The sequence below is a fragment of the Martinezella lusitana genome (assembly GCF_014207095.1).
Lineage (GTDB): Bacteria > Pseudomonadota > Alphaproteobacteria > Rhizobiales > Rhizobiaceae > Rhizobium > Rhizobium lusitanum_B.
The window spans coordinates 56,662-114,332 of sequence record NZ_JACHBG010000010.1; the positions used below are offsets into that span (position 1 = coordinate 56,662).

53 protein-coding genes and 2 pseudogenes (1 of these 55 running past the window's edge) are annotated in these 57,671 nt (G+C 57.6%); 35 read left to right on the top strand and 20 right to left on the bottom strand.

Going from position 1 to position 57,671, the window contains the following annotated elements; all coding sequences use genetic code 11:
- The first annotated feature begins 683 nt into the window (after window positions 1-683).
- The gene (locus tag GGD46_RS20225) at window positions 684-2,213 is read left to right on the top strand and encodes a Fic family protein (RefSeq protein ID WP_246806418.1); all 1,530 of its coding nucleotides are present in this window, start codon (window positions 684-686) and stop codon (window positions 2,211-2,213) included.
- A 322-nt stretch (window positions 2,214-2,535) separates the two neighbouring features.
- Here the strand turns inward: GGD46_RS20225 and GGD46_RS20230 are convergent, their stop codons facing one another.
- Complete coding sequence (locus GGD46_RS20230; protein WP_246806399.1) at window positions 2,536-3,090, bottom strand: ATPase, T2SS/T4P/T4SS family; 555 nt, start codon at window positions 3,088-3,090, stop codon at window positions 2,536-2,538.
- 807 nt (window positions 3,091-3,897) lie between these two features.
- On the opposite strand from GGD46_RS20230, the gene GGD46_RS20235 reads away from it, so the two are divergent.
- From GGD46_RS20235 to GGD46_RS20255, 5 genes are all read left to right on the top strand, one after another.
- A complete protein-coding gene (locus GGD46_RS20235; RefSeq protein WP_246806400.1) occupies window positions 3,898-4,926 on the top strand; it encodes a DUF3616 domain-containing protein in 1,029 nt (342 codons plus the stop codon).
- A 54-nt stretch (window positions 4,927-4,980) separates the two neighbouring features.
- Window positions 4,981-6,213, top strand: a complete 1,233-nt coding sequence (locus tag GGD46_RS20240; protein WP_184707187.1) for a murein L,D-transpeptidase catalytic domain-containing protein — start codon at window positions 4,981-4,983, stop codon at window positions 6,211-6,213.
- A 27-nt stretch (window positions 6,214-6,240) separates the two neighbouring features.
- Window positions 6,241-8,778, top strand: coding sequence for a hypothetical protein (locus tag GGD46_RS20245; protein ID WP_184707189.1), 2,538 nt, complete (start codon window positions 6,241-6,243; stop codon window positions 8,776-8,778).
- Window positions 8,779-8,820: 42 nt separating this feature from the next.
- Entirely contained in the window at window positions 8,821-10,089 is a 1,269-nt protein-coding gene (locus tag GGD46_RS20250; protein ID WP_184707191.1) for a hypothetical protein, read from the top strand.
- Between the two features lie 342 nt (window positions 10,090-10,431).
- Window positions 10,432-11,028 (top strand): hypothetical protein, encoded by a 597-nt coding sequence (locus GGD46_RS20255; RefSeq protein WP_184707193.1) that lies wholly within the window; start codon window positions 10,432-10,434, stop codon window positions 11,026-11,028.
- A gap of 607 nt (window positions 11,029-11,635) precedes the next feature.
- Here the strand turns inward: GGD46_RS20255 and GGD46_RS20260 are convergent.
- The gene (locus GGD46_RS20260) at window positions 11,636-12,823 is read right to left on the bottom strand and encodes a Fic family protein (protein ID WP_210325655.1); all 1,188 of its coding nucleotides are present in this window, start codon (window positions 12,821-12,823) and stop codon (window positions 11,636-11,638) included.
- A 718-nt stretch (window positions 12,824-13,541) separates the two neighbouring features.
- Between GGD46_RS20260 and GGD46_RS34495 the strand changes: the two genes are divergently transcribed.
- Window positions 13,542-13,832 (top strand): transposase, encoded by a 291-nt coding sequence (locus tag GGD46_RS34495; protein ID WP_184707195.1) that lies wholly within the window; start codon window positions 13,542-13,544, stop codon window positions 13,830-13,832.
- Between the two features lie 351 nt (window positions 13,833-14,183).
- Here the strand turns inward: GGD46_RS34495 and rnk are convergent, their stop codons facing one another.
- The 6 genes from rnk to GGD46_RS20295 all read right to left on the bottom strand — a co-directional run bounded on the left by rnk (window position 14,184) and on the right by GGD46_RS20295 (window position 20,207).
- A complete protein-coding gene (rnk, locus tag GGD46_RS33835; protein WP_313206319.1) occupies window positions 14,184-14,582 on the bottom strand; it encodes a nucleoside diphosphate kinase regulator in 399 nt (132 codons plus the stop codon).
- A 389-nt stretch (window positions 14,583-14,971) separates the two neighbouring features.
- The gene (locus GGD46_RS20275) at window positions 14,972-15,910 is read right to left on the bottom strand and encodes a carbohydrate kinase family protein (RefSeq protein ID WP_184707199.1); all 939 of its coding nucleotides are present in this window, start codon (window positions 15,908-15,910) and stop codon (window positions 14,972-14,974) included.
- 10 nt (window positions 15,911-15,920) lie between these two features.
- A complete protein-coding gene (locus GGD46_RS20280; RefSeq protein ID WP_184707201.1) occupies window positions 15,921-17,123 on the bottom strand; it encodes a PLP-dependent aspartate aminotransferase family protein in 1,203 nt (400 codons plus the stop codon).
- 32 nt (window positions 17,124-17,155) lie between these two features.
- Complete coding sequence (locus GGD46_RS20285; RefSeq protein ID WP_184707203.1) at window positions 17,156-17,995, bottom strand: carbohydrate ABC transporter permease; 840 nt, start codon at window positions 17,993-17,995, stop codon at window positions 17,156-17,158.
- Window positions 17,992-18,882 carry a carbohydrate ABC transporter permease gene (locus GGD46_RS20290; protein ID WP_184707205.1) on the bottom strand — a complete coding sequence of 297 codons (891 nt, stop codon included), beginning with the start codon at window positions 18,880-18,882 and terminating at the stop codon, window positions 17,992-17,994. The genes GGD46_RS20285 and GGD46_RS20290 overlap by 4 nt, the downstream gene beginning before the upstream one ends.
- Before the next feature lie 74 nt (window positions 18,883-18,956).
- Window positions 18,957-20,207: an ABC transporter substrate-binding protein gene (locus GGD46_RS20295; RefSeq protein ID WP_246806401.1), complete on the bottom strand. Its 1,251-nt coding sequence runs from the start codon at window positions 20,205-20,207 to the stop codon at window positions 18,957-18,959.
- A gap of 152 nt (window positions 20,208-20,359) precedes the next feature.
- Between GGD46_RS20295 and GGD46_RS20300 the strand changes: the two genes are divergently transcribed.
- The 3 genes from GGD46_RS20300 (at window position 20,360) to GGD46_RS20310 (ending at window position 22,389) form a co-directional block, all read left to right on the top strand.
- On the top strand, window positions 20,360-21,214 hold the full coding sequence (locus tag GGD46_RS20300) for a MurR/RpiR family transcriptional regulator (RefSeq protein ID WP_184707209.1): 855 nt from the start codon (window positions 20,360-20,362) through the stop codon (window positions 21,212-21,214).
- A gap of 20 nt (window positions 21,215-21,234) precedes the next feature.
- Window positions 21,235-21,912, top strand: a complete 678-nt coding sequence (locus GGD46_RS20305; RefSeq protein WP_184707211.1) for a phosphoribosylanthranilate isomerase — start codon at window positions 21,235-21,237, stop codon at window positions 21,910-21,912.
- Window positions 21,913-22,071: 159 nt separating this feature from the next.
- A complete protein-coding gene (locus tag GGD46_RS20310; RefSeq protein WP_246806402.1) occupies window positions 22,072-22,389 on the top strand; it encodes a c-type cytochrome in 318 nt (105 codons plus the stop codon).
- A gap of 37 nt (window positions 22,390-22,426) precedes the next feature.
- Here GGD46_RS20310 and GGD46_RS20315 read toward each other — a convergent pair whose 3' ends face one another.
- Entirely contained in the window at window positions 22,427-23,131 is a 705-nt protein-coding gene (locus GGD46_RS20315) for a transcriptional regulator NanR (protein WP_184707387.1), read from the bottom strand.
- A gap of 184 nt (window positions 23,132-23,315) precedes the next feature.
- Between GGD46_RS20315 and oiaX the strand changes: the two genes are divergently transcribed.
- The 14 genes from oiaX (at window position 23,316) to GGD46_RS20385 (ending at window position 40,105) form a co-directional block, all read left to right on the top strand.
- Window positions 23,316-24,575, top strand: coding sequence for a 3-oxo-isoapionate-4-phosphate decarboxylase OiaX (gene oiaX / locus GGD46_RS20320; protein WP_184707216.1), 1,260 nt, complete (start codon window positions 23,316-23,318; stop codon window positions 24,573-24,575).
- Window positions 24,576-24,580: 5 nt separating this feature from the next.
- Window positions 24,581-25,915, top strand: coding sequence for a four-carbon acid sugar kinase family protein (locus GGD46_RS20325; protein ID WP_184707218.1), 1,335 nt, complete (start codon window positions 24,581-24,583; stop codon window positions 25,913-25,915).
- An 85-nt stretch (window positions 25,916-26,000) separates the two neighbouring features.
- Entirely contained in the window at window positions 26,001-26,828 is an 828-nt protein-coding gene (locus GGD46_RS20330; RefSeq protein WP_184707220.1) for a phosphogluconate dehydrogenase C-terminal domain-containing protein, read from the top strand.
- Window positions 26,829-26,908: 80 nt separating this feature from the next.
- Window positions 26,909-27,850 carry a D-ribose ABC transporter substrate-binding protein gene (locus tag GGD46_RS20335; protein ID WP_184707222.1) on the top strand — a complete coding sequence of 314 codons (942 nt, stop codon included), beginning with the start codon at window positions 26,909-26,911 and terminating at the stop codon, window positions 27,848-27,850.
- A gap of 75 nt (window positions 27,851-27,925) precedes the next feature.
- On the top strand, window positions 27,926-28,570 hold the full coding sequence (locus tag GGD46_RS20340; RefSeq protein WP_184707224.1) for a DUF2291 family protein: 645 nt from the start codon (window positions 27,926-27,928) through the stop codon (window positions 28,568-28,570).
- A 2-nt stretch (window positions 28,571-28,572) separates the two neighbouring features.
- A complete protein-coding gene (locus GGD46_RS20345; RefSeq protein ID WP_409527696.1) occupies window positions 28,573-30,120 on the top strand; it encodes a sugar ABC transporter ATP-binding protein in 1,548 nt (515 codons plus the stop codon).
- Window positions 30,117-31,181 carry an ABC transporter permease gene (locus GGD46_RS20350; protein ID WP_184707228.1) on the top strand — a complete coding sequence of 355 codons (1,065 nt, stop codon included), beginning with the start codon at window positions 30,117-30,119 and terminating at the stop codon, window positions 31,179-31,181. The genes GGD46_RS20345 and GGD46_RS20350 overlap by 4 nt, the downstream gene beginning before the upstream one ends.
- Window position 31,182: 1 nt before the next feature.
- Window positions 31,183-32,217 (top strand): Gfo/Idh/MocA family protein, encoded by a 1,035-nt coding sequence (locus GGD46_RS20355; protein WP_184707230.1) that lies wholly within the window; start codon window positions 31,183-31,185, stop codon window positions 32,215-32,217.
- Window positions 32,214-34,088, top strand: coding sequence for a hypothetical protein (locus GGD46_RS20360; RefSeq protein ID WP_184707232.1), 1,875 nt, complete (start codon window positions 32,214-32,216; stop codon window positions 34,086-34,088). The genes GGD46_RS20355 and GGD46_RS20360 overlap by 4 nt, the downstream gene beginning before the upstream one ends.
- Before the next feature lie 239 nt (window positions 34,089-34,327).
- The gene (locus GGD46_RS20365; RefSeq protein WP_184707234.1) at window positions 34,328-35,581 is read left to right on the top strand and encodes an ABC transporter substrate-binding protein; all 1,254 of its coding nucleotides are present in this window, start codon (window positions 34,328-34,330) and stop codon (window positions 35,579-35,581) included.
- A gap of 96 nt (window positions 35,582-35,677) precedes the next feature.
- Window positions 35,678-36,577, top strand: a complete 900-nt coding sequence (locus tag GGD46_RS20370) for a carbohydrate ABC transporter permease (protein ID WP_184707236.1) — start codon at window positions 35,678-35,680, stop codon at window positions 36,575-36,577.
- On the top strand, window positions 36,574-37,461 hold the full coding sequence (locus tag GGD46_RS20375) for a carbohydrate ABC transporter permease (protein WP_409527697.1): 888 nt from the start codon (window positions 36,574-36,576) through the stop codon (window positions 37,459-37,461). The genes GGD46_RS20370 and GGD46_RS20375 overlap by 4 nt, the downstream gene beginning before the upstream one ends.
- A 38-nt stretch (window positions 37,462-37,499) precedes the next feature.
- Window positions 37,500-39,014 (top strand): DUF5060 domain-containing protein, encoded by a 1,515-nt coding sequence (locus GGD46_RS20380; protein ID WP_184707237.1) that lies wholly within the window; start codon window positions 37,500-37,502, stop codon window positions 39,012-39,014.
- A 23-nt stretch (window positions 39,015-39,037) separates the two neighbouring features.
- Window positions 39,038-40,105 carry an ABC transporter ATP-binding protein gene (locus GGD46_RS20385; RefSeq protein ID WP_184707239.1) on the top strand — a complete coding sequence of 356 codons (1,068 nt, stop codon included), beginning with the start codon at window positions 39,038-39,040 and terminating at the stop codon, window positions 40,103-40,105.
- 232 nt (window positions 40,106-40,337) lie between these two features.
- Here the strand turns inward: GGD46_RS20385 and GGD46_RS20390 are convergent, their stop codons facing one another.
- Window positions 40,338-41,285, bottom strand: a complete 948-nt coding sequence (locus GGD46_RS20390; RefSeq protein WP_184707242.1) for an alpha/beta hydrolase — start codon at window positions 41,283-41,285, stop codon at window positions 40,338-40,340.
- Between the two features lie 237 nt (window positions 41,286-41,522).
- On the opposite strand from GGD46_RS20390, the gene GGD46_RS20395 reads away from it, so the two are divergent.
- Window positions 41,523-42,278 (top strand): TetR/AcrR family transcriptional regulator, encoded by a 756-nt coding sequence (locus GGD46_RS20395; protein ID WP_313206320.1) that lies wholly within the window; start codon window positions 41,523-41,525, stop codon window positions 42,276-42,278.
- Between the two features lie 98 nt (window positions 42,279-42,376).
- Here GGD46_RS20395 and GGD46_RS20400 read toward each other — a convergent pair.
- Window positions 42,377-43,539, bottom strand: a protein-coding gene (locus tag GGD46_RS20400; protein ID WP_184707243.1) for an IS3 family transposase whose coding sequence is annotated in 2 segments (ribosomal slippage) — window positions 42,377-43,281 and window positions 43,281-43,539 — 1,164 coding nt in all. Because the reading frame shifts where the segments join, the coding sequence is not laid out codon by codon here.
- A 62-nt stretch (window positions 43,540-43,601) separates the two neighbouring features.
- Complete coding sequence (locus tag GGD46_RS20405) at window positions 43,602-44,228, bottom strand: TetR/AcrR family transcriptional regulator (RefSeq protein WP_210325656.1); 627 nt, start codon at window positions 44,226-44,228, stop codon at window positions 43,602-43,604.
- 89 nt (window positions 44,229-44,317) lie between these two features.
- On the opposite strand from GGD46_RS20405, the gene GGD46_RS20410 reads away from it, so the two are divergent.
- Complete coding sequence (locus tag GGD46_RS20410) at window positions 44,318-45,001, top strand: DAPG hydrolase family protein (RefSeq protein ID WP_210325657.1); 684 nt, start codon at window positions 44,318-44,320, stop codon at window positions 44,999-45,001.
- A 197-nt stretch (window positions 45,002-45,198) separates the two neighbouring features.
- Here the strand turns inward: GGD46_RS20410 and GGD46_RS33840 are convergent.
- A pseudogene (locus GGD46_RS33840) lies at window positions 45,199-45,333 on the bottom strand (IS6 family transposase); the annotation flags it as partial.
- A gap of 234 nt (window positions 45,334-45,567) precedes the next feature.
- Here GGD46_RS33840 and GGD46_RS20415 point away from each other — a divergent pair.
- On the top strand, window positions 45,568-45,954 hold the full coding sequence (locus GGD46_RS20415) for a DUF3224 domain-containing protein (protein ID WP_184707245.1): 387 nt from the start codon (window positions 45,568-45,570) through the stop codon (window positions 45,952-45,954).
- 91 nt (window positions 45,955-46,045) lie between these two features.
- Here the strand turns inward: GGD46_RS20415 and GGD46_RS34500 are convergent.
- Both GGD46_RS34500 and GGD46_RS20425 read right to left on the bottom strand, forming a co-directional pair.
- Window positions 46,046-46,191 (bottom strand): annotated as a pseudogene (locus tag GGD46_RS34500) (transposase); the annotation flags it as partial.
- Window positions 46,187-46,357, bottom strand: coding sequence for a hypothetical protein (locus tag GGD46_RS20425; protein WP_246806422.1), 171 nt, complete (start codon window positions 46,355-46,357; stop codon window positions 46,187-46,189). The gene GGD46_RS20425 and the pseudogene GGD46_RS34500, both read right to left, overlap by 5 nt.
- 57 nt (window positions 46,358-46,414) lie before the next feature.
- Here GGD46_RS20425 and GGD46_RS20430 point away from each other — a divergent pair, with 57 nt between their 5' ends.
- The 5 genes from GGD46_RS20430 (at window position 46,415) to GGD46_RS20450 (ending at window position 49,087) form a co-directional block, all read left to right on the top strand.
- Window positions 46,415-47,116 carry an IS6 family transposase gene (locus tag GGD46_RS20430; RefSeq protein ID WP_184707398.1) on the top strand — a complete coding sequence of 234 codons (702 nt, stop codon included), beginning with the start codon at window positions 46,415-46,417 and terminating at the stop codon, window positions 47,114-47,116.
- Window positions 47,117-47,357: 241 nt separating this feature from the next.
- Window positions 47,358-47,678, top strand: a complete 321-nt coding sequence (locus GGD46_RS20435) for a multidrug efflux SMR transporter (RefSeq protein ID WP_184707247.1) — start codon at window positions 47,358-47,360, stop codon at window positions 47,676-47,678.
- A 56-nt stretch (window positions 47,679-47,734) separates the two neighbouring features.
- Window positions 47,735-48,094 (top strand): DMT family transporter, encoded by a 360-nt coding sequence (locus GGD46_RS20440; protein WP_184707401.1) that lies wholly within the window; start codon window positions 47,735-47,737, stop codon window positions 48,092-48,094.
- Between the two features lie 5 nt (window positions 48,095-48,099).
- On the top strand, window positions 48,100-48,588 hold the full coding sequence (locus GGD46_RS20445; RefSeq protein WP_210325658.1) for a nucleoside deaminase: 489 nt from the start codon (window positions 48,100-48,102) through the stop codon (window positions 48,586-48,588).
- An 88-nt stretch (window positions 48,589-48,676) separates the two neighbouring features.
- Complete coding sequence (locus GGD46_RS20450; RefSeq protein ID WP_184707405.1) at window positions 48,677-49,087, top strand: MarR family winged helix-turn-helix transcriptional regulator; 411 nt, start codon at window positions 48,677-48,679, stop codon at window positions 49,085-49,087.
- 44 nt (window positions 49,088-49,131) lie between these two features.
- Here the strand turns inward: GGD46_RS20450 and GGD46_RS20455 are convergent, their stop codons facing one another.
- The 4 genes from GGD46_RS20455 to GGD46_RS20470 all read right to left on the bottom strand — a co-directional run bounded on the left by GGD46_RS20455 (window position 49,132) and on the right by GGD46_RS20470 (window position 53,631).
- On the bottom strand, window positions 49,132-50,454 hold the full coding sequence (locus tag GGD46_RS20455) for an amidase (protein ID WP_184707249.1): 1,323 nt from the start codon (window positions 50,452-50,454) through the stop codon (window positions 49,132-49,134).
- A gap of 231 nt (window positions 50,455-50,685) precedes the next feature.
- Complete coding sequence (locus tag GGD46_RS20460; protein ID WP_281414690.1) at window positions 50,686-51,429, bottom strand: amino acid ABC transporter ATP-binding protein; 744 nt, start codon at window positions 51,427-51,429, stop codon at window positions 50,686-50,688.
- Window positions 51,430-51,451: 22 nt separating this feature from the next.
- Window positions 51,452-52,585, bottom strand: coding sequence for an amino acid ABC transporter permease (locus tag GGD46_RS20465; protein WP_184707251.1), 1,134 nt, complete (start codon window positions 52,583-52,585; stop codon window positions 51,452-51,454).
- A gap of 191 nt (window positions 52,586-52,776) precedes the next feature.
- Window positions 52,777-53,631: an ABC transporter substrate-binding protein gene (locus tag GGD46_RS20470; protein WP_210325659.1), complete on the bottom strand. Its 855-nt coding sequence runs from the start codon at window positions 53,629-53,631 to the stop codon at window positions 52,777-52,779.
- 543 nt (window positions 53,632-54,174) lie between these two features.
- Between GGD46_RS20470 and GGD46_RS20475 the strand changes: the two genes are divergently transcribed.
- Window positions 54,175-55,014 (top strand): SGNH/GDSL hydrolase family protein, encoded by an 840-nt coding sequence (locus tag GGD46_RS20475; protein WP_246806403.1) that lies wholly within the window; start codon window positions 54,175-54,177, stop codon window positions 55,012-55,014.
- Window positions 55,011-55,877, top strand: coding sequence for an NAD(P)H-binding protein (locus GGD46_RS20480; protein WP_184707253.1), 867 nt, complete (start codon window positions 55,011-55,013; stop codon window positions 55,875-55,877). The genes GGD46_RS20475 and GGD46_RS20480 overlap by 4 nt, the downstream gene beginning before the upstream one ends.
- Window positions 55,878-55,916: 39 nt before the next feature.
- Here GGD46_RS20480 and GGD46_RS20485 read toward each other — a convergent pair whose 3' ends face one another.
- Window positions 55,917-56,516 carry a TetR/AcrR family transcriptional regulator gene (locus tag GGD46_RS20485; protein ID WP_313206321.1) on the bottom strand — a complete coding sequence of 200 codons (600 nt, stop codon included), beginning with the start codon at window positions 56,514-56,516 and terminating at the stop codon, window positions 55,917-55,919.
- A 396-nt stretch (window positions 56,517-56,912) separates the two neighbouring features.
- Between GGD46_RS20485 and GGD46_RS20490 the strand changes: the two genes are divergently transcribed.
- Window positions 56,913-57,671, top strand: partial view of an epoxide hydrolase family protein gene (locus tag GGD46_RS20490; protein ID WP_184707257.1) — the 5' portion only. Its footprint extends 453 nt past the window's final position; 759 of the gene's 1,212 nt are visible here — the first part of the coding sequence; its start codon is at window positions 56,913-56,915; its stop codon lies off the right edge, out of view.

Below are 57,671 nucleotides of genomic sequence, written 5' to 3' on the forward strand. Positions count from 1 at the left end.
CCAACCGAAATCCTAGCAGCCACGTTCATCGTGACTGCATCGTCTCGAAGGTACTCCCCAGGCGGATGGTGCCTGATCCAATCCTTCGCAGGCGAATAGGGTACTCTCGCGCTGAGGTTCTCTGAGGCAATCTGCCCGGCGAAATCGAGGAGGGCCGCGTCGCCAACTGACGGTCCTGAGAGGACACCTCGAGTTTGATTACTAGCTAGGGCATAGCTGGCGTCTCCGCGCCTCTGCATGAAAGCGGTGTGCGAATCCTGAGCGCTTGTTATGGACGTGATTTTTCCGAAGAGAACGATCTGCTTCCTCACCTCGGTCCGCTTGATTTGCCTACGCTCAAGGAGCGGATGATCAACGGATATATCACTGGCGGGCATCCATGATCCGGAGCACGTCGAACGGCTTCATCAGGGGCTTATCCGCCTCTTGACGCGATCGGCCGAAAAACCGGGCAGAACGCGGTCTCGAAGCCTCGCATCCGACAGGAACAACCCTAAATAAGCACTGCCAAGCCATGCAGCCCGATATTGATTTTTGACACATCGTGCCAAAATTCAACGTTTTTAAACGACGATAATCGTTTTTAGACGGCTAGGAGAATTTCCCCGCAATTTGTTGTGTTTTTAGGCGCCAGGAGCCATAACTGCATCAAAGTAGCGATCGATATCGATCGGGGATTGAGCATGCTAGAACGGCGAGTTGGCCAAAATGCATTGTATCACAATTTGGAACTGGAGGTTATCCCGCCTCCTGCCGAATCCTGGTGCGGACCGACGTCGAGAAAGACGATCATAGAAGGACGCCGGATCATAGAAAAATATCCACTCGTGTACGCGCCATCGGATACGGTTGCCGGCCACCTGAAATTCGCGCTGAAACACGAAACGCTCGATATGGGTGTCATCGCTGCGACCATGAGGGCGGCTGATCCCAACGAATTGGAAAAATGGGTAGAAAGTGAGCCGACTGGCGCATTTTCCCGGCGCGCTTGGTTCCTTTACGAGTGGTTCACCGGAAAAAACCTCAATCTTCCCGACGCCTCGTCCGGCAACTATGTCGACGCCCTCAATCCAAAATTGAATATAGGCTCCCATGGCACAAACTTGCCGCGGTATCGCGTCGTAGACAATATGCTTGGCGTTTCAGGCATGTGTTTCACTGTCAAGCCTTCTCAGGCAATTGGTAGGTATCGCACTTCGGCGCTGAATGAGCGAGCCCAGGAAATCGTGAATAGCGCTCGACCCGAGGTGTTGGAGCGAGCAATTCAATACCTTTTTACGAAGGAGACGAAGTCCTCTTTCGAAATCGAGCACGAAGAGGCGACGGCACAAAAGGCGGAGCGCTTCGTTGCCGCCTTGAAGAGTACGGCGTCCTTTGAACCATCAAGCTTCGATGATCTGATCCAACTCCAGAACGTGATTGTCGACCGGCGTTATGCGGCAACTGCGTTCCGAGATTTCCAGAACTTTGTCGGTGAAACTATCGGCCCCGACCAGGAGAAGGTACATTTTATTTGCCCAAAGCCGGAGGATATCCAAGAGCTTATGCGTGACTGGGGAGCCATGTGTCACCGTCTACGAGGCATGTCGGACCCCGTCATCGCATCGGCAGTGGTTGCGTTTGCGTTTGTCTATCTACATCCGTTTGAAGATGGCAATGGCCGTATACATCGGTTTCTCATTCATAACATTCTATCGAGAGAGGGCTTTACGCCGCCCAATTTTCTCTTTCCGATCTCGGCGGCTATCGTTCGAGATGTCCGCGGATACGATAGGACGTTGGAGAGCCTTTCGACGCCCGTTATGGAAAGAACAGCTTGGGCATGGGACAAAGAGTACAACATCATCGTCAAGAACGATACAGACCACCTTTTCCGCTATTTTGATGCCACTGAACACGTCGAATTCACATATGCAAAAATTGAGGACACAGTCCAAAAGGACTTACGTGAGGAAATTGATTACATCACGTTGTTCGACGCGGCCCTCAAAGCGCTAAACCGGGCAATTGATATGCCCAACCGACAGGCGTCGTTGTTCGTGCGCCTCTTCATGCAGCAAGGCGGCATCTCGAAGAAGAAAAGGGAGTTGTTCAAAGAGCTCTCCGATGAGGAGGTTGGCCGGCTTTCCGCTGTGGTTAGAGATGCGATTACCGATACCGGTCATGCAAACGACGACAATGTCGAAGCGGAAGACAAAGGACCTGGTTGGTAAGTCTCGATTCACGCCGGATTACAATGCAGCGAGCGCAGCCCTTCCCTTGAGATATCCAGCCTCGCGGGCTGATTTTGCCAAGTCATTGCGGCACGAGAGGATCGTGCTGCTCCAACCCCAATGGGTTCAAGACCTACCTTCGGCGTCTCGCAGCACGCTCTGCCTCTGCAGTTATTCGAGTTGGACGCCGATGATGGCCGGCGCCCCATTCAGTTCATCCCGGCCACCTCGTCAGATCGACACGATCCGGCCGAGTGGGAGCCTACAAGCCGCTTGCTGGCTCCGCTTTCTTCCCTGGTTGCAGACCTACCGGCGTTCCTAGTCAATCCATGTTCTGCGAGGGACGATAGACTTCCAGAACCCCACGCTGCCCGTGGCGACGACCGACCTGGATGACGAGGTCAATCGTCTTTTTGGCATAGTGGATGATTTCGCCATAGGTCATTCGCACGCCGGAACGCATCACCATCAGCGCCAACCGGTCGAATGCAAGCTCTGGGCTATCGGCATGGATGGTGGTGATTGCGCCGGGATGACCGGTATTGATGGCTTCCAGGAAGTCATAGGCCTCCACGCCACGGATTTCGCCGACAATAATGCGGTCCGGCCGCATGCGCAGGCAGCTTTCCAGAAGGCGCGACGGGCTGCGGGCAGATTTCTCCTTGCGGTCGGCAATCAGCCCCACCTGGTTCATATGCGGTGGATGTAGCTCCTGCGCATCTTCGATCGTGATGATGCGCTCTCGTGCGTCCGCCATCGACAGAAGTGCTCGTGCAACGGTCGTTTTACCGGACGATGTACCGCCGGAAATCAGAATGTTGAACTTCTCGTCGATCGCCTTGCGGAACAGACCCTGGAGATCTCCGGTTTGCGCCATCGAAGCGATGGCCTTGTGCCGCTCGCGCCGGTCGTCCTCGACCTTGAGATCTGGCCACCGTCAACGAACTTAATCTCTGCAGATTCCAACGTGCGTGAGAGATATTTGAGGATCGACAGCGACACGCCATGTTCGATGGCGGGTTCGATGACGACCTGCACGCGCTGTGGGCTATCCTCGTTGTTTGTGGCTCAGCCGAGTTGCTCGGCGAATGATCGCTTGGAGTTCCGAACGGATGAGCAGGCACGGATATGATTTGTTATTCTTGTCAGTACCCTTACCGCTGTCGCTCGGTTTCGGGGTCGCCGGCGGGGCGATGACCGCGTCTTGGATACGGTCGGGATTTTGACCGGTGATGAGGACTTTTGCATCGCGCCCTGGCTGCGGGGATTCGGTGCGACCCGCTTTAGGGAGCGGTCGACTCTGCGAGACGGATCGGGTGTCGCTAACGCCAAGTCTCGAAAGCGCTGGCTATCGATGGATACTAAAGCGTCGAGACAATTCTTTCGACCGTCGGTGCGGAATGGGCGGAGACGCAAAGTTTCGGTAAGGATTAATAACGATTAATGGGGTCGCCTTCGACGATCTTTCTCAATACATCGGGCCTACAACCCTCGTTGGCACCTGCTCGTAAACTATATTGCTTTCGCAACGACCGTTTTGGCACAGCCAGAATTAACCTCGTCTGGTATTCCGTGACTAGTAGGCATGAACGCCTGTTGGTAGTGACAGCAATCGGACTAGCCCGAGATCGGCCATTGCCACCTATGGCCCATCCGGCTGAGCGTACCGAGTGAATTTGCTATCTTGACGCGCACCCTTTGCGAGTGTTTTATTGTTTTTCGCCTCGACTTTACCGAGAGGCTGGGTGTCATCGGAGGGGTCCGAGTGGGAAATGGCAGCCGTCTACGCTTCTTGTTGTTATTTTCCTCATTCCTGCCGGTGACTGCCGACGCGGGGGGTCGCTCGTATACGGGTATTTGCGAAGCGTCAGCTGCGGTGGCCATCGACGCATCGCGCGTTGCTATCGCGAGCGACGATTTCGATAAGATCCTTACCTATGATCGGGGTAAGCCTAAACCTGTCGGACAATTTGAACTAGGCGAGGTATCAGACGTTGAGGCGGCCGCGCGTATCGGAGATATGATCTTTTGGCTTACGTCGCATTCGCTCAACAAGGATGGTGATGACAAAAAAAAGCGGAAGGTATTGTTTGCGACAAAGGTAACGGTGAACGGTGATCTCGAAAGTGCGGGTACGTTCTACAGAAATTTACGCAGTGATCTAGCAGGGGCGCTTGGTCGCACCGACGATCGATTGGCTCCGGGGCTCAACATAGAGGGCATGGCGGATACGCCGGAGGGCCACCTGCTAATTGGCCTGCGGGGGCCCGAGACGCTGCCCGGTGACAGGGCCATACTGGTTGAAATCGACAATCCGTTGGAACTTGTCTCGCTTGCGCCTGGTGTAAATGCGGCGGCCAAGATCGGCCGCATCGTCACCCTCGATCTTTCGGACGGGCCAGGCACGAGGGGCCGTGGCGTGCGAGATATAGTTCGAGTTGACGACCGATATATTATTATTGGTGGCTCGGAACCAGATGGAGGTAATCCACCACCGAAGCTTTTCTGGTGGGACGGAAAGACTGGTGATGATGCGACCGTGGGGCCTCCAGCAAATTTCTCGGGAATGACGCCGGAAGCGATTGTCGCTTGGAGCAACCATGAGGGTGAAGTTTTTAGTGATAACGGCGGCACAGTGATCCAAGGCAGCGAATGCTCCGACAAGAAGCCGCCTTCAGGCGCCTTTTTTCCAGCTGTCGATATTCAGTTCTGATCATAACGATTACGTCCATGTGGCATTTAACGAGCTCTGGGGGAGGGCCAGTCGATGTCTCTGTTCAATCAGTCTTTTGTTGATCATGTCACTGCGGATCTTCCCATCTTGCGCGGGCAGACACAGATCGCAGGCATAAAGGCTATCATAGACGGCTTTGAAGGACAGCTGCCTGGTGCAGACGTCCGTTGGCTTGCATACATGCTCGCGACCGCTCTACACGAAACGGCAGCGAAAATGGAACCGGTCAGGGAGGCCTTTTGGAACTCGGAGGAATGGCGAAAAGCTCACCTTCCTTATTTCCCGTACTATGGCCGCGGCTACGTGCAGCTAACCCATAAAGAAAACTACAAGAGAGCAGGGGACGATGTTGGAGCGGATTTCGTTACGTATCCCGATTTAGCGTTGCGCCCCGACTATGCCGCGCACGTAATGTGCATCGGAATGAAAGAAGGTTGGTTTCGCGCTGATTCTGACGGTCGGCATACACTGGGACGATATTTCTCGGAACGAGTCGACGATCCTGTTGGTGCTCGCAAAATCATTAATGGCAAAGAGAAAAAGATTGTAGCTGGTAAAAAGACAACGGTCGCTGCCATCATCGCAGGTTACTACTCTATTTTCCTCTCAGGTCTTCAGTCCAAATCGAGTTCACAAATAGCCGCGGTCCAAATGGTGTCAGATCAATCCGCGGCGCCATTTTTGGCTGCTTCCCTCGATCTCGTCAGCAATCGCTTCGATAACGAGCGGACTGCTTTACTTGCCCTCGCTGAGCCGCTGTCGCTATCGGAACCGATGACCCACATGGTTGACGTTCGCGATACAAGGTTTCCGGCGAGCCACCCGCGATTTTGGGGAGTTATAGATTTCCGCCAACGTTCAGATCAGAAGCGATTTCATATCTTTGATATCGAAGCAAAGAGCGTCAATTCCTATCTCTGCGCCCACGGCAAGGGATCGGATTTGGAAAATACCGGATTTGCGACATCCTTTTCAAACGAGGATGGTTCGAACATGTCATCTCTCGGAGTCTATCAGTGCGCCGAAACCTACATCGGCGAGCATGGGTATTCGATGAAGCTCGACGGACTGGAGCCTACCAATAATCTCGCTCGTCACAGGGTAATTGTCGTTCACTCAGCGGACTATGTGAGTGACGACTTTGCGCAGAGAAATCGCCGCGTGGGCCGTAGCTTGGGATGCCCGGCGGTCGACGCAGCGTTCAGCGAAGAAATAATCAACTGCCTGAAGATGGGTTCATTTCTCATCGCGTGGACTAAGGCTTAGTCACCTCGAAGCGCGGGAAACGGGACTGTGTCTTTCAAAACAGATGAGGTCATTCCAAACGAAACCGATCGTGGCCTGTTGCGGCGGAACGCCGAGGTCGGCGGCGCTATCCCTACCTTTGGGGGCACTCGCCGGCGGGCAACGCTCGCTCATCATTGGATGATCAATGTACTATCTAAAGAATGGAGCCTGGCCCACTGGCGAAATTCCTGTGGTTTCTTGCGATGCCGGTCGGCTGGTGGGATGGTCTCATCCAAAAGGCTCGCAGGATTGGGGCATTGTATTTTCTATATCTGTCTCTGTGTGACCCAAAATTTGGCGTTTGGGAACGACTTCTCCGGATCAATTCCTCCGGGCATCGTCGGGCCGTCGGTTTATCGAGCGGACATTGTGCAGGAATTGGATTGCGGCAAGTCTCTCATTTTGTGCAACGGACCGCTAAATTTTGTCTCTTTCATGAACGCTAAGGCAGCCACAAGGGGAGCGGAAAGAAATAGTAACCCCTTCAACCTACGGATCGCTCGACTTGTGCTTCAAACCGTCACTCAGCAGATCGATACGGTTCGTAAGGACGGCGGCGCTGATAGTGGAATGCAGATGGATTTACGGTTTCTAAGTCATCCGGACTCCAAGGCTGAGCTCGTCGGCGTCATTAACCGAATGGATCGACAGTTCATTAAGGACGCAGGTAGTGGTCTCACCGACGAGCAGCAATCTTGCGGTGAGATCGCCATCATATACCGATTTGGATACAATTTGAGGGATGGCGCTCAGAAATCCCGATTGCCGATAACAATGAATCTGGTCTTCCCGGCTTTGCCAAAGGGAAGCAAAGTCAGCTGCCGGGAGATCGCAAGGCGGTGGGTTGCCTACATGGCAGACGAAAGTGCGGGTCGGAAGTGGACAGCGGATATGCTGCTCGATCCGGCAACTGGCCCTCTAGCGTTGATCAATGGTAGTGATCTACTGAGACTTGAACTGAACATACAAGCCTACCGGTTTGCCGCGGGGGATACAGAGCACGCACACGGCTTCGGATCGCAGGCGAAGTACTTGATGCGAGTGTTCCAGTGGGTCCCAAAGCATCAAGTGTTTGAACCACTGCTACTCACAAACGAAATCGATCGCTCTCACCTCCTATGTTCTCAAACTGATGGATCGGCGGCTTGTGTTGAAAAAAGCCGTCTGCGCGATAAGCTCGTCGCCTACCTGCAGCGTCCTGCTGTAGTTGCTTCAATTGACAGGGGAACGCTAAACATCCCGAGCGAATTTCTGTCCTACTCGGCCACATCAATCTCTCCGGGGGGGGACGTCCGCTCGGAGAACCAGTTGTTTTGGAATGCGACGTCGCCGTCGCAACAGATCATTAGCGACGATGAAATCAAGATTGCTTTGGACGGATTTGCGGCCACTGGACAGCAAACCAGCTTTATCAAGTCACCCGACGACTTTCGGGCCCGCCTAAACGAAAGTGCTTGTACAGGATGTCATCAGACGCGCGCAATTGCAGGGTTTCATTTCCCTGGGCAAGATCGTGATGATACTCCTCGTGAAAACGCGGTGGCACTTGCTGGTTCTCCCCTCTTTTACGGCGATCAGCCGAGAAGAAGGAAGATCGTAACACTCATGGCCGCGCGGCCAAATGCCAAGCTGAATGAGTACGAGCTCGCCGCAAGCTATTCCTCTCGTCCCTTGAATAGCTTTGTTGCCGAACTCGAAGGGACGCAGCTACTTGGTGGCTGGGGAGGCGCCTGTGTTGTGCCAAATGCTCTCTCTTCGACGCAGAGACAATGGCTTTGTCAGCCCCACCTGGAGTGCAAGCAACTCTTCAAGACACCGAATGAGCCGATTGTCGGAACATGCGTGCCAGAGGGCGAACGAAAACAGGTTGGCGATCCGCTCCAGGTCGGAATTGTAGCCACGAAAGCCTTTGGCATCGACAGCTATCAGAGGACGGCACCTTCGGGTCCGACAACGCTAATTCCTGCGAACGTTCTCCCAAAAGACGCACCGGATGGGAACTCTTATTACGGTGCTCATCAAGAGTATTATGAAGGCCTTAAGCACCCAACAACGCGGGATGAGATCAGGGACCAGCAAACAGGCGGATTTCCCGCTGGTATGCTGCGCTTGTCGGAATGCATCGGCCTGCCAGACGAAGCGAGTTGCGGATTGGTGGCGTCCACGGGCTTCAACGATTGCGTGGAACGAATTGGAAACGCCTCTTCAGACAACACAACGCTCGCTCAGTGTTTTTCAACCTTTACATCCCTTGCTGGTCTTCGAGCGTGCGACGCGGCCTCACCCTGTAGAGACGACTACATCTGCGTGAAACCGATGGCAGATACCGGAAGAGACGCTCTCTTAAAGTTCAATGAGAGAGCGCGGCTACTCGATCACAGCGCGTTCTTTCGCGAAGTCGTCAATCGCGATTATGACAAGGCCCAATATTACGGGCAGACCCGGCCCGACGGCAAATGGATGATGCGAAACGATAGGCGAGGGGTATGCATCCCACCGTATTTCGTATTTCAATTTCGATCTGACAAACATCCCAGGCCGTAGCCGCGATAAATAGTAACGCATTCGACCCTATCGGAGAACAGTATGGCAAGGCTCAAGTTATCCGTGCTCGCAGGGATTCTAATCGTGCTTTCGTCAGTAAACTGCTACGCTGATGCACTTTACAAGTTCCACGGCGCGCCGCTTTTCGACGGTAAATTTGGACCTGTAGCGAACCTCCAGCGGGCAATGATAGCCGGGCTGAAAGCATGTGGCAAAAATGTTGCCTCCAACGTCGATGGACGGTTTGGTCCCGCAACGCGATACGGGCTTGGTCTCCTTAGCAAGTGCCCCGAAATAGCGCCGAAACTAGCGGGGGATGCCGAAGCAGCTGCAGGATCGTTGACGACAGCATTTTGGATGGCATTGCTGCCGGAGATGTCGCCTCCTTCGCTCGACCAGCGAGCGCAAACCATCATGTTGACCTACGAGGCCACCGACTACACGGAGATGGAATGGAATTTTTGCCAGTCCAATCCGCTCTATGATCCGAACCGCGGGAACAAACTCTGCTATTCAAATGACCCCAGATCCTATCTGACCTGGGGACCAAACGGCGCCACTGCGGGCGGCGGCCACGAGGTGCAGCTTATTCTCCAAGCATTGGACAAAGCGGATCCGGGGTATATCGACAGTTCCTTTGGTGGGGAAGCTTCGGCAATCCGCCGTATGTTCGAAATGAGAGATCGGGATCAGGATCGGAGCCTAGAGACCTACTTGTGTTCGGTTTGGGCATCTCCCGGAAGGCGAGCGGCGTGGAAATCAGGTTTCAGGACTCTGGGGGCAATTCCGGCCGCCAGGGAAACGTTCGATCGCCTTTATAAAAGCACTAGCCTCGACGGGGGAAAAGTCGCCTCATTTTACTATGCGTATGCCGCTAATCACCTCGTCCCTACGGAAGCGGACTACGGTTTCTTCAAAGATCGCGCCGCTCACACCAGTGTTGATTATGATGAGATAAAAAAGGCCATCGGTGACCAGTTGCGCCGTGCACCCGATTCAAAACCGTGGCAAGTCCGTCAGGCAATCGCTCGTAACGTTCGCCCAAACAATCAGAGGATGGATAGGCTTGGACGAGATGTTGCTTTTTACATTGATCTGGGGGAGCGGCTCTTGAATGCGGAGGAAATTAGCGCGTGGAAAGCACGAGGAACCGTTTGGGCCTCCAGCGCAGGGCTTTTGGATGAGCAACAAGCACCCGGATTTAAACCTGAAGCGCCAATTGATACCTCACTAGCTAACCCCAGCAGTTTGACATTCGCAGAACGACGCGCTTGCCCACAGGCGGTTTTGGACACGCGTCAACCCGGCTGAAAGGAGGTAGTGCCGCTTCGCGTACGGTTCGCGAGCAGCACGCGTCTCAAACGCGGCCCCGCATGGCGAGAGCTGGCGCAGTTCCGAGAGCTCTATGGCGTCTGCATCTTAATGTTGTGCATAAGTCTACAAATCAATCCACCTCTCCGTTGAAGCAGTGCGAGTTCAAGTAATAATCACGCGCGACCATAATCTCATTTCTGTGGGGTACTGCGAGATTCGCGGATTGGGAGATCAAGCTTAGTTTCAGTAAATATTGGCGAGGAGGTCAATAAAGTGCTGCTAGAACCGCGTCAAAAAGCAATTATGTTATTGTGCGTATCTAGCCTTTTGGGAGGATGCGTGAGTGCGAATGTAGTGCATAGAGCTGAAATTAAATATATCGAAAATAAAGATGTGGGAACGAAAACTCTGGCCGATAATACTAAGTTGGCGGGCGCGCTAGCGGACCAGTATATCACGTTGTCCGACCAAGCTTCCAGCGCGCAGGATATTGCCGCGCTCGGTATCATCGCATCTGCTGGCGTGGCGGCCGGGGGTATGCTTTACGACGCTAATTTGAATTTGATCAAGGGCGCCGGGCTCGCTGCAGGCACGTTGACGGCGAGTTCAACTTATTTCAAACCGGGCGAAACAAGCTCGGCCCTGCTGGATGCTGCAGAACAAATGATTTGCCTCCGTAAGGCGGGAGAACCGTATTTGGCAAAGTTCGGGAACGACCCGCAAGCGGGTGAAATTTTGAAGGGCGGCATACTCACAGTTCGCTTAAATCTTCGCAAAAGGCTCAATCGGACATTGCCAGATTATCGAAATCTTGTCGAAAATCTGAAGGCATCGCTTCAACAAGCCCCCGCGGGTGGCGTCCACGGGCTAAGCGACGAAGAAAACCTGAGCCTTTTGCGGGCGAGTGTAGCGAGTTGCGTTCTTCCCGGAAGCTAAGATTGGGGCTCCATGGGCATTTCTACAATAATACCATCTAAGGGAGATCGAAGTTGTTTGGATTGAAGCGGTTAGCACGGATCGGCCGGAAGCGTTCGAGGGGTCGGTCAATTTCGTTCCAGAGATAGTCGCCGGTGAGTGCGATACGCGGCCGGTGAAGCTGTGCTGCGACCTGGGAGAGCAGCTCCGCGGGAATATCGATGCCCTGCGCGAACCGAAAAATTGGATCGCATCTTCGAACGCCCGCGGCGTCTCAAGCTGCGCCTCGTCAACAGAATCCAGAAAGAACCAGGCCTCCTCGGTTGATGCAAGCCAGCTTTCAAACGCCTCTGTGGTGCCGATTTCAAAGGCGGTATCGAAGGTGCTATTGAGCTTCTCGATCCGGATGAAGAAAGCCTTTTACCCTTTTCAGCAAGCTTGCGCGCCTGATTGCGGGCTTCGAAGGTCTTTCCGGCGCCAGGCTCTGCCAGAATGAGAACGCGATAGAGGTTCTCCAGAGCGCGCCAATGCTGGGCAGTGCCGCCGGCGACCGGGTTGAGAAACTCCCAATCCCCGCGCTGTGGCGCTGCCGGATAAAACCGCCTGACGAGGATGACTGTCTGTTCCTTCATTTGCCTGATCCCGCATTGGCTGGGTAGAGGTTTGGAAACCACCGCTCGGCCGTGTCCGCCGAGAAGGCGAGGCGAAGCGGCGCCCTATGCGAAGTCGCGGAAAGCATCCCGCGCTCGACGAGCGCCGAGGTAACGTTACGCGCCGCCCTCTCCTCGTAACCGGTTATCATTTGAATTTTCGAACGCTCCACCTCACCAGCCAGGACAGCCTCGCGAAGGACCCGGAAACTGCCCTTGGGGAGTTTCTTGGCGCGGATTTCTTCCTCGATGTGGATTTCGATGCGCATAAGAAGCTTATCGGTCTCGATTAGGCCGCTCATTAAACGGATTTGGTCGATCGCCTGGTCGAGGAAGAAGTCGCAGAAAGCGACCAGCCCCCGATGGGTGAGATTACCCCTCCCGTCGCGATCGCCAGCACGCGGACCGTCGGCAGCCATGAGAAGCGCCTTATATTTCTTTTCTTCTCGCGCGAGACCCCGGGCGACCGACCAGAGGCTCGTCCCGACGCCAAGGCGCTTCAAGAGCGCATGCGACATCAGACGCGCCACACGGCCGTTGCCATCAAGGAAAGGATGGATCCAAAGAAAACGATGATGGACGGCACCTACAGATTGGAGTTGCTGCGATCGGGTTAATGGTGGACTCTGATAGGCCTTATCGAACCGGACCATAAAACGCGGCAAATCGATTGGTTCGGGCGGCAGATGGCGGCCTACTTGGACGTCCCGGTTTCGCCACTCTCCTGGAATGATTGGCACACGGTCGCCAGTCGTGCGATTAGACACCCAGAGCATCTCTGGGGGAAGGCGAGAGCAGAACTCCTCATGGAGCCAAGATGCATAGGCGGCTGAAGCCGGCCAGACATCTGGATCGTCATCTATATCGATCAATTTCTGAACATGAATATGGGCGATAGCTTCCTGTTGAAGCTCCCGCCGCTCAGGCTCCTCAGAGAAGTCGTTCGCCAGCGCCCGATCAATGTCGCGTGGGTGCGTGTCGTGCCCCTCAATAAGATTGGAGTAATAACAATTCATGGAACGTACGAGGTCACCGATCGAACCAGCCAAAATCGGGTGAACTCGACCGGCCAGCTGATTGGCCTCGCCAACTAGCGTCAAAACTTTATCTCCAAGGGCGCCCTTTTCGTCCGAGGGCACCAACGGTTCCATAAATGCAATATCCATACCGTTTTTATGCCGGTTTCTCTGCCGCTTGTAAAGCGATCAAAATCAATATGGTATGGGATTATTTGTGAACCTATTTTGCCGGTTTATCTGCCGGTTCCCTATATTCAGCACGGCAGAAGTAACTGCGATGACAAGGACTGCACCCTACAGATCGCCAATTTGCCTCAGCTTCGGTCTCGCAGTTGGAACGCCGATGCTCTTCGCCGCCGATCATGCAGCTGAACGATGTACCTGGAGTCACGACGTAAGTGCGTGACCTTCAAATGTGCGATCCCGTGATAGGTATGGCCTTGTCGCAAAAATTCCGAGTTTTGTTCGGCTTTATAGCCTGGCTTCCACCCCGCCGCAGAATTAGGCGTTCCGCGACGGATATTTTAAAAACAGACATAGGATTTTGCGCCTTGCAAAGTGTGAAGGTGAACAAACTGACTTCGAACACCGAGACATGGTATGTGGATTTTACGCTCGGGCGCACATTAGTGCGACCTGCCGGAACGCTATGGCAAATGGAAGACGGTGCGTAAACGCTTCAGCGTTGGTGTCATGCCGGTATATGGGAACGGGTGTTCGAGGCGCTGAATACAGACCGCAACAACCAGTATCTGATGATCGACAGCACAATCGTTCGTGCCCATCAGCAAGCACCCTCCGAAAAAGGGGGGCCAAAGATCAGGCGCTAAGGCGTTCCTGAGGCGGACTGACCACCAAGATCCACATGCTGGTCGATGCCCTTGGCCGACCGCCGCGCTTCATCGTAACCGCCGGTCAGCTGGGCGACATCACACAAACGCCGGCTCTTCTGGAGGGACAGAGCGGCGATGCCGTGCTGGCAGATAAAGCCTATGACGGCAATGTCTTGCAGGAAACGATCACCAGTATGGGAGCCGAAGCGGTCATCCCGTCAAACCGCTTGCGCAAGATCATCGTCCCCCACGACGAAGATATAGGATTGTCGATGGCGCTGATGGAACTCTGTAGATCAGCGGCGTCGAACGCTCGTCGATAGATCTCACTTGCGCATAGAGATCGCTATCGTTGACCTGAGACTACCTACGGAAGCTGCAATCGATTGCTCTTGAATGGATCAGAACCGATGGAACCGATATTGCAAATTCCCGCAGCGACAGATTCCGAGCCAAGAACTTGGCTTGGCTGGAATGACCGTAGGGTTCGTGAACGCACTGGCGTACAGTGCCGGAACACGGCCGGTAAAGCAAATGGGGGCCGCAGCAGGATAGCGGTGCAGTCGAGAGACCATCTCATAACGACGTAAAGCATAACGTGGCTTTGGGAGAGTGCAGCGCGGGGCGTCGACATTTCGCGCGGCACTCGACGTTCACAACTCCATCGAGCGCAATCAGCGCCCAACGTCAATGATCGACAGGACGCGGACATGCCCGTCGCGCGCGATCCAGTTGATCGTCTGGCCCTTCGATAAGCCCAGCAACGCCACCCCGATGGGGGTGAGGATCGAGACCTTGTTCTCTTCGATGTCTGCTTCGCCGGGATAAACTAGGGTGACGGTTCGGGCTTCGCCGTTTGCGGTCGTGTAAGTTGCGGTCGACCCCATTTGGACGGTCTGACGCACCGCGGACTCGTCGACCATGACTGACGCGCGTTCCAGCTCAGCCATCAACTCATCTCCGACTACAGTCTCTCTATCCATCGAAGCCTGCGCCAAAGCGATTAATCTTGCATAGTCGGCGCTTCTCACAATGATGGGCGGCTTGCCGACCGCATTTGCAGTGTCGTTCACGCGAACTCTCCTGTAGCCAAGTGTTTCAATTCTTGGCGGATGAAATCTATTGGTTGTTGAGTCGCGCAAAAGAACAAAACGCTGTCGCTCCCGCCTCCCGGGGCGCGACCGCGACCGGGAACGGGCTAATGTCCTGCCAGGGGACACATACGATATAGCACGTCGAGTACGTTTTTGCTCATTTTGGCAACATCGCTTTCGCATGCACCCATGTCAAGCGATAGCTGTTCTCGCAGCATTTCGGTGTCGAATTGCGGCTGCCGGCCAGGCGAATACTTGACTAGCGGTTCGTGATACCACCGCAAGCAACAAGCCATTGGTGCGGGGTTGGATGCCGTATGATCGAGAGCATTTCGGCTTTGTCGTCCTGTGGTCCCAATTTCCAGGGACTATCGAGCGCCGGTCATCAGATTGAGGACTTCATCCAGACTGGGCATCGCCTGCCCTGCGCCCTTGCGGGTCACAGCAACGGCACCGAAGGCGTTGGCAAGGCGGCAACAATAGACGCCGCGGAGCCCAGTTATGCGCCCATGAATATGTCCGGCGGCAAAGGCATCGCCAGCGCCAACCGTGTCGACCACCTCGACGGGAAACCAAGGGGCGCTATCGCCGGTATTCGCCTGGCGCAGCAGGGAATCCGTCCCGTGCCCCTTGATCGCCACCCGCTTGACCCCCTGCTCCAACAAATCGGCAACCAGGCTCTCCAGAGTTTCATCTCTCGGCCGCCCCAGAAGCTGCGGCAGATCACCATCGGCGAGCAGGATTGTGTCCAGTTTCGACAATAGCGGCCGGAGCGCTTCTGCCAAAGCGGCAACAACGCCGCCTGGAACATCAAGCGTGATCGGTATCCCTCGCTGCTCGGCAATGTCGATCGCGCGCAACGCCGCTCCCGCCTGCCGTGGCTGCAGGAATGCGTAGCCGGACAAATGCAGCAGCGCCGCACCGGTAAGTGCTGCCTCATCGATCATATCGGCCGACAATTGCGCATTGGCGCCGCGATAGGCGAACATGGTACGCTCGCCCGTCGCGCTAACAGCAACCATGTTCAGTTGTGTGGGCTCGGCCGGGTCTTGGCCGATCCAACGGGTCGAGACCCCGGCTTTCTGCAATTCGGAAAGCGCCTGCCTTCCCCACGCATCCTGACCGACACGCCCAATTAAGCGGCATTCGTGCCCGGCGCGCGCAAGCGCGATCGCCGTGTTCGTCGCCGAGCCGCCGATCGCCACCGTCTGACCTGTCGCGATCGCCTCGCCACCCTCGCCCGGATAGGCGGGAATGTCGAGGACGAGATCGATATTGATATCGCCCAAAAGGGCAACCACTGCCATTCCATTCGCCTCAAAGATCGACGAGCATTTGCTCGATGGCCTGATCGACATCTGCGATGATGTCGTCGATATGCTCGATACCAACAGAGAACCGCACCAGACCGTCGACCACGCCCATAGCTTCGCGCTCCTGGCTTGGAATGTCGAGGAAGGCCATGGTGGCGGGAACCTGCGTGGTGGTGCGCAGTCCACCGAGGCTGGCTGCAAAGGAGCAGAGCTTCAGTCGCTTGAGCAGGCGAACGCCGGCTTCTTCGTTATCCACCTGGAAGGACAGCATCGCGCCGCCGCCGCGAAGCTGCTCGCTTGCCGATGCATAGTTCGGATGCGACGGCAGGCCTGGATAGAAGACGCGCTTGACGCGCGGATGTGCTTCCAGATGCTTGGCAAGTGCCAGCGCATTGGCGCACTGCTTCTCAAGGCGCAGCGCCAGCGTCTGTGCACCGCGCAAAAGGAGCCATGCATTGAAAGGCGAAAGTGGCGCGCCGAGCTTGTTCAGCGTGTTCCAGCGTACATCCTCCAGCCAGTCAGCCGGCAGGATTTCGGATTTCAGGGTAATGACGCCACCAACCGCATCATTGTGGCCACCGATGAATTTGGTTGCGCTTTCGACCACGACATCGACGCCGAATTCATGTGGGCGGCAAACAGCCGGCGACGCGAAGGTGTTGTCGCAGATAACGACGATGCCGCGGCTATGGGCGAGTTCCACCAGCTTGCGCAGCGGCGGCACCTTCATCGTTGGGTTGGCGATCGCCTCGACATAGAGAACTTTCGTTTCCTCCGTCAGCGCGTTCTCGACGGCACGCACGTCCGTGCAATCGACAAGCGTAACCTTAAGGCCAAAGTCCTGAGCGCGGTGATCGAAAAACTCATGCGTGCTCGAATAGGTCGTCAGATCCGCGACGATGTGATCGCCGGCCTTCAGGATGCCGAACAGCGCGTGCGAGATCGCCGCCATGCCGGAGGCCGTCGCAAGGCAGGCAGTGCCGCCGGTCAACTTCGCTATATGCTCCTCAAGCTTGTATTCGGTCGGATTGCCGCAGCGGGAATAGATGTTCACTTCCTTGCGCGCGCCGGCCACGATCTGGTCGTAAATGTCGCCGCCATACTGAAAATTCGCCGACATATAGATCGGATAGCTGATCGATTGCGAATGTTCTTCCGGCTCGTAGAAGACGGCTTGGCTGGCGAAATCGAGATTTTTGGAAGACATGGCATTTCTCCTGGAAAAATCGGACCTGTGGGTCATTCTTTCACGGCGCCTCCGACGAGGGCGGCCGTGATCTGGCGTTCAAAGAAAATGAAGAGAACGAGCGGTGCCACCGCGGCGATCAGGATCGCTGCAAGCATGACCGGGTAGTTGGTGATGTGCTCTCCGACGAAATCGGTAAGGCCGACGGGCAACGTCTTGCGAGAGGGGTTGTTGATGAAGACCATCGGGAACAGGAAATCGTTCCAGACCCAGATCATGTTGACGATGCCGGCCGTGAACATGGCTGGTCGGGCAATCGGAAACGCGATCTTGTAGAAGATGCGCCATTCGGACGCGCCGTCGACGCGACTTGCGTCGAAGAGCTCACGCGGCAGCGTATTGAAGAACGCCTGCATGATGAAGATTGAAACGGGTATGTTGAAAGCGGCAGTCGGGAGAATAACACCCAGATGTGTGTCCAGCAGGCCGACACCACGCAGCATGACAACGAGCGGGACCAGCGCCACATAGGCTGGGATCGCCATAGCAGCGGTCAGCGACAGCTCCAGCACCGGCATCCAGCGCGGTCGGTAGATCGCCAGCGCATAACCAGCAAGCGTCGAGGCAAATACCGTAATCAATGTCGCACCGACCATGATGATCAACGAATTGACTGCATAGCCACCAAGCGCGCCGCCACTCCAGGCACCGATATAGGCATCGAAATTCAAGCTTGTCGGCAGCGACCAGACTGAGCGCATGAATTCCTTGTTGGTCTTAAAGGTGCTGTAGATCATCCAGATGAAAGGAAAGATGACCAGCAACACATGCAGCGTCAGGACGACAAGCACGACACTGTGCGTGAGGCTCCAGCGGCGGACGGCGGTGCTCATGCGTCCCCCTTGCGCTTGAGGAACCGGAAAACGATCCAGGCTGCAAGCGCAGTCAGCACCATCTGCGCAAAGCCGATCGTGGCCGCATAACCCATCTGGAAGCTGCTGAAGCCCATCTTGTAGAGGTAGGTGGAGACCACTTCGCTGGCGTGACTCGGACCGCCATTGGTCAATACGAATACCAGGGAAAACGTCTTGAGCGAGCCGATAATCGCAAGCAATGAATTGGCGCGGACGGCATCCCATACCATGGGAATGGTGATGGAGAAAAACTTGCGGAAATCGCCGGCGCCGTCGATCTCGGCCGCCTCGTAGACGCTTTCAGGCACGCTGCGCACCGCGGAGGTGAACAACAGTACGTAGAGGCCGAGATAGGTAAAGCTCATAACGACGACGACAGCGGTGAAAGCCGTGTCGGATTCGCCAAGCCATCCGCGCTTCAGGCTATCGAGACCGGCGAGCTTCAAGGCGGCATTCACCAGCCCAAAATAGGGATTGTACATGAAGCGCCAAAGAAGGCCGATGCAGATCTCGCTCACCATGACGGGCACGAGATAGAAGAACAGAAAGATGCGGCCAAAAGCGGGAACAATGCGCACGAGGCAATAGGCGATCGCCAGCGCCAGGAACACCTGAAAGACAATGGCGGAAAGGGCAACGAGAAGATTGCGCCCAAGCGACGACCAGAAGACAGAGTCCGCTGCAAGGCGCAGGATATTTCCGGCACCGACGAAAATCGGAGCCGAGGCGCCGTCCCACTGGAACAACGAGAGCCAGCCGGCATAGGCGACCGGATAGGCGACGAAAACGCAAATGAGCAACAGGGCTGGCGAAAGGAACAGAAGTGCCGCCCGATTGTGTGTTTTTGCTAGGCCGTCAGTGCTCATAATCTTGCCGGTTTTGGGACTTGCCTTAAGGCCGCCGCTTATGCGGCGGCCCTTTGATTTGACGAGACCGAGCGTTATTTGCTGGTCTTCAGCGCGTCCTCGAGACGCTTTGCAGCATCTGCGGGCGCAACGGAGCCATCGAGAACACCCTGCAGGGACGTGTAATAGGTGTTGGTCGCAGCCGGAGGCATGGCCGTATCGTAGAAGGAGTCGAGATGGCCGGCCGCGCTGACCAGGCCGTTGCTGATGGCGTAGAGCACCGGACCGGCCGCAGCTTCCGTGGTCGCGCCCTTGACGGTCACCATCGTCTTGCGCAGCTCGACATACTTGGTCATCACCTCTTTCGAGGTGAGGAATTTCAAGAGAGTCACGGCACCTGCCTTGTCTTCGGCCTTCTGTGAGATTCCGAAGGAAGCTGCAACGCCGGCAAGGACATCGGATTGGTCGCCCGCACCGCCCTGAACGGAAGGAAAGGCGAAGGACGCAAGTTCAAAGCCCTCGGGCGCATCGGCGGACGCACCGATCTGCCATGTGCCATTCAGCATCATCGCGGCCTGGCCGTTCAGGAACAGCATGTTGGCCTCCTGGTCGCTCATGCCGTTGAAGCCGGTCGGGAAATACTGCTTCTTGGCGATCTCCGCGACCTTCTCGAACGCCTTGCCACCTTCGGGACCGAAGGTTGCCTTGGCATCGCCGTTGACGAAGGATGCGACCACGCCCGAGCCCTTCAGGCGCATTTCCAGATACTGAAACCAGAAAGTGGCCGGCCAGGAATCCTTGTTGCCGAGAGCAAAGGGCACTTCGCCGTCGGCCTTGATCTTTTCGGCCAAGGCCATCAGCTCGTCATAGGTCTTGGGAACCGCCCAGCCCTTTTGGGCAAACAGCGCCTTGTTATACCAGAAGACGACGGAATCGACGTCGACAGGCACTGCGTAGGTATGGCCGTCCTTGCTCGTTTGAGCGATGGCACTTTCGAGGAAACTCTGGCGCCAGGCATCCTTGGCGAGATCCTGGTCCAACGCATACATCTGCCCGCCCTTGACGAAGGCGTTCAAAAAGCCGCCAGGCAAGGTGTAAAACACGTCCGGGGGATTGCCCGATGCCATCGCCGTGTTCAGCTTGGTCTTGTAGGCGGATTGTTCGGCGGCAACGACATCCAGCTTGATGTCCGGATGCTTCTTGGCGAATTCGCCGAGCGCGAAATTGATGAAATCGACCTTGTCCTGCTGGCCTGCATAAGCATGCCAGAACGTCAGCTGGCCGGCCATTGCCGGAACTGCGCCGAGCACTAGAGCCGCTCCCATGAGAAGACTTTTCAGCTTCATCATATCCTCCTCACCCTCCTCAAAAAATCCGCGCAGCCCCTCCGCTACGTCTATGCAGTGATGCCACAACAAAATCATGTTGTCTATAGTGACACCACAACATCAGCATGCTAGCTTTTGTATCGACAGCGTCCGCCAGCGAAAGAACCGTCATGACCGTTGACCTGCGTGGTCCAGTGAACTCAGCCAGCAGCCGGCTGCGAAGCGTTCTGCCGAAATTATCGGAATCGGAACGGCGTGTGGCGCTGTGGGTCCTGGAAAATGTCGATGCCACCATTCGCCATTCGATGTCGGCGATCGCCCAGGCAACCGATGTTAGCGATACGACTGTGCTGCGCATGTGCCGCACCGCCGGCTTCGAGGGATTTACGGATCTTAAACTGGCGCTGGCGCAGGAACCTCGCGATACGCGGGATGGGGCCGGCAACGAGCCCGAGGCCAGTGATCTCCAGGCCGCCGCTCGCCTGTTTCGTGCCGTCGCACAGGCCATCAGCGACACGCAGGGCGTGTTGAACGAGGCGACGTTTACGAAGGCGCTCGATCTGATCGCCGGCGCACGACATATCCTCGTCGGCGGCGTTGGTGGTTCCGGTATCGTCGCACAGGCATTCTATCAGCGCTGCATCCGGCTTGGATTGCGATGCGATGCGCCGGTCGATTCACAATTGCAGATCATGCATTCGGCGCTTGTGGGGCCGGAAGACCTGGTCGTGGTCATCTCCTATTCCGGCATTACCAGCGACCCCGTGCTTATCCTTCAGGAAGCCAAGGCCAGAGGCGCTGCGACCCTTTGCATCACCGGCAACAGCGCCTCGCCGCTTGCAAGATTGGCGGATGTGGTTCTTGTCAGCGTCTCTCATGAGCAGGGCAGCGAGCCAATGGCGGCGCAGATTGCCCAGATGACACTCATCGATGCCCTCTATTCCGCTCTTGTCGCCCGCAATACCGAGCGCGCCCAACTCACCGAAGAGCGCATGGTCAACGCCATACTTCCAAAATCAATCTAGTCATTAAAGCAGGTAGTTCCGTGAAAGTTCAAATCTATACGATGCAGACCGTTTCCGAAGCACTGGCCGCGGCCGCGGCGGGCGTCGACTATCTTGGTGTGACGCCGTCCAATCGCGGTCTGCCGGGCGAAATCAATTTCGACACAGCCCGTGAGATCGTCGATGCATTGAAAGGCAAGGCGGAGCGTGTTGCATTGTCTGTCGAAAGCGATCTCGATCTGATCGCCGATATGGTGGCGGCCGTGCGTCCTGACGTCCTGCACCTTTGCGGCGACATCAAACTGGTAACGCCGCGGCATGTGCAGCAATTGCGCGAAAGGCTGCTCGCCCTATATCCTCGCCTGAAGATCCTGCAGGCTATTCCCATGACGGGGCCGGAGGCGCTTGATCATGCTGCAGCCTTCGAACCCTATTCCGATTCCTTCATTCTTGATTCCGTTGCGGCTCATATCGACGGCATCGGCGCCGCCGGCGTCACCCATGACTGGTCTCTGAGCCGGGAAATCGTCAAGCGAAGCAAGCTGCCCGTCATCCTCGCCGGCGGCCTTGGACCCGACAATGTCAAAGCAGCGATCGCCGCCGTGCAGCCATGGGCCGTGGACTCGCTCACACATACCAACAAGCCCTTGCCCGAGGGCGGCTTCCGCAAGGACATCGACAAGATCGCCGCATTTGTCGAGGCTGCGAAGGCTGGTTGATCAAACAAAGTGTAGTGATAGGCTTACTGCCACATCGGTTCAAATCGCTCGTGCAATATCCGGATGCTGTTGAAACCCCACAAGCAAAGGCGAGACTGGTTGAGATGCGGCTGGTGCATGTTGCCCGGGCTGGCCTTCTTGGCGTTTGTGTCTTCAGCAATGGCTGAAGACATCGCCCACGGAGCGCGTGTGTTTCGGCTCTGTGCGTCATGCCATTCCGTCGATTCCGAGACCAATCGCTTTGGGCCGTTTTTGAAGGGTGTCGTCGGCCGCCGCGCGGCGGCAGTTCCGAACTACCGGTATTCGGAGGCGATGGTGAAGGCGGCTGCCGATGGCCTTTCCTGGGACGAGAAGACCTTAGCCGAATATTTGTATAGTCCGAAATCGAAGGTCCCGGGCACCAGCATGCGCTTCGGTGGGTTGTGGACCGCGTCTGAAATTGAGGACGTCATCGCCTATTTAAGAGCGAATCCGTGAGTGCGCATTCTTGCCCGAGAGCAGGCTGGGCCCGATGTCACTTTGAGTAGAGCGAGCGCGAGCGCTCCAGATGTTTCAGCATCGCCTGTTCGGCCTCATCGGCATCGTTTTCCGCCAGACACGCGAGGATTTCCTCATGTTCGACCAGCGTGAGCTTCTCCTTACCAGTCCAGATCAGCATGTCCGTATGATATGTCTTCAGCCACGCCAACATGGCTTCGCTGACGGCAGTGAAGATCGGATTCCCGGAAATCTGGGCAATGCGCGTGTGAAACTGCATGTCGGCGGAAATGAAGCCGTCGGCATCGCCAAGCGATGCACGCTGCCGCTCGACAATCTCGTGGAGTTCATCGACATCTTTGCGCGTCGCCCGCAGCGCCGCCTCGCGCGCCATCCCGCGCTCGAAGAAAATGCGTGCGCTCTTTAGCTGCTCGAGTGAATCCGACGACTGCGACAGCATGATCTTCGCTGTCAGATCGACCTGTCGGAAAATCGATTTTGCCGTGAGCTGAAGGACTTTCGCGCGCTCGCCATGCGAAATATTGACGAGACCCATCTTCGCAAGGGCCTGCATGGCCTCACGAATGGCGGGGCGTCCGACGCCGAAGCGTTCCATCAGAACGCGCTCGGACGGCATTTCGTCGCCGGGCTTCAGTTCTCCCGATGTGATCAGCCGCTCAAGCCGGTCAAATACCTCATCCGATAGCTTTCGACGTACGATTTGCTCGACTGGCTCGCCCATGGCCCCCCGCTTTCTCAAAGCTTCCTCTCCCTTATGCATTTTTGATGCCGCGACGGAAGCCCATTCGAAAGCTGTTCCTAAATGCCGGCAAAAAAACCATTGCGGAAATTGGAATACTCATTATACCAGATTACCAGTTGGCGCCATGTGAAAAATCATCGGCGAAAGGAGTATTCGGTCTCTTATGAGCATCATCATCACCTATCGTATCGAAACGCCGGGCAACATCGAGGCAATGGCCCGCAAGATCGCCAGCGATCAGTCGACCGGTACCTTCGTCGCCGTTCCCGGCGAAACGGAAGAGCTCAAGGCGCGCGTGGCGGCGCGCGTTACGGCGATCCGTCCCCTGCCCGATAGAGAGCACCCAACCTGGCCAGAACTTCGCGATGGAGAAGGCCCGATCCACAGGGCCGATGTCGACATCGGCTTTCCGTTGGATGCGATCGGGACCGACCTTTCCGCGCTCATGACGATTGCGATCGGCGGCGTCTTCTCGATCAAGGGCATGACCGGCATCCGCATTGTCGACATGAAGCTGCCCGAGGCCTTCCGTGACGCGCATCCTGGCCCACAGTTTGGCGTTGCCGGTAGTCTGCGCCTGACCGGCGTCAACGGGCGTCCGATTATCGGCACCATCGTCAAGCCGGCGCTCGGCTTGCGGCCGGCGGAAACGGCCGCGCTTGTTGGCGAATTGATCGGCTCCGGCGTCGATTTCATCAAGGACGACGAAAAGCTGATGAGCCCCGCCTACTCGCCGCTCAAGGAGCGCGTCGAGGCCATCATGCCGCTGATCCTCGATCATGAACAAAAGACGGGCAAGAAGGTGATGTATGCCTTCGGCATTTCGCATGCCGATCCCGACGAGATGATGCGCAATCACGATCTGGTGCTGAAGGCGGGCGGCAATTGCGCCGTCGTCAATATCAATTCGATCGGCTTCGGTGGCATGAGTTTCCTGCGCAAGCGGTCAGGGCTGGTTCTGCATGCGCATCGCAATGGCTGGGATGTGCTGACCCGCCATCCCGGCGCCGGCATGGACTTCAAGGTCTACCAGCAGTTCTGGCGCCTTCTCGGCGTCGATCAGTTTCAGATCAACGGCATCAGGGTCAAATACTGGGAGCCGGACGACAGTTTCGTCGAGTCCTTCAAGGCCATCAGCACGCCGCTCTTTGATCCATCCGACTGCCCGCTTCCCGTTGCAGGCTCCGGCCAATGGGGCGGTCAGGCGCCTGAGACCTATCAGCGCACAGGCAGAACCACGGATCTTCTCTATCTCTGCGGCGGCGGCATCGTCAGCCATCCTTTCGGGCCTGCTGCCGGCGTTCGCGCCATTCAGCAGGCCTGGCAGGCAGCGGTATCCGACATTCCGCTCTCCGACTATGCCAGGGACCATCCGGAACTCGCCGCCTCGATTGCGAAATTCAGTGACGGCAAGGACGCTTGACAGCAATGTCCAAACTTCTCCTCAGCTATTACGGCGACGATTTCACCGGCTCGACTGACGTCATGGAGGCCCTTGCCTCCAATGGCGTGCCGACTGCCCTCTTCCTTGGCATTCCAGACGAGGCCATGCTGGAGCGGTTCAAGGACTGCCGCGCCATCGGCATTGCCGGCACCAGCCGCAGCGAAACACCGCAATGGATGGACGAGCATCTGACGCCTCAATTCAAATGGCTTCGGAGCCTTGATGCCCCCATCTGCCACTACAAGGTCTGCTCGACCTTCGATTCCAGCCCGAGGGTCGGGAGCATCGGCAGAGCGATCGAGATCGGCAAGGCGCTTTTCGAGCAATCCGTCGTGCCCGTCATCGTCGGGGCGCCCCAGCTGAAGCGCTACACCGCCTTCGGCCATCTCTTTGCGGCCTATCAGGGCCGAGTGTTCCGGATCGACCGGCATCCGGTCATGAGCCGCCATCCGGTCACACCGATGGATGAGGCCGATCTGGCCGCGCATCTGAGCAAGCAAACATCTCTTCACGTTGGTCTGGCCGACCTCGTCACGATCCGCGCAGCCGATGCCGACGAGCGGATCGATCAACTGGCCGCAGCCGGCGAAACCATCCTGCTGCTTGACGTCGACGGTCCGGAAACGCAGGCCGCCGCCGGTCACCAGCTCTGGCGCCTTGCGAGCAAAGGCAACGCCTTCGTCGCCGGCTCCTCCGGCATTGAATATGCCCTTTTCAATGTCTGGCGCAGCGCAAGCCTGATCGGCGAAAAGCCGGATTTCGCAACCCCGGGCAAGGTCGATCGCCTGGCGGTCGTCTCCGGCAGCGTGTCGCCGACGACGGAGCGGCAAATCAGTCACGCCAAGGTTGAAGGCTTCGACTGTGTGGATCTCGACCCGTTGGCGCTTGTCGGCGAGAATGCCGGACAGACGCTGGACGCAGCCGTCGCGACAGGCATGGCCAGTCTGAAAGCTGGCCGCAGCGTCATTCTTCACACGGCACTCGGCCCTTCGGCCGACCGCGGCGGCGACATCGACCGCATACCCGGCGCTCGCCACCTCCTCGGTCAGGCGCTGGGAACCATCCTCCGACGATTGATCGAGCAGGAAAACCTCTGTCGCGCCGTTATTGCCGGCGGAGATACATCGAGCCACGCCCTGAAAGAACTCCGTGTCGAGGCGCTGACGACGCTTCTTCCATTGCCGCAAACGCCTGGATCGCCGCTGTGCTCTGCCCATGGCGGCTACGCGCCCACCAACGGCCTGCAGATCGCATTGAAGGGCGGGCAGGTCGGGACCGACGACTATTTCGCGCAAATCCGGGCCGGCAGGGCATCTTAGCCTCGCCGCATCAATCCAATGGCATACTCATTGACTCATCATACCACTTGCGCTACCACAATCTGAAAGTGAACGAGGTACCAATATGACTGCAATTGCTCTTTTCGGCGCCGGCGGCAAAATGGGCTACCGGCTCGCCAAGAACCTGAAAGGCTCGCGCTTTGACGTGCGCCATGTCGAGGTCAGCGATGCCGGCAAGGCTCGTTTGAAACATGATCTTTCCGTCGATTGCGTACCGGCCGACGCGGCACTCGACGGTGCCGAGGTCGTGATCCTCGCAGTGCCGGATACCGCGATCGGCAAGGTTGCCGCCGGCATCGTCGACAAGCTCAAGCCGGGCACCATGGTCGTCGCGCTCGACGCTGCCGCGCCCTTTGCCGGCCATTTGCCGCAGCGCCAAGATCTGACCTATTTCGTCACCCATCCATGCCATCCGCCGATCTTCAACGACGAGACCGAAATGCAGGCAAAGAAGGACCATTTCGGCGGTCTGTTTGCCAAGCAGCATATCGTTTCGGCACTGATGCAGGGACCGGAGAGCGCCTATGGCCTCGGCGAGGAAATCGCCAAGGTCATCTGGGCACCCGTCATGCGGTCGCACCGCGTCACCGTCGAGCAGATGGCAATGCTCGAGCCGGGCCTTTCCGAAACCGTTTGCGCCTCGCTGCTGGTCATTATGCGTCAGGCCATGGACGAGTGCATCACCCGCGGCGTTCCAGCAGAAGCTGCCCGTGACTTCCTGCTCGGCCATATGAACGTGCTCGGTGCCGTCATCTTCAAGGAAGTCGACGGCGTGTTTTCCGACGCATGCAATAAGGCCATCGAATTCGGCATTCCTGCCCTGATGCGCGACGACTGGAAAAAGGTCTTCGAACCGCAGGAAATCGCCGAGAGCATCCGTCGCATCACCTGATCGACGTCCCCGGGGAGGGTACCGCCCTCCCTTTGCCGCCCTGCCGGGAACAGGGCCTGTTTCATAACTGGGAGGAGACCATGAAACTGACGCGTAAACTGACACTTGCAGCTTTTGCCGGTGTGCTTGCTCTGGGAACGGCAATGCCGGCTTTTTCGGCCCATCTGATCGCAATCATCACGCCGGCCCACGATAATCCGTTCTTCAAGGCCGAGGCGGTCGGCGCCGAAGCGAAGGCGAAAGAGCTGGGCTATGAAGCGCTCGTGATGACCCATGACGACGATGCCAACAAGCAGTCGCAAGTCATCGACACGGCAATCGGGCGCGGTGCCAAGGCCATCATTCTCGACAATGCCGGCGCAGATGCGACCGTCGCCGCCGTCAAGAAGGCCAAGGATGCAGGCATCCCCTCCTTCCTTATCGACCGTGAAATCAACGCCACTGGCGTTGCGGCAGCCCAGATCGTTTCCAACAACTATCAGGGCGCCCAGCTCGGTGCTCAGGAATTCGTCAAGCTGATGGGCGAGAAGGGCAATTACGTCGAGCTTGTTGGCAAGGAATCCGACACCAATGCCGGCATCCGTTCTCAGGGCTATCACGATGTCATCAATGATTTTCCGGACCTGAAACTCGTCGCCAAACAGTCGGCAAACTGGAGCCAGACCGAGGCATACGCCAAGATGGAAACCATTCTCCAGGCAAATCCGGATATCAAGGGAGTGATCTCGGGCAACGACACGATGGCGATGGGTGCGATTGCCGCACTTCAGGCAGCCGGCCGCAAGGATGTGATCGTTGTTGGCTTCGATGGGTCGAACGACGTACGCGATTCCATCAAGGCCGGTGGCATCAAGGCAACCGTGCTCCAGCCAGCCTATGCCCAGGCACAGATGGCCGTGCAGCAGGCCGATGCGTACATCAAGAACAAAACCGTGCCGAAGGAGGAGAAGCAATTGATGGATTGCATTCTCATCAACACCGGCAATGCCGACAAGCTCGAAACCTTCGCGCTCAAGAACTAACGGCAACCCATGCAGCGGCGGAGAGCGTGCAGCACGCTCTCCGTATTGTTTCATCGAGAAATTGAGGTGCATTGCATGGCGAGGATCGTAGGGGTGATTGTGGCCATCATGCTGGTCACAGCACTACCCGGATGCAAGATCGTCAAGACGCCCACGGCCGAGGAAAAGGCTGCTGCAGAGGCAAAGAACGCTTTCGATCCAACGGCGCGGGTCGATGCCATCTGGCAGTCGCAGGCGGTATCGGATCTTGATAGGCGCGCCGGCGACCTGAAGACAGTGCAGCAATTGGCGGCCGCAAGCCCGGATGAGGCTGGAGCCAAATTCGGCAACCCGCGCAAGCAATCCGGCTCGCCGTGGACCTTTGCGGTGAAACTCGGCGGCAAGATCGTCGCGGTCGACACAGCATCCCGTGCTGCGACGGTGGATGTGGACGTCGATGGCGACGGCAAGCCCGATGCCAAGGTCCAGATCGGACCTGCCATCCGTGGAACGGCAATTCGCGATGCGCTTGAATTCGTCGACTTCAACAGTTTCAAGAACCAGATCGAATGGGCACAGTTCGGCAAAGCTTTCAACGAGAAGGTCAATACGTCCTTTCTCGCCGCCCTGCCGCGTGACGGTCTCGCAGGCAAGACGATCAATGTGACAGGGGCGTTCCCGCAGCCTGCCTCGGGGCAGTTGCCGCTGATAACGCCTTCAGCTCTGACCTTGGGCCAATGACGATGGGCACCGCATCCGGCAATGACATTATCCTGCGCCTGGAGGAGGTCTCCAAGGTCTATTCCGGCATCGTCGCAGTGAAGCGCGCCAATCTCGAACTCCATCGCGGCTCGGTCAATGTACTCGTCGGTGAAAACGGCGCCGGCAAGTCGACACTGATGAAGATCATAGCAGGCGTCGAACGCCCGACTTCGGGTCGCATTCTGCTTGAGGGCCAGGAGGTCTCCTTCAGCAGTCCGGCCGATGCCCAGGCACGCGGCATCGGCATGATTTTCCAGGAGCTCAACCTTTTCGCCAACATGTCGGTCGCCGAGAACATGTTCGCGACCCGCGAAATCACGCGCGGCATTCTCGGCATCGATCACAAGGCTCAGATCGACAGGGCAAACGGGTTTCTGAGGAAGCTCGACGCTGACATCAGTGCCGAGACCATGGTCGAGGATCTTCCCATCGGGCAACAGCAGCTGGTCGAGATCGCCAAGGCGATTTCGCTTGATGCCCGCATTTTGATCATGGACGAACCGACATCGGCCCTTTCGGCAGCCGAGGTCGATATTCTCTTCAAGGTCATTGCCGAGCTGAAGGCACAGGGCGTTGCGATCGTCTATATCTCGCACCGGTTGGAAGAGCTCATGCGCATCGGCGACTATATCACCGTTTTGCGCGACGGGCAGATCACAGGCCAGGCCATGGTTCGCGACATCGATACGCAGTGGATCGTCCGCTCGATGATCGGGTCCGATGCCAAGGTCTTTGCCAAATCCGGCAATCATGCGATCGGCAAGGAGGCCTTTCGCGTCGAGGATATCAGCCTGCCGAGGCGCACCGGCGGCCTTTCCGTCGATCATGTCTCGCTTTCCGTGCATGCCGGCGAAATCCTCGGCATATACGGACTGATGGGTGCCGGGCGCAGCGAATTCTTCGAATGCGTGATGGGCCGGCACGCGCATTCGGCCGGGCGGATTTTCATCGAGGGCGAGGAGGTCCGCGCCCGCGACACCACTCGGCGCATCCGCAAGGGGCTGGCCCTGATCCCCGAAGATCGCCAGCGCGAAGGATTGGTGCAGGTCTTGTCGATCGCCAGCAATCTGACGCTTGCGAGCCTCAGTCGCTTCGCCCGTCTCTTCGTTCACATCAATGCAACAGCGGAAAAGACCGCCATTCGCGACATGATCCGCGATCTCGCAATCAAGGCGCCCAATCCGGATTTCGAGGTCACTTCCATGTCGGGCGGCAACCAGCAGAAGGTGGTCATCGGCAAGGCTTTGATGACTGACCCCAAGGTGCTCTTGATGGATGAACCGAGCCGCGGCATCGATGTCGGCGCCAAGGCCGACGTCTTCCGCACCATGCGCCGGCTCGCCGGCAACGGGCTGGCAATCTTGTTTTCAACATCGGACCTTGAAGAGGTCATGGCACTTTCAGACCGCATCGCCGTGCTCAGCAACGGCAAGCTCGTGACCATTCTCGACAGAAGCGAAGCCACCGAAGAGGCCATCATCAAAGCATCGGCCAAGGGACACGGACATACAGGGAAACTCGCATCATGACGGCAGACACATCCTCCGCCTTTGCGGCCAATCGCTCGAACGGCTCCGTCCTCCTGACGTTGATGAAGCTCAGGACCTTCATTGCGCTCTTTGCGGTGATCATCTTCTTTGCGATCTTCGCGCCGAACTTCACCTCGACCGCCAACGTCATCCTGATGTCGAAACACGTGGCGCTCAACGCCTTTCTCGCCATGGGCATGACCTTCGTAATCGTGACCGGCGACATTGACCTCTCCGTGGGTTCGATCGTCGGACTTTGCGGCATGGTGGCCGGCGCCCTCATTCTCAACGGCGTCGAACTGCCGATCGGCTATACCGTCTACTTCAACATCTACGAGATCATTCTCATCACCCTTGCCGTCGGGCTGCTGATCGGGCTCATCAACGGTCTGCTCATCACCAAGCTCAACGTCGCCCCCTTCATCGCCACGCTCGGAACGCTCTATGTCGCCCGCGGCCTGGCGCTCCTGTCTTCGGACGGCCAGACCTTTCCGAACCTGGTCGGGCGGCCGGAATATGACACGACCGGTTTCGACGTGTTCGGCGCCGGACGCCTGTTCGGCCTTCCGGTTTCGATCTGGATCCTGATCGTTCTGGCCCTGATCGCCGCCTATGTTGCCCGCTCGACGCCGATCGGCCGGCACATCTTCGCCGTCGGCGGAAACGAGCGCGCCGCTCGCATGTCCGGCATTCGCGTCGATGTGGTCAAGATTTTCGTCTATATGTTTTCCGGCCTATGTGCCGCCATCGTCGGCATTGTCATTTCGTCGGAGCTGATGGCGGCGCATCCTGCAACGGGTGAAAGTTTCGAACTGAATGCGATTGCAGCAGCCGTGCTCGGCGGCACCTCCATGTCGGGCGGTCGCGGCACCATAGGCGGTACTATCATCGGCGCCTTCGTCATCGGCATCCTTTCGGACGGTTTGGTGATGATGGGCGTGTCATCCTTCTGGCAGATGGTTATCAAGGGGCTGGTCATTATCATCGCTGTGGTCGTGGACCAGGCGCAGCGACGCCTGCAGCAGCGCGTCACTCTCATGCAAATGGCAAAGGCAGGTTGAAATGGCGGAACTCAAAGGCGCATTGATTGGTTGCGGTTTCTTCGCAATCAATCAGATGCACGCATGGCAGGACGTGAAGGGTGCTCAAATCGTCGCGATCTGCGACCGGGACCCCGAGCGACTGAAGCTCGTCGGCGACCAGTTCGGCATCGAGCGTCGCTATGGTGATGCTGCGGCCATGTTTGCGGATGGCGGCTTCGATTTCGTCGATATCGCAACGACGGTGGCAAGTCACCGCGCTCTGGTGGAAATGGCGGCTTCCCATAAAGTCCCGGCGATCTGCCAGAAGCCCTTTGCAAAGACCCTGGGCGATGCCAAGGCAATGGTCGCCTTGTGCGCCCAGGCCGGCGTGCCGCTGATGGTGCATGAGAATTTCCGCTGGCAGACGCCCATCCAGGCGGTCAAGACGGTTCTCCGATCGGGTGCGATCGGCGACCCCTTCTGGGGCCGTTTCTCCTTCCGGTCCGGCTTTGATGTTTTCTCCGGCCAGCCCTATCTTGCCGAAGGCGAGCGCTTCATCATCGAGGATCTCGGCATCCATACGCTCGACATCGCCCGCTTCATTCTCGGTGATGTCGCCACGCTGACGGCCCGCACGAAGCGGGTCAATCCGGCGATCAAGGGCGAGGATGTCGCCACGATCCTGCTCGACCACGAGAGCGGCGCGACGTCGATCGTCGACGTCAGCTATGCTTCCAGGCTTTCCACGGAGCCCTTCCCGGAAACGCTGATTGAACTCGACGGCACGAAGGGTTCGATCAGGCTGTCGCAGGGCTATCGTCTCGAGGTCACTGGACCCGACGGCGTTGCGATCTCCGATGTCTCGCCACAGCTTCTCTCCTGGGCGTCGCGGCCCTGGCATAATATTCAGGAAAGCGTTCTGGCGATCCAGCAGCATTGGGCCGACCGGCTGGCAGACGGCACAGAGACATCCACGTCCGGAGCAGACAATCTCAAAACGCTCGCGCTTGTCGAAGCCGCCTACGATAGTGCAGCGAGCGGGCGTACGGTCGATATCGGAGCATTGCTGCAATGACGACCAAGATCGATCCGTTTCAGCTCTACGGCACGCGCGATACGGAAACGTCACCCACAAGATTGACGGCAGGCCTGCTTACCGCGGATTTCAAGGACGGGAACCTGCGGACCATCTGCTATGATGGCGCCGAAGTTCTGCGTGCCGTTTCCTATCTGGTTCGCGATCGGGACTGGGGCACATATGCGCCTCGCATCGACGATCTGCGGGTCGATCAGCGTGAAAACGGGTTTTCCTTAAGCTACATCGCGCGATGCGCGGGACCTTTCGACACAGAGCTGGCGATCGACGTGAGAATTGCTGCCGAAGAGGGCGAAGCGCTGATCTTTGAAGCGGAAGCACATTCCGCAACCGGGTTCGAAACCAACCGCTGCGGCTTTTGCGTCCTGCATCCGATCATCGGGGTCGCCGGAATGCCGGTGTCGGTCGAACATGTCGATGGTCGGCGCGAGGACACGCATTTCCCCGACCTTATCGAACCTTGGCAGGCCTTCAAGGACATGCGCGCAATTACACATAGCGTCTCACCGCATGTCACGGCCGAGTGCCGTATGGAAGGCGATACTTTCGAAATGGAAGACCAGCGCAACTGGTCCGATGCCTCCTATAAGACCTATGTTCGGCCTCTCGCCTTGCCATGGCCGTATCATATTCCCGCCGGCGAACCGGTGCGGCAACGCGTCGTTCTCACCCTTGGCGACATGCGGCGCTCCACCCGCACGCCCGCGACCGCCGCCCTTCCGATCACACTGCGCCTGGGAGGCAAGTCCGGTACCATGCCGGCAATCGGGCTTGCGATCACGCCCGAGGAAGCCGAGGCCACCCTTGTTGCCCGCGACCGGCTGCGTGAAATAGCACCGCAAGAGCTCTTGTTTCACTTCGATCCCGGTGCAGGTCACGGCATCGATGCCCTCAAGTCGTTTGCGGCCATTGCAGCAGGTCACACCGGGCGATCGACCGTGGAAATCGCCCTGCCGTGCCGTCTTCCTCCTCTTGCTGAAACGCAGCAGATCGCCACCTTGATGCGAGATGCGGGCTTCAAGCCCGATGCCTTGGTGATATCGCCGTCGGTTGACCGGCAATCGACGCCGCCGGGCAGCAAGTGGCCTGAATGCCCGCCTCTCGAAGAAGTCTATGCAGCCGCTCGCGCCACCTTTGTCGATATGCGTCTTGGCGGCGGCATGCTGAGCTATTTTACCGAGCTCAATCGCAAACGCGTTCCCGCGGACATGCTTGCATTCATCACCCACTGCACCAATCCGATCGTGCATGCAGCCGACGATCTCAGCGTCATGCAAACGCTGGAAGCACTGCCTTTCATCACGCGCTCGGTGCGCGCCATCTACCGCGACAAGCCCTACCGCATCGGCCCTTCGACCATAGCGATGCGACAGAACCCCTATGGCAGCCGGACCATGGACAATCCGCGCGGCGGTCGCATCGCCATGGCCAATAGCGATCCACGGCACAATGCGCGTTTCGGCAATGCCTTCGCGCTTGGCTACGCTGCCCGCATCCTCGACGCCGGATTGGAATGCCTGACGCTTTCGGCGCTAACGGGGGCCTTCGGGGTGATCGCTGCGGAGGGTGAACCCTCGGCGCCTGGAACGCCACGGCCGCTCTTTGCTGCGGTCTCCACCCTGTCCCGGCTTGCGGGCCGCAGCTGGCAGGAATGCCTCTCATCCGATCCGACAGCCGTTCTCGCCTTCATTACCGGGACTGCCGGATTGGCGCGACAACTCCATATGGTCAACATCACCCCTCGCCAGCAGGAAATCGGGCTTGGAGAATTCCGCCTGGTGAAACACCCGGGAGACCGACGGCTCGCGCTCGAAGCCTATGCCACCGCTTCTGTGGACTTGGCAGGCTGACACTCCGTTCCAGCGCGCTCTGTGCGCTCCCACAGCCGCAAAAGGACGACAGGCGCCCGTCGAGAAACGGAAGCCGGTCGCCGGCGGCGGGGAGAGCTGGCGAGGGCAAGTTGGTGGCAAGGGATGACTGCGCCTGAGAGTGAGCAACATCCGAATGCTGATTATCTCATCATACCAGTTGACATGTTGATAACTATTTGTCAAAACCGCGATCAGCTTTGCTCAGAGGAGGACGGGAGATGGCTATCAACACCAAATATATGCGTTGGTTCGGTGCTGCAGCGATCGCTGCGGCGGCATTGTCGGCAACCAATGTTGCCGCAGAAGATCTGACGATGTGGACGCTGAACTTCGACAATGGCGCCGCAAACGGCGCGTTGAAGAAGGTCGCGAAAGACTTCGAGGCGGCCAATCCCGGCACCCACGTCGAAATCGTCCAGCGTGGCGTCGACGAGCATAAGACCGCACTTCGCGTGGCGGCAGGTTCCAGCAAGGGCCCGGACATCTATTTCAGCTGGGCGGGCCTCGGCCTCGGCGGCGAATATGTGAAAGCGGGCCTATCGCTGCCGCTCGACAAATACTACACCCAATATAAGTGGGCCGATGAGCTGCTTCCATCTGCAGCGGCCTTTGCCGACCTTTACCCGGGCGGCAAGCATGGCGTCCCCTTCACCTTCAAGGGCGAGGCGATCTACTACAACAAGAAGCTCTTCCAGAAGGCCGGCATCGCCCAGGAACCGAAGACTTATGAGGAGCTGCTTGCGGCGGCCGACAAGCTCAAGACGGCGGGCATTCCGGCCTTCACCTTTGGCGGCTCGGTCAACTGGCACGTCATGCGCCTGATGGACGTGCTGCTCGAAACCAAATGCGGCGCAGACAAGCATGACGCGCTGATGGCCATGAAGGCCGACTGGACGAAGGAAGCCTGTGCAACCGACGCCTTTACCGAATTTGCCAAGTGGACGAAGGACTATACGCTGAAGCCGTTCATGGGCATCAGCAATCAGCAGTCTTACACACTGTTCGTCGCCGGCCGTGCTGCAATGATGCTCGAAGGCGACTGGCTGGTCAGCCAGCTGAGTGGCAGCAAGGCCAACCTCGACGACTACGGCGTTATACCCTTCCCGACGAATACGAACCGCCTTTATGGCTTCGCCGAATACAATTACGTCAGCACCAAGAGCAAGAACCCCGATCTTGCCGCCAAATTCCTCGACTATTTCCTGTCGACCAAGGTGCAGCAGGATCTCGTCGGCCAGATCAGCTCGATCTCGGTCAACAAGAATGTGCAGTATAAGGACCAGAAGCCGCTCGAGGCGAAATGGCTTGAGATCTTCAAGACCTACGGCAAGGTCTACATGAATGGCGACCAGGCCTTCCCGCTTGACGTCACCACCGAATACTTCCGGGTGATCAACGACGTCGCTTCCGGCAACATTCAGCCGGCCGATGCTGTCAAGCAACTGCAGAGCTTCATCTCCGGTCGCACCTGATCGATCGAGGGAGGCCGCCACTCCGATTGCCAATCGCGGCAGACGGCTTCCCTCACCCTCATGCCCAAGCGTCTCTTGCCGCCGGGAGCAACCAGAATGTCATTGCGCAACAGAACCCAGGATCCCCGCGTTCAGGCAGTAATATTGCTTGCGCCGGCCATGCTGATCTACGCGATTTTCGCGCTTTATCCGATGCTGAACGTGGTGGTGCTGAGCTTCCAGAAATGGAACGGCCTCGATCCGCAGCGACCGTTCGTCGGCCTGGCGAACTACCAATATGTCTTCACACAAGACCCCGTCTTCTGGGTCGCGTTCCGTAACACCGTGATCTGGACGATCATGTGTGTGATCTTTCCGCCCATGGTCGGCCTGTTGCTGGCCCTCAGCCTCAATCAGAAACTCTTTGCCCGCAATACTTTCCGCGCCATCTTCTATCTGCCTGTCATCATCGCGCCGATCGCGGTCGCGACGATGTGGAAGTGGATGTACGATCCATTCTTCGGTCTCTTCACCGAAATCCTGACGTCGATGGGCCTGCAGGATTGGATCCAGGACTGGCTCGGCAACAAGGATATCGCGCTTTATTCCGTCTTCGTCGCCTACCTCTGGCAGTCCGTCGGCTTCTCCATGGTTCTGTTTCTTGCCGGTCTGCAGAATGTCTCGCAAACGCTGGTCGAGGCAGCGCGCATCGACGGCGCAGGGCGCTTCAACATCTTCCGCTATGTGACGCTGCCTGCCCTGCGCACGACCTTGACCATCGTGCTGGTGCTCTCGGTCATCTCCTCGCTGAAGGCCTTCGATATCGTCTACGGCCTGACCGGTGGTGGCCCGGCGCAATCCACCCAGATGCTGGCACTCTGGGCGTTCACTCAAGCCATGCAGATCTTCGATTTCGGCCGCGGTGCTGCGATCTCGGTCGTGCTTTTGCTGATCACCATCGTCGTCGTCATTCCCTACCTGCGCTGGACGCAGAAGCACGAAGAGGCCGAACAATGACGGCAGCATCGGCAACATCAATGCCAGACAGCTTCGAGACCATCATCCCGGCGAAGCGCAAGCGCGATCCTGTCTTGATCGGCCTATGGATCGCGCTTCTCGTCGTCGCCGCCATCTGGCTCGCGCCCTTCGTGTTCATCGTCTTTACCTCGTTGAAGACCCAGGCCGACGTGACGTCGACTGGCGCGTTCATGCCGCCGCTCGAGCCGGCCTTTGACAACTATTCAAGCGCCTGGGGGCGCGGCAATTTCGCAAGCGCCTTCTTAAACAGCGCGATCATTACCGTGATCAAAGTGCCGATCGGGCTCCTTCTCTCGGCAATGGCGGCCTATGCGCTTGCCAAGATCCGCCTGAAGTTCAACAAGCTGCTGCTGCTCGCAATCGTCTTCGGCACCATGATCCCCTTTCAGGTGATGCTGGCGCCGCTGTTTACGCTGGTCAACTCGCTCGGGCTGATCGACACCTATCCCGGCGTGATCCTGCCTTACATTGCCTTCGGCGTGCCCTACCAGGTCTTCATCCTGCACGGGTTCTTCAGAGGCATTCCGAAGGAATTGTCGGAAGCAGCCCTGATCGATGGCGCAAGCCACTTCACCATCTTTCGGCGGATATTCCTGCCCGTCTGCCTGCCGGTCCTTGCCGCATTGTTGATCCTCGATTTCGTCTCCACCTGGAACGAATTCGCAATGGCGCTCGTGCTTCTGCAGGACCAGCACATGTGGACACTGCCGCTCGGGCTGATGTCCTTCCAGGGCCAGTTTTCCAATGATTACGGCCAGTTGAACGCGGCAATCGTCATGACCGTGCTGCCGGCCACCATCGTCTATCTGATCTTCCAGCGCTACTTCGTCTCCGGCCTCACCTCCGGCGCGGTCAAGGGCTGAGCGGTCGCACCATCCATATATCTTCCGAGGAGAATTTCATGTCCAACGCGTCCGTCGAAAAATGGGGTGTCTTCGAAGCGGCCTTCAATGGCCCTTCCAGTGGCAATCCCTATCTCGATGTAGCATTCGATGCCGTTTTCAGCCAGAACAGCCGCGAGGTTCGCGTGCCCGGCTTTTACGATGGCGATGGCGTCTATCGCGTTCGATTCATGCCCGACAATGAAGGCGAATGGTCGTTCCGCACACGCTCGACGACATCGGAACTCGACGGCAAGACCGGCTCCTTCGTCGCGACCAAGCCATCGACGAGCAACCATGGCCCCGTGCACGTCCACAACAAGTTCCACTTCGCCTATGCCGACGGCAAGCCGTTCCTGTCGTTCGGCACCACCTGCTATGCCTGGACACACCAGCCACTCGACATGCAGGCCCAGACGCTCGAAACGCTGAAGACGTCGCGCTTTAACAAGATCCGCATGGGCGTCTTCCCCAAGGACTATCCCTATAACGTCAACGAGCCGCTTTACGCCTGCTTCGAAAAAGACGCAGACGGCAATGAAGACTTCGATCGTCCGAACCCAGTCCTCTTCCGCCATTTCGAGAGCCAGGTCGCGGCGCTCTGCGATCTCGGCATCGAGGCCGATATCATCATGTTCCACCCCTACGATCGCTGGGGCTACGCCGACATGTCGGCCGAACAGGATTTCCGCTATGTCGCCTATCTCGCTGCACGCCTTGCCGCCTATCGCAACGTCTGGTGGGCGCTTGCCAACGAGTATGACTTCCTGCTCGACACCAAGCCGCTGCAGCAGTGGGACCGCTATTTCCACATTCTCGAAGAGAACGATCCTTACGGCCACCTGAAGTCGATCCACAATGGTGAGCCGACGATGAACTTCGATCATCGCAAGCCCTGGGTCACCCATACCTGCATTCAGAACTGGGACGTGAAGCGCACGCAGGAATGGCGTGACGCCTATGGCAAGCCCGTCGTCAACGACGAGCCGGAATATGAAGGCAACATCATCCAGTCCTGGGGCAACTTGACGGCCGAGGAACTGGTGCATCGTTTCTGGATCACGGTAACACGCGGCGGCTATGCCGGGCACGGCGAAACCTACTCGCATCCGCAAGACCTCATCTGGTGGGCGAAGGGCGGCGAACTGCGTGGCGAGGCCTGGAAGCGCATCGGCTTCCTGCGCGATCTCCTCGAGCAGGATGTCGTCAACGGCCTCGAGCCGATGGCTTCTTTCGGCGAATGGCCGTGGACCCGCGTCTCCGGCGCGCATGACGGGGATGTCAGCTACATATATCTCGGCGAACATCAGCCCGTCATCTGGTCAACCGGATTGCCGAAGGATGGAACCAACTATGATGTCGATGTCATCGACACATGGGAGATGACGATTACGCCGGCAAGGAAGGTGGACGCACCGATCCCGCATCCGACGCGCCATGGCGCCATCGTGCGCGGCGGCAAAGCGGATGCCGCTTTCGGTGTTGAACTACCAGGCAAGCCATACCAGGCGCTTCGCATCCGCAAGAAGCACTGATCGGTCCAGAAGGGAAGAATGTCATGTCCGGGTTGACCATCAATAACGTCAGGAAGTCCTACGGCGCGGTAAACATCATCCACGGTGTCGATGTAGAGATCTCGGACGGCGAATTCGTCATTCTCGTCGGCCCCTCGGGCTGCGGCAAGTCAACGTTGTTGCGCATGATTGCCGGCCTTGAGGATATCACCGGCGGTGAAATCTCGATTGGTGGGCGGGTCGTCAATGACCTGCCGCCGAAGGATCGCGACATCGCCATGGTGTTCCAGAATTATGCGCTCTATCCGCAGATGACGGTGGCGCAGAACATGGGCTTTGCACTGCAGCTCGCCGGCGCAAAGCGAGCCGAGATAGACCAGAAAGTTGGCGATGCCGCCAAGATACTGGGGCTGCAGCCGCTTTTGGATCGCAAGCCCGCCCAACTTTCCGGAGGTCAACGCCAGCGTGTCGCCATGGGTCGCGCCATCGTGCGAGATCCAAAGGTTTTCCTGTTTGACGAGCCACTCTCCAACCTTGACGCCAAACTGCGTGTCAAGATGCGCGCCGAAATCAAGGCGCTGCACCAGCGCCTGAAGACAACGATCGTCTACGTGACCCACGACCAGATCGAGGCCATGACCATGGCCGACAAGATCGTCGTCCTTCAGGGTGGGAAGGTAGAACAGGTGGGCTCGCCGCTCGAGCTATATGACCGGCCGAGAAACATCTTCGTTGCAGGCTTCCTCGGCTCACCGGCTATGAACTTCCTCGAAGGCAAAGTCACCGGCGGCACCTCGCCGGCCCTTATGTTGGCAACTGGAATCCGCATCGAACTCTCCAACGCTCCCGGCCAGTCGGATGGGCGCGACGTTGTTTTGGGCATACGCCCGGAAGATATCTCCTTCGCTTCCGAAGGCGGTGTGACCGCAACCGTCAACGTTGTTGAGCCCACGGGCTCGGAAACCCACGTCGCACTTGATCTGGAAGGCAAGGAGCTCACCTGGGTCATGCGGGAACGAGCCGAGCTCGTCCCCGGACAGAAAATACAAATCTCGTTCAAAACCCCGAGCCTGCATTTCTTTGATAAAGCAAGTCAGCAGCGATTGTCGTGATGTCCGCCCACCTTGCAGCAATTGTTCTGCCTGTTGGATGTCTGTCAGGTCGCATCGATTAAATCGCGTGCGCGGCGCAAGGACTGCTCCGCGCTGCTCACGGGCCTAGGTAGACAGGGCGGCCCCCGCAGCAAAGCCAAATCAGATCGGCTGTAATCGCAGCAGGAAAGCAAGGGCGCCTGTACTATTCCAGTTCAGAGTGCTTGCTTCGGCTTCAGATCTGAAACGTTCGTCAGGAAGCTCCCGATTTTCCAAAGCGGGCTTTGATCGCTTCCCGGCTTATATCGAAAAGCACCCGACTGGCCGGGGCCATTCCCAAGAAGTGGATGCAGACGTGAATCATGCCCGACAGTCGGCGCAGTTGAGTGGCGACGCCTGCCTCGCAGAGCCTGCGAGCATACTGCTCGCCTTCATCCCGTAGCGGATCGAACTCGGCAGTCAGAATCGTCGCCGATGGTAAGCCGGCTAAATTCTGACTGCGCAAGGGCGATGCATATGGGCTGCCACCATCGGCGATGTCGGCAAGGTAGTATGACCAGCACGCCTTCATTGCCGCACGCGTGAGCATATGACCGGTGTCGAACGCCTCGTAGGACTCCGTCTCGAACCCAAAATTGGTGACGGGATAAAAAAGGAGCTGGTGGACGATGTTCGGTCCATTCCGGTCGCGCGCCATTGACGCCGCAGCGGCAGCGAGATTGCCTCCAGCGCTGTCGCCGGCAACGATCAATCGGCTTGGATCGCCGCCTATCCTTTGCGCATTGGCGGCAACCCAGCTCACGGCGGCATAATAATCCTCGAGCGGAGTCGGAAACTTGAACTCCGGCGCGAGCCGGTAGTCCACGGAGGCGACAACGCATCCCGTGGCATTGGCCAGTGAACGGCAGGGATTGTCGTAGTCGTCGAGTGTACAACGAAACCAGCCGCCCCCATGCGCGAAAACGATCACAGGTGCGGGATCGGACAGTGGTATGATCGGCCTATAAATCCTGACGAGAATGGCCGCACCATCGACCGTCGACACACTGAATGTGTTGATCTGCGCGACCTGCTCAGTAGGTCCTTGGAGCTGAACAAGTCCTTTGGACGCAGCCCGTGCCTCTTCGAGCGACAGACTTTCTAGCGGCGGAGCGGATGCGGTCCGTTTCAAAAAGGCAGCAATATCGGGATCGAGTGTCATCGTCTTTTCTTTCTCCCGGCAAATGAGGTCGGGGATGTCGGCAAAGCGTTGTGGCCGGCGTCAAGGCTGAAATCGAATAGGCCGAGGTTTTGTGTCAGCGGTCCGAGGTCCGCCGATTTCGGGATAGCAATCAGGCCGTTTTTCAGATGCCGGCGAAGCACGCTCTGCGCTGAAAGTCCGCCGACCGCCGCAAACGGTTCACAACCTTGCTTGCAGCGATCATCTGAGGGGAGCTTGGTGGCAATTGCCCCTGACATCGTGTATCTCCTATGCACTGCACAGTGCAGTGCCAAATTACACTGCACAGTGCAGTGCAGTCAACAGGAGAAGATTGCCTTGGCAGATCCGCGTTCTGTGAAGACCGTTTCCCCGACCAAGACCGCCACTCGTGCGGCGATGCCCAAGCGGGACGCGATTCTGGAAGCAGCGATGCGTGTGTTCCTCGCTCACGGTTATGAGGGCGCGAGCATGGACCTTGTGGCCAAGGAGTCCGGCGCCGCCAGGCGAACGGTCTACAATCAGTTTGAGAGCAAGGAGGCGTTGTTTTCGGCGGCCGTCGAGCGTGTTTGGCGGGACTTTCCGGTGGTTGAGATTGCCGCCGACGTGGAGGCATTGCGCGATCCCGCCATCGGTCTCCGCCGGCTCGGCAAGGCTGTGGTCGATTTCTGGGAGCCTCCCGTTGCGGTCGCATTCCTTCGCATGGTCATCAGTGAGGGTGCGCGCTTTCCTGACCTGCCGCGCAATTTCTTCGAGGCAGGGAAAGCGCCGGCCATGCGTGCTCTTATCAGCTATCTGAAACAGATCCACGAGCACGGGGCGCTCGACATCCCCGATGCGGAGCTTGCCGCACGTCAGTTTCTCGGCCTGCTCAACGAGCCCTTGCTTTGGCTGCGTGTGGTAGGCGTTGGAGAACCGCCCTCTAAAGCCGAACGCCAGCGCGTCGTCGAGGAAGCCGTCATGATGATGATGGCGCGATATAGCTCAAGCGGTTGAGCCTGATCAGAGTCCCGGTCCCCTCTGCCACCCGGATAGAGCTGGCTCGGTTTGTCTGAACAGTTTCGGGCGTTTCGCTAAGTGGATTTCCGCCTCGATTATGCCGCCACCATCATTGGCGTCAGCGCGTTGAAGTAGGCCTGATCCGGCGTCCGCCGGTCAAGGGATGAATGTGGGCGTCGGCTATTGTAAAAGGTCAGATACCGACCAATGCCAGCGCGGGCTTCGGACACAGTCTTGTAGGCATGGAGATAGACCTCCTCGTATTTGATCGACCGCCAGAGCCGTTCGACGAACACGTTGTCCCGCCACGCACCCTTGCCATCCATCGAGATGGCAATCTCAGCCTTCTTCAGCACGGCGGTGAAGTCGATGGAGGTGAACTGCGATCCCTGGTCGGTGTTGTCGCGACGATGCAAGCATCGCGCTGAGATTTCGGGTTTGCCGTAACGCGCAAGTGCCTCGTCGACCGCCTCGATACAGAAGTCCGCCTCCATCGTGATTGACAATCGCCACGACAGAACACATCGGCTGAACCAGTCCACGACAGCGCAAAGATAGACGAAGCCTCGCGCCATGGGGATATAGGTCAAATCCATGGCCCAGACCTGGTTGGGCCTTGTAACCGCCAGCTTGCGCAGGAGATAAGGGTAAAATTTGTGCCCTGGCGCGGGTTTAGAGGTATTCGGGCGACGATAGATCGCCTCGATGCCCATCTTCTTCATCAGCGTGGCGACGTGCAGCCGCCCGGCATTCAACCCTTCTCCTCTCAAAAGCCCCTGCAACATTCGACTTCCGGCAAAAGGGTAGTCGAGATGCAGTTCGTCGATCCGGCGCATCAAAGCCAGATCGCCGTCTGACACTGGACGTGGAGAATAGTAGACGCTGCCACGGCTGAAGCCGAGAAGCTTCGCCTGACGTGCGACCGACAGTTTGTGTGAGCGGTCGATCATTTCTTCCCGCCCAGCAATCCCGCCTTGCCGAGCGCTCCTGATAAAAAATCGTTCTCCAGTGTCAGTTCGCCGATCTTGGCGTGCAGTGTTTTGACATCGACGGTCGGACCCGCCGGTTCCGCCTTCGCTTCATCACCGAAAACGCCTGTCGCTCCCTCAAGGAGCTGGTCTTTCCATTGTTTGATCTGGTTGGCATGCACATCGAACTGCTGGGACAATTCCACCAGCGTCTGTTCGCCTCTGATCGCGGCGAGCGCCACCTTTGCCTTGAAAGCCGGGCTGTGGTTCCGGCGCGGTCGTCTCGTCATGGTATCTCCTGTTCCCGGCATCTAAGCCGAAGTCAGGCAGAAATTCCACTTATCCCCGCTGTTCAAATTTCCCGAGCCAGCTCTGCCATGATCGGGGCGAAAAGCTCTAAACACTCCTTGACCCGTCGATCCACCTCTTTGTCTGAAAACTTATATGGTTGCTCCAGTCCCAATGCAGCTCGTCGAAGGGGCTCACCGATTAGCCAAGCAAGCATTGCGCGGGCCACCGTCTCCAACTTTGCCGGTTCCAGCTTGCATTCAGCCTGCAAACACACGACAAGAGAGCGGACGCCTTGCTCGATCCCGTTCTCGCCATAGACATGTCCAAGCTGCGCCCGCGCTTCGGGGTCCGAGACGATCATCCGGAAAAGCGACACCGCGTCGCGCGATAGGGCGACCCTGTGAATGCGTGTGAGTAGGCTTGGGATTGCAGTAACGCGAGGTTCGCCTTGCAACTGCTGGGCCGAATAGCTTTCGGTCCATGAGGCTACGATTTCGCCGACGAGTTCCTCTCGGTTTGAGACCAGAGAATAGATCGTCTTCTTCGCAAAGCCCCCAGCTTTTGCTACCGCATCGATGGAAAATCGCGCGAAGCCTCCGTCAAGCAAGACTTCCGTAGCCACACCGACGAGATGGGCTCTCAGAGCCGCTCTATCTTGAGCAGGACGTCCTCGCGCTCTCTTTTCCAATCAAACCACTCCTTGACCCAAGTCTACGACGGGTCTAGCACTTCCATTTAGGAAACGATAGTCGTTTCCTAAATGGAAGGAAGTAGGTTTTGGAAATCGATCTCGAAGTCGCGTTGCCTAAAGCACTATTGCGCTCTCATCCGATCCCACTGGAAATGGGGGTGGAACGCCTCGCTTCAGGAACACTTGTCGTCGCCTGCCGCACGGTCATGCACGGGTGCACCGGCCAGATGTTTGACTGGTGGTTCAAGTATTTTGAGACCGAAGAGCACCTTCTCTGGTGGCACCCTAACGATCACAAGCGCCACTTCGGATGGGACGAGAACTGGAAGAAGGGTAAGAACTACATCGGAGCGACGATCCGCGCTGCGGAATCGCTCGGCGAAATCCCCCCGGTGGTGGCGACGATCAAGTTCCTTGAGCCGAACGATTACTTCGGACAGGTAGCGCTCACCGAAGCGCTGGACCGACGCGATGTCTCTTCCGTGGTTTATGCTGGCATCGGCTTTGGTGACAGGGTCGTTCTCGATCCTGCTGGCGTTCCCATCACTGGCCGGATGATGCATGTTACGAGAGATACACCGGACGGGCTGGTGTTGCGGAGCAGGTTCGCGCTTGGTCTTGATGCCGCCCAAACGGGGCACGAGGTGCCGGATGAGATCGGCCTTGGCCTTATGAGGCATTGCCACTCGGAATTCAGCTACCTGGCGAAGGTGCTTCCCTCGCTCTATTACGGTGACACGGCCAATCAGCGACCGGCCGACAATTGGTAAGCAAGTCGGCATCGAGCCCGTGAATCTAGGCGGCTCAAGGAGCCGCCTTCAGTATATCGGGCAACTAACCCTCAGAGCCCTTTGACGTATCCATGCCAATACGGATAATCTGATCCACGGACGGCTCCTTCGTTTGAGATCGTTAACAGCTCACTCTGGCACATTTCGATGCCGTTCGGGGGCCGTCCAACCCAACACTTGTCGCCGAGCCTGCCCACCGATCGCTTGCGGATATCATTGGCGAAATGTCCGCCGAATTTCTCCGCCCATTCCGAGACGGTCTGGAATGAGATGTTGATGCCGCGCTCCGCCAACATATCCTCGATGTCACGGAAACAGCCTCGGTCAAGGCCGTTCTCAACGCAGCGAGCAACAGCTGATGAGATCAAAAGCGCACGATCCCCCGTTTGCCAAAGGCGGCGCTACCGAGACATCCTCTAAATCGCGCAGGTGCCGATCGTCGCCTGAGTATCCCCAATCAGGAACTATGGACCGACGTGCCCACGCCGTTATTGAAGAGCAGGGATCAGGGTGGTAAAGCGATTGCAATCGACGCGGAGAATATCATGAAGAACGAAGCGACAGGCACTTTTGACGTGAAACTCGCGCCGGTCGGCGGTGGTGAAGGCCCGATTGGAAGCATGTCGATCAACAAGACCTTTCACGGCGATCTGCAAGGCACCAGCGTCGGCCAAATGCTTGCGTTCCGCAGCAGCGTTGAGGGCTCGGCCGGCTATGTCGCGATGGAACGCGTAACTGCCAGCCTCAACGGTCGGCAGGGTACTTTCACCCTCCAGCATAGTGGGCTGATGGATAAAGGCGCGCAATCGCTGACGGTCGCCGTCGTGCCGGACTCCGCTACGGAAGGACTGACGGGGCTGGCGGGGACTATGAACATCGTAGTCACCTCGGGGCAGCACGATTATCAGTTCCGCTACACGTTGCCGGATTAAGCGATCGCGAGCCACCTCAGCAAAGACAAGGGGACATGTTGCACCCAAGAGGGCGCGGGACGCGAAGATGCGTAGGATTCCGACGCCGTCATTTGCAAGCGTCAGTCAGGCTGGCGAACCGGGCCCAATTCCGACCACCTTCATCATGGCCATCAAACAGCGCATTGCGGCGTTTATGGCCAGGCGGTGGATGGTTTTTTCCACCAAGTTAGAGTCGATATCGACGCATCCGTCATCCTGTGGTTCGTCGACGGAATTCCGCCGTGCCCTGCATGATCTTGTCCAAAAGAGCATCTATCGCCCAGAAACGCTCCTGATAATCAAATGTCACCGCACGGCTTTCGATGTCTTCTATGGTGCCGAGGCGCTGATGATAAAGCTTCGCCAGTTTGGGATAACCCATGGGCTCCGGGCATCGTCAACTTAACGAAGCGTGGATTTGAATGTGGGATGCTCGGCCATGACAGACCGAGATCCTCTTTACTGCCGCCATCGTTTTCCAGCCGAAATCATCGCCCACGCCGTGTGGCTGTATTACCGGTTTCCGCTCAGCCTGCGTATGGTCGAGGACATGCTGGCGGCGCGGGGGATCATCGTTTCACATCAAACGATCCGGCTGGGGGCAGAGAAGTTCGGCCGCACCTTCGCCAACCAGATCCGTCAACGTTCATGCGGCCAACTCGGCGATAAATGGCATCTCGACGAGGCCGTCATTTCGATCGGTGGCAAAAAGCACTGGCTGTGGCACGCCGTTGATCAGGACGGATTTGTGCTGGAAGTTCTCGTGCAAAGCCGCCGCAATGCCGGTGCAGCCAAGCGGCTGATGCGCAAGCTGCTGAAGAGCCAGGGCCGTGCGCCACGCGTAGTGGTGACGGACAAGCTCCGATCCTATGACGCCGCAAAACGAGAGATCATGCCGGGCATCGAGCATCGATCCCACAAAGGCCTTAACAATCGAGCGGAGAACTCCCATCAGCCCATCCGACGACGTGAGCGGATCATGAAGCGCTTCAAGTCACGGCGACAGTTGCAGCGTTTCGTCTCCATTCACGATCCGATTGCCAACCTCTTCCACATCCCTCGTCACGACATTTCCGCCAACCACCATCGCGAACTGCGCGCCGCAGCCATACACATGTGGGCGGAAATCGCCCGCACGTAATCGGCATGGCAAGCCGGGAGGCATCCCGTCGCCTAAACGACGTTAACTTTACAGTGCCCATGCGACCAATTTCGGGCATATAGTTATTTGTACATGCAAATAGATTGACACTCCGCGCGTCGGCATTATATTGCATGTACATACATGAAATAGTGAGAATGATGACGACCCTTAACATAGCTATCAGCCGATCCGTAGCCTCGGCTGTTACAGACCACCCCAGCAACGAAAGGACACCCTAATGAGCTGGCTCTATCTTGGCATCGCCGTGATCTTTGAGATCGCGGTGGCAATCAGCGCAGGCAATGCAAAAGGTTTCACGAAAATTGGCTGGACCATCGCCACCCTCTTCAGCGGCGCAATCGCCACCTACTTCCTGAGCCTTGCACTTCTCACCTTCGACGTTGGCGTCGGCTACGCCATCTGGACTTCCGTTGCAGGCGTCGGGATCGCCATTTTGGGCGCGCTGTTCTTCGGACAGAGACTGAACTGGAAAAAGGCGCTCGGTATAGCCCTCGTCATCGGTGGCGTCGTCGGCCTGCGGCTCAGCGGTGCAGCATAAGGCACCGCCCTCCCCCTCAATCCCATCTCACCTGAAAGGAAACCAAAGTGACAACCATGGACCACAAATCCCAAAGCGGCGGACGCGCATGGATCATGCTGCTGCTCGCCAGCGCCTTTGAAGTCGGCTACGCGCTCAGCGTCGGGGGCAGCCAAGCCTTCACCGTCTTGAGCTGGTCAGCCGCGGCGCTCATTTTCTTCCTGCTGACGCTCTATTTTCTAAGCTCGGCGCTGCGAACCATCGATGTCGGGATCGGCTATGCAGTATGGGCCGGCATCGGCTCGGTCGGCGCCGCCGTTCTCGGTAGCGTCCTGCTGCATCAACCCCTGACGCTCTATCAAGGTTTCTGGCTGGCGGTAATCATCGCCGGTGTCGTCTGGCTGAAGCTCGCCGATAGCGCAAAACTGAAGGGGTAAACCTGATGACCGCGGATGCTTTACCCCGCTACAAGCAACTCATGGAGGAGACCGTCGCCTTCTCCGTGGATCATGTCCACGACGGCGGTATTCCATTCACTGCTCTCGTCATCGATCAGGCTGGTGCGATCGTCGGACGTGGCGTCAATCGCGTCCGGGAACTTTACGATCCAACCGCCCATGCGGAAGTCGAGGCGATACGTGATGCTTGCCGTGCACATGGTGCAACCCATCTCCACGGTGCAACGCTACTGGCATCAGGCGAGCCTTGCGCGATGTGTTACATGAGCGCGCTCTATGCAGGTATCTCGCAAGTCTTCTTCTTCGCGGTCGACCGTGATGAGGCTGCAGCACAAGGCTTCGATTATCGCAGCACCTACAGTCTCTTCGCCAACGATCCGCAAACCTGGCGGTCGCCGATGGTAAGTAAACTCGCGGTCTCGGAGGGACTAGGCCCCTTTTTGGCGTTCCGCTCCGGGCCAAGCAGATCGTAACAGCGCGGACTCCCCTTGAGTCAGTGCTTGCATGGACATACATACGAAGGAAGTCCGGCTGACAAGTCAACAGGAGTCCGTGCCGATCATGTCAAAGCGAAGCGATTCATGGCTCAAGCTCATTCATGTGATAGCCAATATCGAAACTGACCTGGGAAAGGTCCTGCAGGACAAGCACGGGCTTGGCCTATCGGACTACAGGGCGATCGAGGTCTTGTCTCGTTCACCCAGTTGCGAGCTGCGGATGCAGGAACTGGCCTCGCATCTGCGCCTGAACCAAAGCTCGGTCTCGCGGATGGTGGAACGCTTGGAGCGGAGCGAGCTAACCGTCCGCGATCTTTGCCCGGACGACAAGCGCGGCGTTTACACGGTCTTGACCGACAAGGGACGCTTGCGCCTCGAAAGCGCGCAGCCTGACTATGAGGCGGCTTTGAAGGTTGCCCTCAAAGAGCATGGTTGCGAGGAGTTACTGGCCAGCAGATTCACGCAGATAAGCTAGGGAGCACCGGGCATTGGCGCGTGCAATGAAGGCGCCGATCCCTATCAAGGACCAATCGCAGCCAACAGCTTTTCGACACCTGCTGCCCAACCCAGAAGCCGTCGGTCCGATCCATTGCGCGCCATCAAGGTCAGTCCTGCTGGCAAGGAAAGTTGGGGCAAGGGAATCGAGATGGCAGTTAAGTCGAATTGATTTGCAATCTGCGTGTTTCTCAGGAGGAGAGCCTCCGTTTGCTCTGCAAAGGCTATGTCAGCAATGATATGGTCGATACGAGGCGCAAAGATTGGAGCCGTTGGCATCACGAGCGCATCGACGCATGTCAGACGATGATCCATTTCCGCGATCAATTCGCTACGCGTGCGCATCATCCGCAAATAGGCCCAGGCAGGAAAATTCAGCCGACGCCTCAATGGTTCGGAGACGCGCGGATTAACAGGCCCGATACCGGCCTGGAGCCAATCGGCATGAATTTCGGCCGCCTCAACAGAGGCAATGGACGCTTCGCTGGTCGCCGCACGCATCCGCTCGAGGACGTCATCGATATCGAATTCCGAAACCAACGCGCCATTCTTCCGCAACAGGTCCAGAGCATTTTCCAGGGCCGCCGCGATTTCGCCGTGAACATCACTCAGCAAGTATCCCTTTGGCACCCCTACTCGGATACCCTCCAAAGGAAGTGCAGTCACCGCATTTGCTATTTCCCCTGCCATGATAGCGTCCGCGTATGCGCACTCGGCAACTGAACGTGCAATCGGGCCAATAGAATCGAGCGACGGCGACAGCGGAAAGGCACCATCGCTTGGAATGCGTCGAGCCGTCGGTTTGAAACCGACAACGCCATTCAATGCCGCGGGAATGCGAACGGAGCCGCCAGTGTCCGACCCTATTGCTATATCGCTGGTACCTTCGGCCACGGACACGGCCGCACCAGAAGATGAACCTCCCGGAATAAGCTCCGGATTGCAGGCATTGGCGGCCGTACCGTAGTGTGGATTGACTCCAGTGGTGGTGAAACAGAATTCGTCGAGATTTGTTTTACCAAGGATAATGGCCCCGGCTCTCCGCAGGCGCTGGACCACCAAGGCATCCATTTGAGCAGGCTGAGCATCACGCCGGATAACCGAACCGGCCAGCGTAGGCTCGCCAGCGACGTCAAAAATATCCTTGATCGATATGATCGTACCGTCGAGAGGTCCCAAGAGCGCATTTGAGTGGCGACGGCGATCCGAAGCGTCGGCGGCAGCGCGCGCCTCCTTGTGATAGACCTTCAGGAACGTATGCTCGCTGCTGCTCCGATCCTCCAACAGCGCCAAAATCCGCTCTAACCGGCTGCGCGAAGTTGTCGTTGCATTCTGGTCATCAATCATAGAACTGGCTACTCCCACCGAGCGATACGCTCCTGCTCAGGCGCTCGCTGAGCCACTGGCCTGCGTTACAATATTACGGCAAGCTCTGTCTAAGCAGGCCGCTTAATACCCATACCGATCTTCATTCGATTCGCCCAACGCCATAGGACTGAAAGAATAGAGAATCTGGCCGGAGCGATGGACAACCATCACTCCGGCCAGAGCCAAGCTTGTGGTTCAAACCTGAATTCCCTACAGCCGTCCTGCCTCGATAATGCTCTGCAGGAAGCTGCGCGTGCGCTCCTCCTTCGGGTCGCCGAAAATCTGGGACGGAGGACCTTCCTCATGAACCTTGCCACCATAAAGGAAGCAGACCTTGCTCGCCACTTCGCGCGCAAATCCCATTTCATGTGTAGCGAGCAGCATGGTCATGCCCTCGGCCGCGAGATCGCGCACGATGTTCAATACCTCGGACACCAATTCGGGATCGAGCGCCGAGGTAATTTCGTCCAAAAGCAGCACCGATGGCCCCATCGCCAGCGCCCGCACGATGGCGACGCGCTGTTGCTGGCCGCCAGACAGCTGATCGGGATAGGCAGTCGCTCGATGTTCGAGGCCGATACGCTTCAGCAATGACAGGGCGCGGGCTTCGGCCTCCCCGCGCTTCTGACCCAGAACCTTGGTCGGCGCGAGCATGACATTCTCAACCACGCTCATATGCGGAAACAGATTATAGCTCTGGAACACGATGCCGACATCGCGCCGGAGCGCATTGACGTCGACACCAGGGCCGGACATGCGATCGCCATGGAAGCGGATCTCGCCATCCTGGATCTGCTCCAGTCCATTGAGGCAGCGCAGCAAGGTGGACTTACCGCAACCGGAAGGTCCGATCAGGCAGACGACTTGATGCTCGTCCACGTCGAGGTTCAGCCCGTCGAGTATCTTCACATGGCCATAGGATTTCGTCAGGTTGCGAATTTCGATCATCGCCATCGGTCGTACCTTTCCAGATCAGCTATGACTGCGTGCGGCGCTGCTCACGCTCGAGCAGCCTGTCCACGAAGCGGGCTTGCGGGATGGTGATCACGATGAAGAGCAGAGCTACCGTCGTTACCGGCGACAGATTAAAACTGTTGGCGCCGACGATACGTGCCTGATTGAATGCATCGATCGAGCCAATAACATTGACGAGCGCCGTATCCTTCTGCAGGCCGATGAAGTCGTTAAGCAGCGGCGGGATGATGCGCCGTACCGCCTGCGGCAGCACGACATAACGCAAGGTCTGCATGTAGGACAGGCCGAGAGATCGAGCCGCCGCAACCTGGCTGCGGTGAATACTGTCGATACCGGACCGGTAGACCTCGGCAACATAGGCACCATAAGTGAGGGTAAGCGCTATGATCGCATAGGATTCCGGCGACAGATCCTTCAGATAGGGCAGGCCCGTCAACGGGATGCCGAAGCCGATGAGATAGATATTGATGATCGCCGGCATGCCGCGAAACATATCCGTGTAAATGGTCGCGATCATACGCACTGGCCGACCGGCCTCGCCCGGCATCAGCCGGGCGATCGCGACGACCAAGCCCCAGATCAGCACCAGTACCTCTGCGAGCACGAATATATAGACGTTAACCCAGAAGGCTTTGAGCACGAGGCCGAAGGAGCTGAAGATCAATGGCAGCTGCACAAAGGTACGGCTGACGGCGAGATCGTTGGCCATCAGGAACTGTGCCCCGGCGAGCAGGAGCACAATGACAGCCCCGTAGCCTAACGTCGAAAAGGCGGACTCGCGTGATGCTGCGGCGGCGATCCGTGCGGCAATCAGGTCATTGCCGGCAAGAGCATTTTTGGCCATGGCTGATGCACGCCACGAATTGGTCGCCGGCCGCAGCAGCAGCAACATGACGAGACCGCACAACACCAACAAGGCGGCCGAGATGCTGCCACCGGCATCAAGTTCGGTCAGTGCTCCATAGATGTCGCGCAGAGTTTTCCAGCTAGCAAGCAGGATGAAGATGCTGACGATCAAGGCGGTCGCGGCCCAGTTCGTCGTGTCTTTCGGCGGTGCGCTGGCACTCCAGCTACGCCCGCCCTCATAAAGACCAAGCAGTGGTTTGGTCCCCGGTTTAGGGGTATTTTCGGACATCTCATGCCTCTGCTTTGAAGGCATTTTCCGGAATGGACTTGGTTTCTCGTTGGAAAATGCGTCAGAACAAATCTGGGCGAAGGTGCCGTTCCCCATTCCGTCCGATGTCGGAGAAATCCCGGCAAGATCAGGCAATTATGGGAACGACAGCACCGGATCGCCAGAGACGACGATCCGGTTCGATAGCCAGATCAGGGCTTGAGATAGGGGATTTGGGCCGGATCTGCACCCCAGGCATCGGCGAGATATTTCTTGGAGAGGCCGGCAAGGGTGCCGTCCTTCTTCATGTCTTCAATCATCTTGTTGAATGCAGTCTCGTTGGGTGATCCCTTGGGGTAGAGAGCACCATAGGATTCGCCCGTCGTGTACTGATAAGGCACTCCGATCATACCATGCGAATTGGTGGCGACCCCGAGCATAATCGAGGTGTCATGCAAGGCTGCATCGATCTGGTTGGACATCAGGGCCGTGGACAGCACGCCGGTATCGGAGAAAACCTTGACCTCCTTGGGCTTCAGCTTCTGATCGACAAAATTCGCGCCGGTGGTGCCCTGCATCACGCCGAAGCGCATGTCCTTCACCGTATCGGCCGTGTATTTCGTACCCTTCTTGACCGCTACGCCGATATCGGAGTCGAAATAGGGCGTCGAGAAATCAACCACCTTCTTGCGCTTGTCAGTGATGGAAATCTCAGCCAGCGCAATATCGAAATCCTTGGTCTGTGCGGCGACGAGCGCGTCAAAGGACACGTTGACGACCTTCACCTTGTCGAGGCCGGCGCGATAGGCCATGTTGACGGCCATGCAATATTCGTAACCGTCCTTCATTGCATCCGGTGAATCGCCATTCCACCAAGCTGGTGCCGGCAGCGTGGTCTGAACAGTCAGCTGCCCGGCAACTGCCGGCTTGATCGGATCAGATCCCTTGGTTCCCGTAATTTCACAATTCCCGATCTTTTCCGCCATGGCAGGAATTGCTGCGCCAAGCAGCACCGCACCACAGATCAGGCCGCCGACAATAGAGTGCTTTCCCACACGAGTTTTCATATCCAGCTTCTCCTCCCCTTATATTTTATCATTATCTCGCTGCCCCATGCAGAAACGGATTTTTCCGTCCTGTGGCGCTCGCGGTCCTCACAAAACATTTGTGACTCAGAGCTTTTGTAAACACAAGCACCGTTTGCAACGAGTTTATGACGGGCCAGTCTATTAAGTCGCGTCGGACTCTCCCGATTTGTTTTCAACGCCTCAGCTCCGTGCTGTTACAGCACACTTTCCTTACAACAGACTATCGGGCGCCCACGTCCAAAGCGCATAAAGATCTCGGCGCTCCGTATCCCAAAGAGATTTGGCCCCGCGATGATCTGGTTGACGATTGCAGAATGGACTTCCGGCCATTGGAACGATGTTTCGGCAACGCGAAGGAACGACCAGGGAGCAGTCTTCTGAGTGAGCGCGACGCCAGGAATCTGAGCAACAGATCAAGAAGCGCTTATGTTTCAATGATTTAGATGCACAGAGACGCGAGCTGACAATCAAACGGATCGCCCCATAATGCGGCGATCCTAAAGCTCACGAGAGGCTCTTGTCATGAACATGACCAAAGAACAAATGCAGTGGATGGTAAAGGTCTTTCAGCCGGAGAAGACGGTCGCCTCGCTGCCCGGGGCGGCTTCGCTCAACGAAGCCGCGTGCGCTGCTCTGCTGGGGCTTGATCCCGGCCTTTATTCAGCGGAACTCGCACGGCTTGCGGCAGGCGCCAAGAATGCGACGCAAGCATTGCTGGCGGACCCGCAGATTGCAGCAATGGTCGACCGGCTTCCTTTGCAGGCAGGCGCTCGGGTCTTTGCATTGGGCGACAGCCGCACGTCCGATCCTCAATCCTGGGCGCTCATCCTGCAAGAGATGCTTACGGCACGTCGGCCGTCCGACAACATATCCGTGGTGGCCAGCGCAATCAGCGGCGACACGACCACCCATGCACTGATCCGGATCAGCGAGGTGCTCGCCGGCGAACCGGACTGGATCCTGTTCTTTATCGGATTGAATGACGCGAGAACGCAAGGGAACGAACCCACCAAGACCATTGTCCACCACGCAGAGACGGCCCGGAATTTTGCCGAGCTTCGATCGCGGATCGCAAGAGAAACCAAGGCGCGGCGCATCTGGGTCACGCCCGTTCCCGTGAATGAAAACCGGGTGTCGAACCATTGGGCACTCGCTGCATTCGGAGTGCGTTTCCTGAATAAGGACGTTGCAGAAGTTGCAGCGGCAATGCGCGGGCTCGACGACCCGGTGATTGATCTCTTCCAACGGTTCGACAAGCCGTCACTCGACGCATTGCTGATGGACGATGGACTCCACTTCACCGAGGCCGGACAGCAGCGCATTGCACTCGAGATCCTCCGCTCCTGGAGTGATCTGAAATGAAATACCTCATTACCGGGGCAACGGGAAATATCGGCTCTCTGGTCACGACGCGCCTGCTCCACGGGGGCGAGTTGCCTTGTGTGCTGGCCCGCGACGGGAGGAAGGCGCGGAAATTCTACGGCGATCACGTCGAAATCCGAGTTGGCGACCTTGCCGGGCCTGTTGACCAATTGGCGATGGCATTTGCGGGGTGCGAGGCGCTCTTTCTCATCAACACCGGCCCGAATCTGGCCGAAAGGGATGCAACCTGTGCGCTGGCAGCGCGCACGGCCGGCATCCAGCATCTCGTCAAGCTCTCGACGCTCGATGCCATAACCGGCATCGGAACAGGCCCTTGGCACGCGCGCGGCGAAGCGGCCATATGCGGGAGTGGTGTGCCGCACACATTCATTCAAACCGCGGCCTTCATGTCGAATGCCTTGAGCTGGGCGGATTCGATCCGCACGGACGGAGCGTTATTCTCCTCGACCGGCGATGGCAGGATCGCCTTCATTCACCCCGGCGACATCGCTGATGTCGCTGTGTCGGTATTAACGCAGAAGCATACCCGGAATAGGTCGTTGGTCATTACGGGCTGCCAGGCGCTGAGTTATCGGGAAATGGTGACGGCTATCGGTAACGCTATAGGCGAGCCCATCCGCTATGAAACCATATCGGACGCAGAAGCTCTGGCCGGGGCGCTAATGTGGGCTGATCGCCCCTATGCCGAAGCGCTGGTCGATATCTGGCGTGCGGTGCGCGAAGGTCGTCTTGCCACGGTCAGCACTGGCGTTGAGCAACAGCTTGGCCGCCCGCCAAGAAGCTTTGCCGATTGGATCGAGGAAAACATCGGCGCTTTTGGCGGAAGAGCAAGGCGATCCTGAGGGTATTCGACCGGCGACCCTGCTCGCTTGCAAACGGACCTATCGGCCAAGCTCCTGGTGGATCGCCAAATAGGCGAGCGTTGCTGTCACCGCTTCACCCTTGGCATCGCGGGAGGCGAGCGGCGACAGCGTCACCCCATGCACAAGCCCTTCAACCAGATTTGGCAGCACAAACAAAATACGGTCCATGTCTTTGGCGCCACATCGGGTAATGGCCCCGGCAAAAGCCGCGTGCAGCGCGGCGCGAAAATGCTCCGGTCCCTCACTGATCACTGTGGAAACCAACCGGTGCAATTCCGCGTCCACGGAATGAATATCAACCAGCGCCTCCACAAGGCCGACGACAAACTCGCTGAACGACGATGATCCAAAATCGGCGATGTGGTGCTGGAGGGCGCTCCGCACGTCCCCTACATGGCGCTCATGCAAAGCACTGAAAACCGACCGCTTATTGGGGAAATACTGATAAAGGGAACCAATGCTAACCCCCGCCACCTCGGCTATGCGGTTCGTCGTCATCGCGCCCGCACCGTGTCGCTTCAAAACCAGGGGGACAGCGGCAAGAACGGCTTCCACCGTTTGACGTGAACGGTCCTGCCGTGGAATACGCCGGGCTGCAATGTTTGCGCTATGCATCATCGAGAGAAGCTAGCCCAGGCGTGTGGCGCAGTAAAGCTCATGGAGCTAAGTGAGTCTCCTGCGCTACGCTGGAAGGAAGCTCAAGCGGATGGTCTTCGAAAGTTGTCGGGCGAAATGAAAAATTGACCAACCCTCGAAAGCTTTAGGTCGGTCCGCGCTAACCGCTTCAATCCAACCAACTTTAAATTCGTTTAGATTGGTATTTTGGCAGACATGCCCACGCAACCCGGTAACGCCCTAAGCACTCAACTCCAACCGGACGGACTTCCCCGCGACAAGACACCGATCAAACCCGTAAGTGACGTTCGATGTCGGGCCGTCATTTTCGTTTTTTTACAATCTCCTCGCGGCTCCTCCTCATACTCTGATCCCATCTGCCAAGCACGGAGATGAGAGATGAACCGTCGAGATTTTTCCAAGACCTTCGCCGCCTCAGCTCTTCTGTCGGGCTTTCCCGGAAACGCAGCCCATTCACAGGAGACCGCCACGATGACCAGCCCTCAAGCTTTCGAAATCGCCATTCCTGAGCCGCAGCTCGCGGATCTCAAGTATCGGCTCCAACACACCCGCTGGCCCGATCAACCGGCTGAGGCCGGCTGGGCCATGGGCACGAGCCTGGACTATCTCAAGCGGCTCACCGACTACTGGATCAACGAGTACGACTGGCGGAAGGCCGAGAAGGGCCTCAATGCGCTTGGCAATTTCAAGGTCGAGGTCGACAACATCGATCTGCACTTCGTTCACCGCCCCTCGACGAACCCGAATGCAGTTCCGCTTCTCCTCCTCCATGGTTGGCCAGATTCGTTCTACCGCTACCACCGTGTGATTAAGGCGCTATCGAAAGACTTCCATGTCGTCGTCCCCTCCATTCCCGGCACCGGCTTTTCGGGTCGGACGGCTCTGCCGATGGACCAAGTCGCCGACCTCTTCGCCCGTCTCATGACCGAAACCTTGGGCTACGGAAAATTCGTCGCGGCTGGTGGCGACAGCGGCTCGATCATCGCGATGTCGCTGGCCCAGCGCCATCCCGAGGTGCTGCTCGGCTACCACGTGACCGATGTTGGCTATCCTGACTATACAACAGACTTCTCGGTGCTGACCGCACCGGAGCAGGCCTATGCCGGCGCGATCCAGAAGTGGTTCTTCACCCATGGC

Bases quoted from the DNA above. Each gene is read 5' to 3' on its own strand.
- GGD46_RS20455 (WP_184707249.1), bottom strand. From the start codon at position 50,454: ATGATTGATGACCAGAATGCAACGACAACTTCGCGCAGCCGGTTAGAG.
- GGD46_RS20390 (WP_184707242.1), bottom strand. From the start codon at position 41,285: ATGACACTCGATCCCGATATTGCTGCCTTTTTGAAACGGACCGCATCC.
- GGD46_RS20330 (WP_184707220.1), top strand. From the start codon at position 26,001: ATGACTGCAATTGCTCTTTTCGGCGCCGGCGGCAAAATGGGCTACCGG.
- GGD46_RS20440 (WP_184707401.1), top strand. From the start codon at position 47,735: ATGGACCACAAATCCCAAAGCGGCGGACGCGCATGGATCATGCTGCTG.
- GGD46_RS20300 (WP_184707209.1), top strand. From the start codon at position 20,360: ATGACCGTTGACCTGCGTGGTCCAGTGAACTCAGCCAGCAGCCGGCTG.
- GGD46_RS20315 (WP_184707387.1), bottom strand. From the start codon at position 23,131: ATGGGCGAGCCAGTCGAGCAAATCGTACGTCGAAAGCTATCGGATGAG.
- oiaX (WP_184707216.1), top strand. From the start codon at position 23,316: ATGAGCATCATCATCACCTATCGTATCGAAACGCCGGGCAACATCGAG.
- GGD46_RS20295 (WP_246806401.1), bottom strand. From the start codon at position 20,207: ATGAAGCTGAAAAGTCTTCTCATGGGAGCGGCTCTAGTGCTCGGCGCA.
- GGD46_RS20335 (WP_184707222.1), top strand. From the start codon at position 26,909: ATGAAACTGACGCGTAAACTGACACTTGCAGCTTTTGCCGGTGTGCTT.
- GGD46_RS20280 (WP_184707201.1), bottom strand. From the start codon at position 17,123: ATGTCTTCCAAAAATCTCGATTTCGCCAGCCAAGCCGTCTTCTACGAG.
- GGD46_RS20310 (WP_246806402.1), top strand. From the start codon at position 22,072: ATGGCTGAAGACATCGCCCACGGAGCGCGTGTGTTTCGGCTCTGTGCG.
- GGD46_RS20340 (WP_184707224.1), top strand. From the start codon at position 27,926: ATGGCGAGGATCGTAGGGGTGATTGTGGCCATCATGCTGGTCACAGCA.
- GGD46_RS20375 (WP_409527697.1), top strand. From the start codon at position 36,574: ATGACGGCAGCATCGGCAACATCAATGCCAGACAGCTTCGAGACCATC.
- GGD46_RS20275 (WP_184707199.1), bottom strand. From the start codon at position 15,910: ATGGCAGTGGTTGCCCTTTTGGGCGATATCAATATCGATCTCGTCCTC.
- GGD46_RS20250 (WP_184707191.1), top strand. From the start codon at position 8,821: ATGGCAAGGCTCAAGTTATCCGTGCTCGCAGGGATTCTAATCGTGCTT.
- GGD46_RS20415 (WP_184707245.1), top strand. From the start codon at position 45,568: ATGAAGAACGAAGCGACAGGCACTTTTGACGTGAAACTCGCGCCGGTC.
- GGD46_RS20465 (WP_184707251.1), bottom strand. From the start codon at position 52,585: ATGTCCGAAAATACCCCTAAACCGGGGACCAAACCACTGCTTGGTCTT.
- GGD46_RS20240 (WP_184707187.1), top strand. From the start codon at position 4,981: ATGTCTCTGTTCAATCAGTCTTTTGTTGATCATGTCACTGCGGATCTT.
- GGD46_RS34495 (WP_184707195.1), top strand. From the start codon at position 13,542: ATGCTGGTCGATGCCCTTGGCCGACCGCCGCGCTTCATCGTAACCGCC.
- GGD46_RS20470 (WP_210325659.1), bottom strand. From the start codon at position 53,631: ATGAAAACTCGTGTGGGAAAGCACTCTATTGTCGGCGGCCTGATCTGT.
- GGD46_RS20285 (WP_184707203.1), bottom strand. From the start codon at position 17,995: ATGAGCACCGCCGTCCGCCGCTGGAGCCTCACGCACAGTGTCGTGCTT.
- GGD46_RS20260 (WP_210325655.1), bottom strand. From the start codon at position 12,823: ATGGATATTGCATTTATGGAACCGTTGGTGCCCTCGGACGAAAAGGGC.
- GGD46_RS20345 (WP_409527696.1), top strand. From the start codon at position 28,573: ATGGGCACCGCATCCGGCAATGACATTATCCTGCGCCTGGAGGAGGTC.
- GGD46_RS20370 (WP_184707236.1), top strand. From the start codon at position 35,678: ATGTCATTGCGCAACAGAACCCAGGATCCCCGCGTTCAGGCAGTAATA.
- GGD46_RS20350 (WP_184707228.1), top strand. From the start codon at position 30,117: ATGACGGCAGACACATCCTCCGCCTTTGCGGCCAATCGCTCGAACGGC.
- GGD46_RS20385 (WP_184707239.1), top strand. From the start codon at position 39,038: ATGTCCGGGTTGACCATCAATAACGTCAGGAAGTCCTACGGCGCGGTA.
- GGD46_RS20360 (WP_184707232.1), top strand. From the start codon at position 32,214: ATGACGACCAAGATCGATCCGTTTCAGCTCTACGGCACGCGCGATACG.
- GGD46_RS20290 (WP_184707205.1), bottom strand. From the start codon at position 18,882: ATGAGCACTGACGGCCTAGCAAAAACACACAATCGGGCGGCACTTCTG.
- GGD46_RS20380 (WP_184707237.1), top strand. From the start codon at position 37,500: ATGTCCAACGCGTCCGTCGAAAAATGGGGTGTCTTCGAAGCGGCCTTC.
- GGD46_RS20475 (WP_246806403.1), top strand. From the start codon at position 54,175: ATGAACATGACCAAAGAACAAATGCAGTGGATGGTAAAGGTCTTTCAG.
- GGD46_RS20480 (WP_184707253.1), top strand. From the start codon at position 55,011: ATGAAATACCTCATTACCGGGGCAACGGGAAATATCGGCTCTCTGGTC.
- GGD46_RS20430 (WP_184707398.1), top strand. From the start codon at position 46,415: ATGACAGACCGAGATCCTCTTTACTGCCGCCATCGTTTTCCAGCCGAA.
- GGD46_RS20425 (WP_246806422.1), bottom strand. From the start codon at position 46,357: ATGGGTTATCCCAAACTGGCGAAGCTTTATCATCAGCGCCTCGGCACC.
- GGD46_RS20325 (WP_184707218.1), top strand. From the start codon at position 24,581: ATGTCCAAACTTCTCCTCAGCTATTACGGCGACGATTTCACCGGCTCG.
- GGD46_RS20445 (WP_210325658.1), top strand. From the start codon at position 48,100: ATGACCGCGGATGCTTTACCCCGCTACAAGCAACTCATGGAGGAGACC.
- GGD46_RS20460 (WP_281414690.1), bottom strand. From the start codon at position 51,429: ATGGCGATGATCGAAATTCGCAACCTGACGAAATCCTATGGCCATGTG.
- GGD46_RS20225 (WP_246806418.1), top strand. From the start codon at position 684: ATGCTAGAACGGCGAGTTGGCCAAAATGCATTGTATCACAATTTGGAA.
- GGD46_RS20450 (WP_184707405.1), top strand. From the start codon at position 48,677: ATGTCAAAGCGAAGCGATTCATGGCTCAAGCTCATTCATGTGATAGCC.
- GGD46_RS20355 (WP_184707230.1), top strand. From the start codon at position 31,183: ATGGCGGAACTCAAAGGCGCATTGATTGGTTGCGGTTTCTTCGCAATC.
- GGD46_RS20485 (WP_313206321.1), bottom strand. From the start codon at position 56,516: ATGATGCATAGCGCAAACATTGCAGCCCGGCGTATTCCACGGCAGGAC.
- GGD46_RS20365 (WP_184707234.1), top strand. From the start codon at position 34,328: ATGGCTATCAACACCAAATATATGCGTTGGTTCGGTGCTGCAGCGATC.
- GGD46_RS20435 (WP_184707247.1), top strand. From the start codon at position 47,358: ATGAGCTGGCTCTATCTTGGCATCGCCGTGATCTTTGAGATCGCGGTG.
- GGD46_RS20230 (WP_246806399.1), bottom strand. From the start codon at position 3,090: ATGGCGCAAACCGGAGATCTCCAGGGTCTGTTCCGCAAGGCGATCGAC.